This is a genomic window from Phreatobacter sp. GW821-FHT04C01 (genome assembly GCF_059420385.1).
Genome location: NZ_JBWKTP010000007.1, coordinates 1 through 57,116, shown reverse-complemented (window position 1 = coordinate 57,116; position 57,116 = coordinate 1). Strand labels below are relative to the sequence as shown.

The 57,116-nt window shown below is 67.3% G+C and carries 49 protein-coding genes (1 of these 49 running past the window's edge); 20 read left to right on the top strand and 29 right to left on the bottom strand.

Translation table 11 applies throughout. The features are described 5' to 3' along the window. Positions 1–525, top strand: the 3' portion of a protein-coding gene (locus tag AC07WJ_RS24395) for a 2-hydroxyacid dehydrogenase (RefSeq protein ID WP_494937270.1). 441 nt of this gene lie to the left of the window's left edge; 525 of the gene's 966 nt are visible here — the last part of the coding sequence; its start codon lies off the left edge, out of view; the stop codon is at positions 523–525. A gap of 127 nt (positions 526–652) precedes the next feature. Continuing rightward, on the top strand, positions 653–1,576 hold the full coding sequence (locus tag AC07WJ_RS24390) for a LysR family transcriptional regulator (protein WP_494937269.1): 924 nt from the start codon (positions 653–655) through the stop codon (positions 1,574–1,576). Between the two features lie 44 nt (positions 1,577–1,620). Here AC07WJ_RS24390 and AC07WJ_RS24385 read toward each other — a convergent pair whose 3' ends face one another. After that, positions 1,621–3,024, bottom strand: coding sequence for an MFS transporter (locus AC07WJ_RS24385; RefSeq protein WP_494937268.1), 1,404 nt, complete (start codon positions 3,022–3,024; stop codon positions 1,621–1,623). 284 nt (positions 3,025–3,308) lie between these two features. Here AC07WJ_RS24385 and AC07WJ_RS24380 point away from each other — a divergent pair, with 284 nt between their 5' ends. The 5 genes from AC07WJ_RS24380 to AC07WJ_RS24360 all read left to right on the top strand — a co-directional run bounded on the left by AC07WJ_RS24380 (position 3,309) and on the right by AC07WJ_RS24360 (position 10,362). Continuing rightward, a complete protein-coding gene (locus tag AC07WJ_RS24380) occupies positions 3,309–4,481 on the top strand; it encodes an MFS transporter (protein WP_494937267.1) in 1,173 nt (390 codons plus the stop codon). Beyond that, entirely contained in the window at positions 4,478–5,230 is a 753-nt protein-coding gene (locus tag AC07WJ_RS24375) for a sulfite exporter TauE/SafE family protein (RefSeq protein WP_494937266.1), read from the top strand. Before AC07WJ_RS24380 ends, AC07WJ_RS24375 begins: the two co-directional genes overlap by 4 nt. A 519-nt stretch (positions 5,231–5,749) precedes the next feature. Further along, the gene (locus AC07WJ_RS24370; protein ID WP_494937265.1) at positions 5,750–7,330 is read left to right on the top strand and encodes an ABC transporter substrate-binding protein; all 1,581 of its coding nucleotides are present in this window, start codon (positions 5,750–5,752) and stop codon (positions 7,328–7,330) included. An 89-nt stretch (positions 7,331–7,419) separates the two neighbouring features. Beyond that, the gene (locus AC07WJ_RS24365; protein WP_494937264.1) at positions 7,420–9,018 is read left to right on the top strand and encodes a zinc-binding metallopeptidase family protein; all 1,599 of its coding nucleotides are present in this window, start codon (positions 7,420–7,422) and stop codon (positions 9,016–9,018) included. 201 nt (positions 9,019–9,219) lie between these two features. Further along, positions 9,220–10,362, top strand: coding sequence for a M20 family metallopeptidase (locus tag AC07WJ_RS24360; RefSeq protein ID WP_494937263.1), 1,143 nt, complete (start codon positions 9,220–9,222; stop codon positions 10,360–10,362). Between the two features lie 10 nt (positions 10,363–10,372). Here AC07WJ_RS24360 and ald read toward each other — a convergent pair whose 3' ends face one another. Then, on the bottom strand, positions 10,373–11,488 hold the full coding sequence (gene ald / locus AC07WJ_RS24355) for an alanine dehydrogenase (protein WP_494937262.1): 1,116 nt from the start codon (positions 11,486–11,488) through the stop codon (positions 10,373–10,375). Between the two features lie 134 nt (positions 11,489–11,622). Between ald and AC07WJ_RS24350 the strand changes: the two genes are divergently transcribed. Beyond that, positions 11,623–12,087: an Lrp/AsnC family transcriptional regulator gene (locus tag AC07WJ_RS24350; protein ID WP_494937261.1), complete on the top strand. Its 465-nt coding sequence runs from the start codon at positions 11,623–11,625 to the stop codon at positions 12,085–12,087. Positions 12,088–12,436: 349 nt separating this feature from the next. Beyond that, the gene (locus AC07WJ_RS24345; protein ID WP_494937260.1) at positions 12,437–13,930 is read left to right on the top strand and encodes a DUF1254 domain-containing protein; all 1,494 of its coding nucleotides are present in this window, start codon (positions 12,437–12,439) and stop codon (positions 13,928–13,930) included. Between the two features lie 124 nt (positions 13,931–14,054). Here the strand turns inward: AC07WJ_RS24345 and AC07WJ_RS24340 are convergent, their stop codons facing one another. From AC07WJ_RS24340 to AC07WJ_RS24325, 4 genes are all read right to left on the bottom strand, one after another. After that, positions 14,055–15,818 (bottom strand): ABC transporter permease subunit, encoded by a 1,764-nt coding sequence (locus tag AC07WJ_RS24340; protein ID WP_494937259.1) that lies wholly within the window; start codon positions 15,816–15,818, stop codon positions 14,055–14,057. Next, complete coding sequence (locus AC07WJ_RS24335; protein ID WP_494937258.1) at positions 15,815–16,837, bottom strand: ABC transporter ATP-binding protein; 1,023 nt, start codon at positions 16,835–16,837, stop codon at positions 15,815–15,817. Before AC07WJ_RS24335 ends, AC07WJ_RS24340 begins: the two co-directional genes overlap by 4 nt. A 111-nt stretch (positions 16,838–16,948) precedes the next feature. Beyond that, positions 16,949–17,992, bottom strand: a complete 1,044-nt coding sequence (locus AC07WJ_RS24330) for an ABC transporter substrate-binding protein (protein ID WP_494937257.1) — start codon at positions 17,990–17,992, stop codon at positions 16,949–16,951. Between the two features lie 54 nt (positions 17,993–18,046). Further along, a complete protein-coding gene (locus AC07WJ_RS24325) occupies positions 18,047–18,799 on the bottom strand; it encodes an acetoacetate decarboxylase family protein (RefSeq protein WP_494937256.1) in 753 nt (250 codons plus the stop codon). Between AC07WJ_RS24325 and AC07WJ_RS24320 the strand changes: the two genes are divergently transcribed. Beyond that, the gene (locus AC07WJ_RS24320) at positions 18,780–19,496 is read left to right on the top strand and encodes a helix-turn-helix domain-containing protein (RefSeq protein WP_494937255.1); all 717 of its coding nucleotides are present in this window, start codon (positions 18,780–18,782) and stop codon (positions 19,494–19,496) included. The two genes, AC07WJ_RS24325 and AC07WJ_RS24320, sit on opposite strands and share 20 nt — an antisense overlap. A 90-nt stretch (positions 19,497–19,586) precedes the next feature. Next, positions 19,587–20,459 carry a glutaminyl-peptide cyclotransferase gene (locus tag AC07WJ_RS24315; RefSeq protein WP_494937254.1) on the top strand — a complete coding sequence of 291 codons (873 nt, stop codon included), beginning with the start codon at positions 19,587–19,589 and terminating at the stop codon, positions 20,457–20,459. A 297-nt stretch (positions 20,460–20,756) separates the two neighbouring features. Here the strand turns inward: AC07WJ_RS24315 and AC07WJ_RS24310 are convergent, their stop codons facing one another. The 5 genes from AC07WJ_RS24310 to AC07WJ_RS24290 form a co-directional block, all read right to left on the bottom strand. Continuing rightward, entirely contained in the window at positions 20,757–21,404 is a 648-nt protein-coding gene (locus tag AC07WJ_RS24310; RefSeq protein WP_494937253.1) for a MarC family protein, read from the bottom strand. A 146-nt stretch (positions 21,405–21,550) separates the two neighbouring features. Beyond that, a complete protein-coding gene (locus tag AC07WJ_RS24305) occupies positions 21,551–22,162 on the bottom strand; it encodes a hypothetical protein (protein ID WP_494937252.1) in 612 nt (203 codons plus the stop codon). 108 nt (positions 22,163–22,270) lie between these two features. Beyond that, on the bottom strand, positions 22,271–22,927 hold the full coding sequence (locus AC07WJ_RS24300) for a hypothetical protein (RefSeq protein WP_494937251.1): 657 nt from the start codon (positions 22,925–22,927) through the stop codon (positions 22,271–22,273). Between the two features lie 154 nt (positions 22,928–23,081). Then, entirely contained in the window at positions 23,082–24,050 is a 969-nt protein-coding gene (locus tag AC07WJ_RS24295) for an aldose epimerase family protein (RefSeq protein ID WP_494937250.1), read from the bottom strand. A 4-nt stretch (positions 24,051–24,054) separates the two neighbouring features. Then, positions 24,055–24,813 (bottom strand): SDR family NAD(P)-dependent oxidoreductase, encoded by a 759-nt coding sequence (locus AC07WJ_RS24290; protein WP_494937249.1) that lies wholly within the window; start codon positions 24,811–24,813, stop codon positions 24,055–24,057. Positions 24,814–25,103: 290 nt separating this feature from the next. On the opposite strand from AC07WJ_RS24290, the gene AC07WJ_RS24285 reads away from it, so the two are divergent. Beyond that, on the top strand, positions 25,104–26,309 hold the full coding sequence (locus AC07WJ_RS24285; protein ID WP_494937248.1) for an MFS transporter: 1,206 nt from the start codon (positions 25,104–25,106) through the stop codon (positions 26,307–26,309). A 42-nt stretch (positions 26,310–26,351) separates the two neighbouring features. Here AC07WJ_RS24285 and eda read toward each other — a convergent pair whose 3' ends face one another. The 7 genes from eda to AC07WJ_RS24250 form a co-directional block, all read right to left on the bottom strand. Next, positions 26,352–27,068 (bottom strand): bifunctional 4-hydroxy-2-oxoglutarate aldolase/2-dehydro-3-deoxy-phosphogluconate aldolase, encoded by a 717-nt coding sequence (eda, locus tag AC07WJ_RS24280; protein ID WP_494937247.1) that lies wholly within the window; start codon positions 27,066–27,068, stop codon positions 26,352–26,354. A gap of 38 nt (positions 27,069–27,106) precedes the next feature. Continuing rightward, complete coding sequence (locus AC07WJ_RS24275; protein ID WP_494937246.1) at positions 27,107–29,353, bottom strand: N,N-dimethylformamidase beta subunit family domain-containing protein; 2,247 nt, start codon at positions 29,351–29,353, stop codon at positions 27,107–27,109. Beyond that, a complete protein-coding gene (locus AC07WJ_RS24270; protein ID WP_494937245.1) occupies positions 29,350–29,700 on the bottom strand; it encodes a N,N-dimethylformamidase alpha subunit family protein in 351 nt (116 codons plus the stop codon). Before AC07WJ_RS24270 ends, AC07WJ_RS24275 begins: the two co-directional genes overlap by 4 nt. A gap of 162 nt (positions 29,701–29,862) precedes the next feature. After that, entirely contained in the window at positions 29,863–31,458 is a 1,596-nt protein-coding gene (locus AC07WJ_RS24265; protein ID WP_494937244.1) for an ABC transporter substrate-binding protein, read from the bottom strand. A gap of 231 nt (positions 31,459–31,689) precedes the next feature. Further along, positions 31,690–32,541 carry an SDR family oxidoreductase gene (locus AC07WJ_RS24260; protein ID WP_494937243.1) on the bottom strand — a complete coding sequence of 284 codons (852 nt, stop codon included), beginning with the start codon at positions 32,539–32,541 and terminating at the stop codon, positions 31,690–31,692. Positions 32,542–32,592: 51 nt separating this feature from the next. After that, complete coding sequence (locus AC07WJ_RS24255) at positions 32,593–33,894, bottom strand: amino acid deaminase (protein WP_494937242.1); 1,302 nt, start codon at positions 33,892–33,894, stop codon at positions 32,593–32,595. Between the two features lie 90 nt (positions 33,895–33,984). Continuing rightward, positions 33,985–34,860: an SMP-30/gluconolactonase/LRE family protein gene (locus tag AC07WJ_RS24250; protein ID WP_494937536.1), complete on the bottom strand. Its 876-nt coding sequence runs from the start codon at positions 34,858–34,860 to the stop codon at positions 33,985–33,987. A 637-nt stretch (positions 34,861–35,497) separates the two neighbouring features. Between AC07WJ_RS24250 and AC07WJ_RS24245 the strand changes: the two genes are divergently transcribed. Beyond that, positions 35,498–36,229 carry a GntR family transcriptional regulator gene (locus tag AC07WJ_RS24245; protein WP_494937241.1) on the top strand — a complete coding sequence of 244 codons (732 nt, stop codon included), beginning with the start codon at positions 35,498–35,500 and terminating at the stop codon, positions 36,227–36,229. A gap of 162 nt (positions 36,230–36,391) precedes the next feature. Here the strand turns inward: AC07WJ_RS24245 and AC07WJ_RS24240 are convergent, their stop codons facing one another. Genes AC07WJ_RS24240 through AC07WJ_RS24225 form a run of 4 tightly spaced genes read right to left on the bottom strand, consistent with a single transcriptional unit; the run spans position 36,392 to position 44,002 of the window. Then, entirely contained in the window at positions 36,392–38,281 is a 1,890-nt protein-coding gene (locus tag AC07WJ_RS24240; protein WP_494937240.1) for an acetyl-CoA hydrolase/transferase C-terminal domain-containing protein, read from the bottom strand. After that, positions 38,278–40,392 (bottom strand): 3-hydroxyacyl-CoA dehydrogenase NAD-binding domain-containing protein, encoded by a 2,115-nt coding sequence (locus tag AC07WJ_RS24235; RefSeq protein ID WP_494937239.1) that lies wholly within the window; start codon positions 40,390–40,392, stop codon positions 38,278–38,280. The genes AC07WJ_RS24240 and AC07WJ_RS24235 overlap by 4 nt, the downstream gene beginning before the upstream one ends. Beyond that, positions 40,392–41,714: an acetyl-CoA C-acetyltransferase gene (locus AC07WJ_RS24230; RefSeq protein WP_494937238.1), complete on the bottom strand. Its 1,323-nt coding sequence runs from the start codon at positions 41,712–41,714 to the stop codon at positions 40,392–40,394. Before AC07WJ_RS24230 ends, AC07WJ_RS24235 begins: the two co-directional genes overlap by 1 nt. Next, the gene (locus tag AC07WJ_RS24225; protein ID WP_494937237.1) at positions 41,711–44,002 is read right to left on the bottom strand and encodes an acyl-CoA dehydrogenase; all 2,292 of its coding nucleotides are present in this window, start codon (positions 44,000–44,002) and stop codon (positions 41,711–41,713) included. The genes AC07WJ_RS24230 and AC07WJ_RS24225 overlap by 4 nt, the downstream gene beginning before the upstream one ends. A 283-nt stretch (positions 44,003–44,285) precedes the next feature. Between AC07WJ_RS24225 and AC07WJ_RS24220 the strand changes: the two genes are divergently transcribed. Beyond that, entirely contained in the window at positions 44,286–46,166 is a 1,881-nt protein-coding gene (locus AC07WJ_RS24220; protein WP_494937236.1) for a GGDEF domain-containing protein, read from the top strand. A gap of 46 nt (positions 46,167–46,212) precedes the next feature. Here the strand turns inward: AC07WJ_RS24220 and AC07WJ_RS24215 are convergent, their stop codons facing one another. Beyond that, on the bottom strand, positions 46,213–47,757 hold the full coding sequence (locus tag AC07WJ_RS24215; RefSeq protein WP_494937235.1) for a DHA2 family efflux MFS transporter permease subunit: 1,545 nt from the start codon (positions 47,755–47,757) through the stop codon (positions 46,213–46,215). Beyond that, a complete protein-coding gene (locus AC07WJ_RS24210) occupies positions 47,750–48,979 on the bottom strand; it encodes an HlyD family secretion protein (protein ID WP_494937234.1) in 1,230 nt (409 codons plus the stop codon). Before AC07WJ_RS24210 ends, AC07WJ_RS24215 begins: the two co-directional genes overlap by 8 nt. Between AC07WJ_RS24210 and AC07WJ_RS24205 the strand changes: the two genes are divergently transcribed. The 4 genes from AC07WJ_RS24205 (at position 48,978) to AC07WJ_RS24190 (ending at position 50,881) form a co-directional block, all read left to right on the top strand. Next, positions 48,978–49,202 carry a hypothetical protein gene (locus AC07WJ_RS24205; RefSeq protein WP_494937233.1) on the top strand — a complete coding sequence of 75 codons (225 nt, stop codon included), beginning with the start codon at positions 48,978–48,980 and terminating at the stop codon, positions 49,200–49,202. The genes AC07WJ_RS24210 and AC07WJ_RS24205 overlap by 2 nt on opposite strands. A gap of 13 nt (positions 49,203–49,215) precedes the next feature. After that, the gene (locus tag AC07WJ_RS24200; protein ID WP_494937232.1) at positions 49,216–50,121 is read left to right on the top strand and encodes a LysR family transcriptional regulator; all 906 of its coding nucleotides are present in this window, start codon (positions 49,216–49,218) and stop codon (positions 50,119–50,121) included. A 208-nt stretch (positions 50,122–50,329) separates the two neighbouring features. Beyond that, entirely contained in the window at positions 50,330–50,554 is a 225-nt protein-coding gene (locus AC07WJ_RS24195; protein WP_494937231.1) for a hypothetical protein, read from the top strand. Between the two features lie 102 nt (positions 50,555–50,656). Further along, positions 50,657–50,881 carry a hypothetical protein gene (locus AC07WJ_RS24190; protein WP_494936124.1) on the top strand — a complete coding sequence of 75 codons (225 nt, stop codon included), beginning with the start codon at positions 50,657–50,659 and terminating at the stop codon, positions 50,879–50,881. Positions 50,882–51,189: 308 nt separating this feature from the next. On the opposite strand, the gene AC07WJ_RS24185 is transcribed toward AC07WJ_RS24190, so the two are convergent. Continuing rightward, positions 51,190–51,396, bottom strand: a complete 207-nt coding sequence (locus AC07WJ_RS24185) for a hypothetical protein (protein ID WP_494937230.1) — start codon at positions 51,394–51,396, stop codon at positions 51,190–51,192. A gap of 181 nt (positions 51,397–51,577) precedes the next feature. Beyond that, entirely contained in the window at positions 51,578–52,513 is a 936-nt protein-coding gene (locus tag AC07WJ_RS24180; RefSeq protein ID WP_494937229.1) for an alpha/beta fold hydrolase, read from the bottom strand. Between the two features lie 498 nt (positions 52,514–53,011). On the opposite strand from AC07WJ_RS24180, the gene AC07WJ_RS24175 reads away from it, so the two are divergent. Continuing rightward, entirely contained in the window at positions 53,012–53,581 is a 570-nt protein-coding gene (locus AC07WJ_RS24175; RefSeq protein WP_494937228.1) for a DUF4337 family protein, read from the top strand. 7 nt (positions 53,582–53,588) lie between these two features. Here the strand turns inward: AC07WJ_RS24175 and AC07WJ_RS24170 are convergent, their stop codons facing one another. After that, entirely contained in the window at positions 53,589–54,914 is a 1,326-nt protein-coding gene (locus AC07WJ_RS24170; protein WP_494937227.1) for a TadE/TadG family type IV pilus assembly protein, read from the bottom strand. Positions 54,915–55,363: 449 nt separating this feature from the next. On the opposite strand from AC07WJ_RS24170, the gene AC07WJ_RS24165 reads away from it, so the two are divergent. Beyond that, the gene (locus AC07WJ_RS24165) at positions 55,364–55,930 is read left to right on the top strand and encodes a hypothetical protein (protein ID WP_494937226.1); all 567 of its coding nucleotides are present in this window, start codon (positions 55,364–55,366) and stop codon (positions 55,928–55,930) included. A gap of 54 nt (positions 55,931–55,984) precedes the next feature. Here AC07WJ_RS24165 and AC07WJ_RS24160 read toward each other — a convergent pair whose 3' ends face one another. Together AC07WJ_RS24160 and AC07WJ_RS24155 are read right to left on the bottom strand one after the other, a co-directional pair. Beyond that, the gene (locus AC07WJ_RS24160; protein ID WP_494937225.1) at positions 55,985–56,491 is read right to left on the bottom strand and encodes a peptide deformylase; all 507 of its coding nucleotides are present in this window, start codon (positions 56,489–56,491) and stop codon (positions 55,985–55,987) included. A gap of 176 nt (positions 56,492–56,667) precedes the next feature. Beyond that, complete coding sequence (locus AC07WJ_RS24155; RefSeq protein WP_494937224.1) at positions 56,668–56,946, bottom strand: DUF6489 family protein; 279 nt, start codon at positions 56,944–56,946, stop codon at positions 56,668–56,670. Positions 56,947–57,116: the final 170 nt, after the last annotated feature.

The following is a 57,116-nucleotide window of genomic DNA, read 5'->3' as shown; positions in this document are numbered from 1 at the left end:
GTCGGCCTGGTCGGTTTCGGCGCCATCGGCCGCAACGTCGCGCGCCTTCTGAAGAGTTTCGGCTGTCCGATCCTCTACCATACCCGCCACCGCCTGGACGCGGCTGAGGAAGCGGCGCTCGGCGCGCGGCACGTCGCGCTGGCGGACCTGCTGGCGCAATCCGATATCGTGTCGCTGCACTGCCCGCTGACGCGGGAAACGACGGGCCTGATCGGCAAGGCCGCACTGACGGCGATGAAACCGACGGCGGTGCTGGTCAATGTCGCGCGCGGCGGCGTGGTGGTCGAGGACGACCTGGTCTGGGCGCTCCGCAACAAGGTGATCCATTCGGCCGCCATGGACGTGTTCGAGACCGAGCCCTTGCCGCCGGACAGCCCGTTGCTGCAGCTGGACAACCTGCTGGTCACGCCGCATCTGGCGGCGATGGCCGCCGACAATTTCGAAAAGACCGTCAGGCAGATGTTCGGCAATATCGCCTGCGTCGCCCGGGGCGAGCCGGTGCCGATCCAGGATGCGGTCGCTTGATACCGGGGCCCGATCGTCATGACCGGTCGATCATGGTGCAAACGGGTCGTGGATATCGGGCACCGGCCTGGGCCGGACGCAGCAGCGGCAGCGTGCGGCGGCATCGATCGAGAGGTTCACGTGCGGCATGAACATTCGTTTTCTCGAGACCGCGATCTGGCTGGCGCAACTGCGTAATTTCCGCGCCACCGCCGATCGCCTGAACATCACCTCGGCGGCGATCTCGAACCGGATCGCGGCGATGGAGCAGGAGCTCGGCTTCAAGCTGTTCGAGCGGGATACGCGCGACGTGCGCCTGACGCCCGAAGGCGGCACCTTCGTGGAAGGCGCGCGTGACATCGTGGCGCGCTACAACGAGCTCGTCCGCAGCCTCGACCCGACATCGGTGATCAAGGGATCGGTCAGGATCGGCCTGCCGCCGAGCATGGCGCTGGCCCTGCTGCCCCACATTGCCAGCACGCTCCGGCGGCAGTTCCCAAATGTCCGCTTCTCGGTGCTCACGGGTCTTGGCGCGGGCCTCCTGCGCAAGCTCGAAGCCGGTGAGATCGATATCGCCTTCGTCATCTCGCCAACCGAAGCGGGCAAGCTCAGGGTCGTCGACCTGTGCACGCTCGGCATGTTCTGGGTTGCCAGCCCGGGCTTGGTGCAGCATGGCGAGGACGAGGTCCTGACGCCGGAGGACATCGCCGCCTATCCGATCATTTCCTACGAGGCGGGCACCTATAACGACCTGCGCCTGATCGATTATATTTCCGGCCACGGCCCCGACGATCTGATCGTCCACCGCTCCAACTCGCTCACGACGACGGTCGGCATGGCCATTGCCGGCATCGGCATCGCGGTGCTGCCGCCGGTGACCATTCAGCGTGAATTGCGCGAGGGGTCGCTGCGGGTGCTGAAGGTCAGCCCGACCTTTCCCCCCACCGCCTATTCGGCCGTCTATCCGGAGGCGGCGACGTCGCGGCTGCCGGCGCTCGTCGCCTCCATCGCCTGCGACGCCGCCACCGCCTTCTGCAGCCTCTATGACGATTCGCTTGCCTATCGGGGATGACGCCAGGGCACGGCGCGCTCGATCGCCGGCCCCGCGAAACGACCTCAGGGTTTGGGCAACCGGCGCAAACGCAAGCCCGCCAGGCAAGCGATGGCCGCCGGCACGACGAAACTCGCCGGCACCCAGAAGGCCGCGCGCGCCATGCCGTCGTCGGCACCCCCATCGGAAAAGCCGCTGGCATTGGCAACCACGCCGGCCAGCGCCGCGCCCAACGCGAAACCGGTCTGCTGGACGGTGAGGACCGAGGAAGCGGCAACCGTCTCGTCGCCGGTCTTCGCGCCGCTCATGATCCGGTGCGCGACAAGCGGCCAGCATTGGCCGATGCCCATCCCCAGCGCGACAATGACCGGGACCAGGAGCGGCGTCGCCGCGGAGCTCGACAGCAGCAGGGCCATGGCCGTCAGGCCGATGCCCATGGTCGCCGGCCCGGCCACCATGAGCCGGCCCGGCCAGGCCCCGGACGCGCCGGCCGTGACCAGCGAGGCGATCGTCCATCCCAGTGAACCGCCGGCGACCATGAAGCCGGCCGCCAGAGGATCCAGGCCGCGCAGGTGCTGCAGGAAGATCGGCACGTAGATCTGCAGCGGGCTGAACGTGATGCACAGCAGCAGCGCCAGCCACAAACCCATGCCCGAGACGGTGGACAAGGAGAACGCATCGCGCGGCAGCAATGGCGCCGCCGCGGCACGGTCAAGCCGCAGCATCCCCACCAGTGCGCCGATCGCCAGGATGATCAGGCCGGCTTTCGCAAGCGGCCCGTCGGCGATCGATGCCGACGACATCATGGCGATGGCGACACAGATCAGGGCGATGCGCCCGACGGGAATGGCCGCAGCGGACGCCCGGCGCCGCGACGGGCTGGCGGGCAGAACGACGGCGGCACTCACGGCCAGCAGGCCGGCAACGACCGCGGTCGCGACGAAGGCGCTCCGCCAGTTGCCGAAGCGGGCGAACATGCCGCCGACCAGCGGCCCCAGGAGGACCGACATGCTCCAACTGGTCGACATCAACGCAATCGTCCGCGACCACATCGCCTCCGGGAAGGTCGCCCGCACGGCCACATAGGCGGCGGCCGCCTCCAGGCCGCCACCGAACCCCTGGACCAAGCGGCCAGCGACGATCCAGCCCATTGTCGGCGCGAGCGCGCAAAGCAGCGCGCCGAGGCCGAAGATCGCGACGCCGGCGCAATAGGCCGTCCGGGCACCGACCGCGGCGGCGACCATGCCGGCGCAACTGGCGGCGACAATGGACGATGCGAGAAACGCGGTCGTCGGCCAACTCAACATGGCGACGCCGCCGAGCTCGCCAATGATGGACGGCAGCACGGTCGTCAGCATCAAGACGTTCATCGACTGAAGCAGCACGCCGCCGAGCAGGATTGCGAGCGTCGGGATCCATCGCCACTCGAGAAGCGACCGCCATCCTTCGCGCGCCGGGTTCTTCGACATGCCTGTTGCCTCTCTCCGGCGCGCGCCGGGACCGGCGATCAAGGCCGGATTAATTTAGCAAGTTTTCTCTTTCTAAATTAAATGCAAGGCGAGTCAACGTGCCGATCGCGACCGGGTGGCATGCCGTTCCGCCGGCGGAGACCGGGGCTCCGGGCCGCCGCCGACCGGCGCCTTCAGGCGGCCACCGACGAAAGTGGACCAAGAGGCCGCAGATAAGTGGTGCTGGATTCTCGCCGGCGACGGCCCCTAGTGGAGCCACTTTCCTCCAGGACCGACATGAGCCCATGCGCCCCTCCTCAGCTCCCTACCTCTTCGCCGGCACCATGCTGGCCGCCGCCGGCTACGGCGCGACATTCCTCCTCTCGGCCTATCATCGCGCCCATGGCGGCAGCGACGTCGACACGGGACTGACGCTCGGGGCGGCGATGATCGGCACCTTTGCCGGCGTGCCCCTGGTCGGCTGGTTCTCCGGGCGTCTCGACGCGGCCCGCCTGAGCGCGATCGCCGCCTGCGCGATTGCCTGCGGCTTCCTCATCCTGGCCGTTGCCGGCGGTGGGCTGGTCCTCACCCGGGTCGCGGGCTTCCTGGTCGGGGCCGGCTGGGGCATGTTCTATACCGGCGCTCCCATGGCGCTTTCGGAGCGGGTCACGGATGCCGATCGCGGCTTCTGGTTCACCCGCTTCGGCGCGTTCCAGATGGCCGGCATCGGCGGCAGTCCGGTGCTGCTCACTCTCGCCGTCGACCAGCTCGGCCTCTCCGTCGAAACGGCCTTTCTGCTGGTCGCCATCGCCGGCTTCGCCGCGGCCATCCTGCTCGCGGTCTTCGGGCAGCAGGCGCCGCTGGCCGTCCAGGGCCCCGCGATCCGGCCCTGGGTGCGCGACATCGGGCTGATCATCCGTGGCCCGGCGGTGCGGCCGGTGCTGATGGTCGGGCTCGGCGCCTGCGTCTTTTCCGGCCTGCTCAGCTTCCAGACATCGCTGGTGGAGGGCACCGCCGCCAGCGCCAGCACGTTCTTCGCCGTGTATGCCATCACCGTCGTCGCCGGCCGGCTGACGCTCGCCCGGCTCCTGTCCCGGCTGCCGCAATCCATTCTCGCCGCCGGTCTGCTGACCAGCATGGGTCTTGGCGTCGTCGCGATGTTCGGCACCGGCGTCCACCCGCTGTTCCAGGTCCTGTCCGCGGTGCTGACCGGCATCGGCTACGGCCTGGTCTATCCGGTCATCCAGACCTGGGCAGTCAATCATGCCGGGCCCGACCATCGCCATGCGGCGCTGACCTGGTTCGTGATGTTCTACTTCATCGGAGTTTTCGGCTTTCCGGTCATTGGCGGCTGGGTCCTGGTCCATTTCGGCAAGGCGGCGCTGCTCGCCGTGCTGCTGGTCGCCGCTATTCTGGAACTCGCCATCGCATTGATCCCCGCGAAATCGGTGGAGGCGCGCGTCGAGGCCGCCCGATGATGCTGGCGATGGGCCCGCAGGCGGCGATCATCGCGCTCGGAGCCGTCGTCGCCGGCTTCGTTCAGGGCCTTTCCGGTTTTGCCTTCGGCCTGGTCGCCATGTCGTTCTGGGCGTGGACGGTGGACCCGCGGCTCGCCGCCGCCCTGGTCGTGTTCGGGTCGCTCACCGGCCAGGTGATCGCCGCCTTTTCGGTCAGGCGCGGCTTCGACCCGAAGCGGCTCCTGCCCTTCCTGATCGGCGGCCTTGCCGGCATTCCCATCGGCGTCGCCATCCTGCCGCTGCTCGACGTGCGGCTGTTCAAGGCGGTTCTCGGCCTGCTGCTGGTGGTCTGGTGCCCGTTCATGCTGTTTGCCCGCCACCTGCCGCCCGTCACCGCGGGTGGCGCCGGCGCCGACGGGGCGGCCGGGCTGGTCGGCGGCGTGCTTGGCGGCATCGGCGGCTTCACCGGCGCCATCCCGATCCTGTGGTGCACCTTGCGCCGCATGGACAAGGACAGCCAACGCGGCATCATCCAGAACTTCAACCTGGCGACGCTCGCCGCCACCATGGCGGCCTATGTCGCGACCGGGACGGTGACCGCCGACATGCTGCCGCTGTTCGCCGTCGTCGCCCCGGCCATGCTGATCCCGACCCTTCTCGGCGCCCGGCTCTATCACCGCGTCAGCGAGGCCGCCTTCCGCAGGATCGTGCTGTCGCTTCTGGCCGCCTCCGGCGTGGCGCTGCTGGCTTCGGCCCTGCCCGTCCCGTAGATCGAATCCGGTTGATGCCCGAGCGCGCCGCGCCGAGGCGACCAGCAACCCGCAGGGCCGCCAGGCGGCGAAAGCGCCCCTAGCCTTCAACCCGCGGACGGCATGGATCGCGGGCGCACACGCATGGGTTCCCGAGCCCCCCGTGAGAACGAATTGCTACCACGCGATGTCGGCAGTGGTGTTTTGTTCCGGGGCAGCCGACGCTGCCCCATCGCTGTCAACGAACCATGCCAAATGGTCGCCCCGGCCGGCCCCGATCCGGCCGGCTCCGCCCATCGCCCGTGGTTTGAGACGCGGTCTGTCTTTGTCCCGCGCCGCGCCTTCGCGCAGCGAAGGACGGCGATGACGGAGAGCTGGCACGGTGGTCGCGCTGACCGAAAAAACCGATGGTCCGGAACGACGCCGCGCCGCCGCGCGGCCTGGTCGCCCGAGACCGGCCGCCCCTGACGCCTGTCGCATCTCATCAGCCGCGCGGACCGGCCGCACGGCCAAAACCCCTTGCAGCATTGGAGCCGCCCCATGAGACGACGGGATTTCCTGCAGACAGCCGGCATCGCCGCGACCTCGCTCGCCCTGCCCTCGCGGGTGCGTGCGGCCGGGGAAACCACGCTGCGCTTCACGCCACAGCAGGATCTCATCACGCTCGATCCGATCCTGACCACGGGCTACATCACCCGCAACTACGCCTATATGGTCTATGACACGCTCTACGGCATGAATTCGCGCTATCAGGCGACGCCGCAAATGGTCGACGGCCACCGCGTCGATGATGACGGCAAGCGCTGGGACCTGACGCTGCGCGACAACCTGTTCTGGCACGACGGCGAACGGGTGCTGGCGCGCGACTGCGTGGCGAGCATCAAGCGCTGGGCCCAGCGCGACACCTTCGGCGCATCGCTGATGGATGCGACCGAGGAACTGTCGGCGCCCGACGACCGCACCATCCGCTTCCGCCTGAAGCGGCCCTTCCCGCTGCTGCCGATCGCGCTCGGCAAGGCCTCGGTGCCGGTCTGCGCGATGATGCCGGAACGGCTGGCCAATACCGACGTCTCCAAGCCGGTGGCCGAGATCATCGGCAGCGGTCCGTTCCGCTTCAAGGCCGACGAGCGTGCGCCCGGCGCGCTCAATGTCTTCACCAAATTCGACCGCTACGTGCCACGCAAGGACGGCGAGCTCGGCTGGACCTCCGGGCCGAAGGTGGTGCATTTCGACCGGGTCGAATGGAACTCCATCCCCGACGCCTCGACCGCCACGGCCGCCCTGATGTCGGGTGCCCAGCACTGGCAGGAATATGCCTATCACGACCATCTGCCGATGCTGAAGACCGCACGCCAGGTGACGACCCGCGTGCTCGACCCGACCGGCTTCGTCTGCATGATGCGGATGAACCATCTGCATCCGCCCTTCGACAACCCGGCGATCCGCCGGGCGCTGTGGGGCGCACTTGCGCAGAACGACTATATGGAGGCCGTGGTCGGCACCGATGACCGCAGCCTGTACAACGTGCCGCTGGGCTTTTTCTGCCCGGGCACGCCAATGGCCACGACCGCCGGGCTGGACATGCTCGCCGGCCCGCGCCGGATCGAGCAAGTGAAGGACGAGCTCAGAGCCGCCGGCTACAAGGGCGAAAAGGTGGTCATCATGGCCTCCAATGCCGGCGCGCTCGCCGCCATCGGCGCGGTGGCCGGCGATATGCTCAAGCGGGTCGGCATGGATGTCGAAATCTATGTCGTCGAGTTCAACGCCATGCTGCAGCGGCGCAACCGCCGGGGTCCGGTGTCGGAAGGCGGCTGGAGTGCCTTCGTCACCAACTGGGCCGGCATGGACTGGTTGAACCCGGCGGTTCACATGGCGCTGCGCGCCGACGGCACCTATGCCGGCTGGTCGCAGAACGAGCGCATCAACAGCTTGCGCTCGCAGTGGTTCGAGACCGCGGACGAGGCGGCCCAGGCCGCCATTTGCCGCGACATCCAGCTCGAGGCGGTCAAGGACGTGCCCTACTACCCGCTCGGCCAGTACCTGCAGCCGACCGCTTTCCGCAACTCCATCACCGGCGTGCTCGACGGTTTCGCGACCTTCTGGAACGTCCGGCGCGCCTGACGCGGCGCCCGCACTCATCCCAACACCGGAGACGACCGGCGCACCCCGTTTGAACGGGTGCGTCGCGCAGCAGACAACGGAGACTTCGCATGACTGCATCGAACGCCATTCGCCAATCCGCGCTGGACTGGATCGCGCGCAATGAACCGCGCCTGTCCGCCTTCAACGAGCGGATCTGGGCTTTCGCCGAGCCGGCCTGGCGTGAATATCGCTCGCTGGACGCCTATGTCGCGATCCTCGGCGAGGAAGGCTTCAGCGTCGAGGCCGGCTCCGGCGACATGCCCACTGCCTTCGCGGCAAGCTGGGGCAAGGAGGGGCCGGTGCTGGCCGGCTTCTCGGAATATGACGCGGTGCCCGGCAATTCGCAGCAGGTGGTGCCGCGCGAGGCGCCGCGCGAGGGGCTGCATCCCTATGCCGCCGGCCATACCGATCCGCACTCGGTGCTCGGCACGGCGTCGCTCACCGCCATGCTCGCCACCAAAGCCGCCTTCGCGCAGCACGGTGTCGCCGCCCGACTGAAGCTGTTCGGCGAGCCGGCGGAAAAGGTCTGCGGCTCCAAGCCGATCCACGCCGCCAAAGGCTATTTCGACGACCTGGACGCAGCCGTCGTCTGGCATCCCTGGCCGAGCAACACGGTGACCGGCGATATCCATTTCGGCGCCTATTGGAGCGCGGTCATCACCTTCGAGGCCGACGATCCGGAGAACTGGGTCGATCCTTCGCTGATGCCGTCGCAGACGGCCCATGCGGTGGCCCGCGCGCCCGGCGCCCTCGACGCCATGTGCCTGATGTACACCACGACGAAATACACCAAGGAGGCGATGTTCCCGCATAGCGGCTCCTGGACACTCAACGAATTCGTGCTGGGCGATGCCGGCGCGACCTCCGACAACCTGCCGCCGCGCTTCAGCCAGATCCAATATTCCTGGCGCTCGTCGTCGCTGGCGATCCAGGAGCAGATCTGGCGCGTCCTGGCCCGCAACGCCAAATCGGCGGCCATGGCGACCGGCTGCCGGGCCTTCGTGCGCTGGGTGACCAAGACGCGCGTCGGCCTGCCGAACACGGCGCTGACCGAGCTGACCTGGGCCAATCTCCAGGCGGTCGGCGCGCCGACCTATGACGAAACCGCGCTCGCCTTCGGCCGCGAGATCCAGAAGAATCTCGGCCTGGAACCGATGGCCAATCCCTTCATCAAGAGCGTGACCACGCTGACCACGCCGGCGGAGAACGATGCCGGCTTGAAACGCACGCTCGCCGGCTGGCAGACCCATCTGAGCGCCGACGACTATGTCGAATATTCCTGGCATTGCCCGACGGTGCGGCTGCTCGCCGCCAGGCCGCGGCTGCAGCCGCCCTCGCCCGGCTATGCCTATCCGAACTGGGCCTATAACGCGCTCGGCGGCCTGCCCGCGGCGGTCGACCCCGGCTTGTTCGTGGCGGCCAAGACCATGGCCTTGACCATGGTGGATCTCGCGACCAAGCCCGGGGCGCTCGCGGCCTGCAAGGCCGAATTCGACGAGCGCACCGGCGGCGGCGTCGGCGGCAAGGACTGGGTCGGGCCGCTGCTGCCGGCCGATTTCGATCCGCCGGTCGACCTGCGGTGGCCGGAATATGTCAAGACCGCGCGCGGCGAGGAGTGGACCTTCCCGACGCCGCACCGCGGCACCGGCGCCGGCGACCCGATCTGACACCATGACGGCCGCGGGCCCGTTCGCGAACGGGCCCGCGGCAGCAAAGGAGCATGGCATGCCGGACCCACGGACGACGCTGAAGTCGGAACTGTCCGACCTGATCGACGCGAACCGCCCCGAGATCATCGGCCTGCTGCAGCGCTTCCTGAGGATCCGCAGCGTCAATCCCCCGGGCGACAGCGCGAAGCCGCCGATTTCGTGCGCTCGATCCTCGATCGCTTCGGCGTGCCGCATCGCACCGTCGCGCTCGACGCGACGATGCCCAATATCGTCGGGCGCTGGGACGCCGCCACGACCGGCCGCCATCTGGTGCTGAACGGCCATCTCGACGTATTTCCGGTGACCAACGACGCCCTCTGGTCGGCGGAGATCCGCGACGGCAGGATCTATGGGCGCGGCGCTTCCGACATGAAGACCGGCACCCTCGCCTCGGTCCTGGCCTATTGTTACCTGCACCAGGAGCGACAGCGGCTTGCCGGCGCCCTCACCCTGACCGTGGTGTCGAACGAACAGTCGGGCGGCCGTTTCGGCACTCGCTACCTGTTCGAAGAAATCCCCGAGGAGATCAGCGGCGATTGCTGCCTGAACGGCGAGCCGAGCGGCCTCGGCACGCTCCGGTTCACCGAAAAGGCGACGCTGCGCTTTTCGCTCTCCTCCCGCAGCAAGGGCGGCCATGGCGGCTATCCCCACCACGCGCCCAATCCGATCGAGCGGATCTGCAAGCTGACGGCGCGGATCTACGCGGATTATCACCTGAAGCTCGCCGAACTGCCGGCGGACGTCGATGCGATCCTGAGCTCGCCCGAAACGATCGCGGCGGCCGATGCCAATCTCGGCACTGGCGCGGGCGACATCGCGCGGCGCATCACCGTCAATATCGGCATCATCAAGGGCGGCCAGAAGGCGACGCAGATCCCGACCGACTGCATCGCCCATCTCGACATCCGCATCCCCATCGGATCCGACCGCGACGCCATCCGGGGCGAAATCGAGAGCCTGGCGGCGGAACATGGCTGCGAGATGCGCGTCAACTGGGATCACAGCTATCCCGCCAGCATGACCGATCCCGCCGGCGAGATGGCCGGCATCCTCAGGGCCAATATCCGGCAATTGCTCGGATCGGATGCGCCGCCGGTGTCGAGCCTCGGCGGCACCGACACCCGCTACTGGCGCTGGCGCGGCATTCCCGCCGTCATCTGCGGCCCCTCGCCGCTCAGCATGGGGACCGACGACGAGCATGTGACGATCGAGGAGGCGATCGCGGTGGTCAAGCTCCACGCGCTCTGCGCCGCCGACTATCTCGACCCGGCCCGGCACGCCGAAGCGCGCCGGCCGGCGTGAGGTGGCCAGCTCAGGCGGCGAGCGCCTCGCTCGCGGGCTGGAAATCCAGGGCCAGGCTTTCGGCCACCGGCTTGCTGGTGACCCGTCCGCGATGGATGTTGAGGCCGTTGCGCAGATGCGGATCGTTGACCAAGGCCTGCAAGCCGCGCGTCGCCAGCGCGAGGCCGAAGGGCAGCGTCGCGTGGTTCAGCGCATGGCTGGAGGTCAGCGGCACGGCACCCGGCATGTTGGCGACGCAATAGTGGATGACGCCGTCGACCTCATAGGTCGGCGCGTCGTGGGTGGTCGGCCGCGACGTCTCGAAACACCCGCCCTGGTCGATGGCGACGTCGATGATGACCGCGCCGCGCTTCATCCGCGACAGCATCTCGCGACGCACCAGCTTGGGCGCGCTGGCGCCGGGGATCAGCACCGCGCCGACGACCACATCGGCCGCCAGGGCCTCTTCCTCGATCGCGTCGATGGTGGAATAGCGTGTCTGGATCCGGCCATGGAACAGATCGTCCAGTTCGCGCAGCCGCTGCAGCGAGCGGTCGATGACGGTCACCTGGGTGCCGAGGCCGGCGGCCATGCGCGCCGCATGGGTGCCGACCACGCCGCCGCCGATGACCAGCACCCGCGCCGGCAGCACGCCGGGCACGCCGCCGAGCAACAGGCCGCGGCCGCCGGCATGACGGCGCAGACTGAAGGCCGCGGCCTCGATGGCCAGCCGGCCGGCCACCTCGCTCATCGGCGCCAGCAAAGGCAGGCCGCCGCGCGCATCGGTAACCGTCTCATAGGCGATGGCGGTGCAGCCGGACTTCATGAGGGCTTCGGCCTGCGCCCGGTCAGCGGCCAGATGCAGATAGGTGAACAGGATCTGGCCGGCACGCAGTTGCGCGCATTCCTGCGGCTGCGGCTCCTTGACCTTGACCACCATGTCGGCCCGGGCGAACACCTCGGCCGCCCTGGCGACGATGCGCGCGCCGGCCTTTTCGTAATCCGCGTCGGTCGCGCCGATGCCGGCGCCCGCGCCGGTCTCGACGATCACCTCCTGGCGCGCCGCGACATATTCGCGGACCGCGGCCGGGGTCAGACCGACGCGATATTCATGGGTTTTGATTTCCTTGGGGACACCAACAAGCATGGCAGTATTCCTCGACGGGGACGGACTGGAGGTTAAGCGCCTCGCCACGCCGCTTCCCATCGATCTGGGACGGCGTTAGAGATATCGGCGCAGGATTCAAGCGCAGCTCCGTGATTTCACGCAGGAAACCATCGATGACGCTCGACACCTTCGATCTCGCGATCCTTCGTGCGCTCTCGGCCAATGGCCGCATCAGCCATGTCGAACTCGGCAGGCAGGTCGGCCTGTCGCCGACCGCCTGCGCGCGCCGCCAGCAAGCCCTGGAGGACGCCGGCGTCATTGCCGGCTATCAGGCCGAGATCGCGCCCGACAAGCTCGGCCTGACCACCACGGTGGTGGTGCGCATCACCCTGGAGAAGCAAAGCGAGGATGCCCTTGCCCGCTTCGAGGAGGCGGTGCGCAAATGTCCCTCCATCGTGCGCTGCCTGTTGATGTCCGGCAGCGACGACTACACGGTGACCGTGCTCGCCCGCGACATCGCCGACTATGAGCGCATCCACAAGATGCAGCTGTCGCGGCTGCCGGGCGTGGCGCGACTGCAATCGAGCTTTGCCATGCGGGCGGTGATCAATCGCGCCATTCCGCTCGAGGCCTTGTGAGCGCTAGCGAGAAGCCCGCGATCCGCTGGGGCCATGGTCCGATCGCACCAGAGACGAACCAGCGGCGGTATCGCCAGTCGCCCCGGCGGCCGTGCCGGCGCTAAAATCTGACCGCCGCCACCGAACCGCCTGTCATCGATCGACAGGCCCGAGATATCGGCGCGCCCACCGCGCCGGGCCGATTTGCGGCGAAGGATCGCGCCGCGCAGCGGTGGGCGCCGGCACACCCCGAGGTGTCGGGCTATCCGAAGCGAAGGCCGTATCTGAGGTGAATTCCCCTCAGGTCTCAGGTTTCGACCTGAGCGGAACTCTGTTCCCGCCGCGTAGATTGGGCGGCGCGTTGCTCGGCATGATCGGCGAGAAGAGCGCCGGCGAAAGCGCTGGAATGGCGGAGGTTGCTATGAATAGAAGGGAAACACTTCTGAGCGCGGCTGCACTCGTGGCCGGAGCAACCGGCGCGCCGGCGCCGGCACGCGCACAGACATCGGCGCCCGCGCCGCGCCTCACCGCCGATGACCTCGCACGTCGCACCCTCGCGCGCCGTGCCGTCGAAGCCGTCATCTGGGGCGTCCCGGCGGTCAACTACGATCTCATGTATCAGCAAATGCTCAAGCTCGGCGGTGGGCCGAACCAGATCGTCTACTGGTCCGGCCTGCTCGACTGGCGCAACCAGACGCTGACGCCCAACCCTGACGTCATCTACCTCATGGCCTTCTTCAACACGAAGGATGGGCCGGTGGTGATCGAGATTCCGCCGGCCGGCGATGGCGTGATCAACGGCAGCATCATGGACCCGTGGCAGGCGGCCCTTGAGGATGTCGGCCCGGCCGGCGCCGACAAGGGCGCAGGCGGCAAATATCTGGTCCTGCCGCCGGGCCATCAGGCTGCGGTACCGGACGGCTATTTCGCGCTGCCGTCGGGCAATCATCAGGGTTATGCCTTGCTCCGCTCGATCCTGAAGAGCGGCAGCAAGGCCGATGTCGAAGCGGCCGTGGCCTATGGCAAGCGGATCAAGCTGTATCCGTTCAGCCAGGCGGCCAGTCCGCCGGCGACCGTGCTGCTCGACGCCGCCGGCGTGCTCTACGATTCCACGATCCCATACGACCTGCGGTTCTTCCAATCGCTCGACCGTTTCGTGCAGCAGGAGCCCTGGCTCACCCGCGACAAGGCGATGATCGATCAGCTGAAGGCGATCGGCATCGAGAAAGGCAAGCCGTTCCGTCCCGACACGGCGACGCAGCGGCTGCTGAATACGGCGGCCGGCGAGGCCCACGCCTGGCTGGAGCTGAAATACGAAACCATGTTCTCGCCCTACTACCCGGGGCGCCGGTGGACGTTTCCCATCCTGCCCGAGGTTGTCGAAGGTCTTCAGACCCAGTACGCAAATCCGGACAGCTACCCGGTCGAAGGCCGCGGCGTCGTCTACACCATGGCGTTCTTCAGCGCCAAGCATCCCGGGGTCGGGCAGTACTATCTGATGGCGATCAAGGACAAGGACGGCCAGAACTTCTCGGGCGCCAACACGTATCGCCTGACGGTCCCGGCGAACGCGCCGGTGACCCAGTACTGGTCGGCGACGGCCTATGACCGCCGAACCCATGCCCTCATTCGCGACACGGCCCGTTCCGGGCGTTCATCGCAGAGCCCCGGTCTGCAGGCGAACGCGGATGGTTCCGTCGACATCTGGTTCGGACCGCGCGCATCGGCAGGCAAGGAAACCAACTGGGTGCCGACCAAGGCCGGCGGGCAGTTCGAAGTCCTCTTCCGCTTCTATGGGCCGGAAAAGCCGCTGTTCGACAAAACGTGGGTACTGCCGGACATCGAGCGGATCAACGCTCGATGAGCAAAAACTTGGCGCCGTGGACAGCGCGGCTTGCCGGCCGGCGCGGACCGTCATCAGCCGCGCCGCCCCGGTCGAGCCCTGGTGACCGCCCCTCACGGCGTCGGCACACATCCGAAAGGGCCGCTCAGATATTCGGCGCGCCGCCGCCGGGGGACGATCGGCTCCTCAGGGCATAAGCGAACACGATCACGGCGGAAATGAACACCAGCATGACCGTCGACACCGCCGCCAGAGCCGGGCTCGCCGCCATGAGCATTTCCGACCAGAGCTGCTTCGGCAGCGTCGCGGTCAGCCCGCCGGTGACGAACATGGCAATCGTCAGCTCCTCGAAGGAGGTGACGAAGGCGATCAGGAAGGCCGCGGCGAGCCCGGGGCGGATCAGTGGCAGCGTGATCAGCCATACCCTTTGCCAGGTCGAGGCCCCCAGCGTGTCCGCGGCCTGATCGAGCCGCCGGTCATAGGTCGACAGCACCGCCATGAGCGCGATGACGGTGTAAGGCAGGCAAACGACCGTGTGCCCGAGGATCAGGCCGATATTGGTGCCGACGAGGCCGGTGCGGGCGAACAGGTAGAACAGGGCCACCGCGATCAGGATATGCGGAATGATCATCGGCGACAGCACGAAGCCCAGCAATGCCGTCCGGCCGCGAAAGGCCCCCCGGGTGAATGCCATGGCCGCCGGCAGTCCAATGAGCACGGACAGCAACGCCGTCGCGACGCCGACCACCAGCGAGCGGATGGCGGCGCGCAGCCATTGGTCCGAGGTCAGCACCATCTCGTACCAGCGCAGCGAGAAGTTGCGCGGCGGCCACTCCATGAAGCTGCCGCCGGTGAAGGATACCGGCACCAGGAACAGTGCCGGCACGATGAGCACCGCGAGAACGCCAAGCGCGACGATCGCCAGCGGGAGATTGCCGCCTCGCCGCCGCGCCGGGCGCCGCGGCAAGAGGGCTTCGATCCTGTCGAAGCCCGAACCGAGCGTTCCGACAATGGCCCGGCCGGCCGCGCCCGAGAGACGCCCAAGGCGCGTCATCCGTGGCGCAGCGCCCCGGCCAAGCAGCGCCGACGCGCCGAACAGGGCGTTGAACAGGATGAACACCGCCAGGGTCACGACGAGGAGCAGCATCGCGACCGCGCCGGCGAAACCCCAGTTCAGCAATTGCTCGACCTGGTCGATGATCACCTGGGCGATCATGACTTCACGGCCCGAGCCGAGCAGCGCCGGCGTGATGAACGTGCCGAGGCTGGAGATGAACACCAGCAGCAGCGCCGCCGCCACACCCGGCATGGAGAGCGGAAGATAGACCCGCCAGAACGATTGGGCGGACCCCGCGCCCATGGTCGCGGCGGCGGTCTCCAGGCGGCGGTCGATCGACTGCATCGCCGAGGTCATCAGCAGCACGGCGATCGGCACATAGGCATTGACCATGCCGAGCAGGACGCCGCCGGTGTGGAACAGGAACTGCACCGGCGCATCGACGATGCCGAGCTGCGTCAGCGTGCCGTTGACCGGTCCGCGGCGACCGAGCAGCACCAGCCAGGCAAAGGTGCGCAGCAGCACGCCGGACCAGTAGGGAATGAGCACGCCGAGCAAGAGCAGCCCGCCGATCGACAGGCGCTGCCGCGCGATGAAATAAGCCAGCGGGTAGCCGAGGCCAACCGAGAGCAGCGCCGTCCAGGTGGAAATCTTCAGCGTCGTGCCGAGGCTGTCGACATAGGATTTCGTCGCGAACAGCCGCCGGTAGTGCTCGAGCGACAGGCCGCCATCGCTCGACAGGACGCTCAGCGCGAGCAATCCGAGCACGGGGATGAGAAACAGGAATGTCAGCAGCCCGGTCGCCGGCAGAAGCGGCGCGGTCCTGCGCAACCAGGCGATCTCGGCACTCACGATGGCGTCCCTTCCGCGGCCAGCGCGACCGCCGACTGGGCATCGAAGCCGAGCCGGACCGTGGTGCCCGGTGCGAGCGCGAGGCCGCCCAACCGGCTCGGCGCCACCGCAACCAGCAGGTCGCCGCGCCCGTCGCGGGCGGTGATACGGGTCAGCGGTCCGGTCAGGACGGCATCGTCGACGACAGCCTCGATGACGTTCTCCGCCGGCTCGTCCGCGCCGAGCAGTTTCAGGCTCTCCGGCCGGACGACCAGGGTCGCGCGGCGCCCGGCAATCGCTATCGGCGTCCTGCAGCGCAGGGTCGCGCCATGGCGCGACACCGTGTCGGCGCTCAGCACTTCGACATCGAGCAGGTTCGACTCGCCAATGAAATTCGCGGCGAACAAGGTTTGTGGCGTGAAATAGAGATCGGAGGGCGCGCCGATCTGCTCGAGGCGTCCCTTGTTGACCAGGCAGATCCGGTCGCTCATGACCAGCGCCTCCTCCTGGTCGTGGGTGACATAGATCACGCTGGCACCGACCTCGCGCGACAGCCGCCGGATCTCGCGCTGCATATGCTCGCGCAGCTTCTTATCGAGCGCGCCGAGCGGCTCGTCCATCAGGATGATCGACGGCTGGTAGACGAAGCAGCGCGCCAGGGCGACGCGCTGCTGCTGGCCGCCGGACAATTCCGCCGGCAGGCGTTCGGAGAAGGCCTCCAACTGGACGATCTTCAGCACCTCGCCGACGGCCCGCCGGATGTCGGCTTGCGCGCGGCGGCGCATCCGCAGCGGAAAGGCGATGTTCTCGAACACGCTCAGGTGCGGGAACAGGGCGTAGTTCTGGAACACCAGCCCGAGATCGCGTGCCTTGCTCGGCACATGCGTGGCATTGCGGCCGTCGATCCAGATCTCGCCGCCGCTCGGCGCGGCGAGCCCGGCGATCAAGGACAGCAAGGTGGTCTTGCCCGACCCCGAGGGCCCGAGCAGCGTGAGGAACTCGCCCTCACGCATGTCGAAGCTCGCATCCGCAAGGGCCACGAAGTTTGCGTAGCTCTTGCTCAGCGTCTTTACGCGAAGTTTCGGATGCGTCGTCAACGGAAGTGAACCTTCATTTGCAGTCTGTCGCCGGCGCGGCGTCCATCGTCGGGGTCAGCGGGCGATCCAGGCGTTGAAGCGCTCGAGCGCCTTGTCCTTGTTGGCCGCCCAATAATCATTGTCGATCAGCAGCGCGGACTTGCGGTAGTCCGGATGCGTGCTGAGCACGGAGGCCCGACCCGGGTCGATATGATCGTAGGCCTTCGGATTGGTCGGCCCGTAAGCCATGTGCTTGGCCAGAATGGCCTGCTGCTCCGGCCGCATGCAGAAAGCGACGAATTCGCGCGCCGGCCGCGCCTTCGGCGTGCCCTTCAGGATGCACCATCCCTCGACGCCGGCGATATTCTGGTTCCAGACCAGCTTGACCGGCGCGCCCGCATCGATGACGCGCTGGGCGGCGCCGTTCCAGATCGCGATCATGTCGACCTCGCCGCTCTGGATCAGCTGCGACGACTGGGCGCCTTGCCGCCACCAGACGTCGATATTCTGGCGGATGCGGTCGAGGCTCTTGAAGGCCCGGTCGAGATCGCAAGGGTAGACCGCGTTCGTCGGCACGCCATCGGCCATCAAGGCCTGCTCGATCGTGTCGAACGGATTGCTGCGCAGGGAACGCCGGCCCGGAAACGTCCGGGGATTCCAGAAATCCGCCCAGGACTGCGGCGGCGTCTTCATCGTGTCGGTGCGGAAGGCCAGCACCGCGACATAGACATCGATGCCGGCGAAGCTCGGCGTGCGATAGCCGGCCGGCAGGTCGTCGAAGGCCGAGCCTTCGATCCGCAGCGGCTCCAGCAGGCTTTCGGTCATCAACTGGTTGTGGGCGGCCAGGCTGAGCAGCGCGACGTCCCAGGTATAGGACTTCGATTCCACCATCGCCTTGATCTGCGCGGTCGGCTCGTGGGACGCCGCCGCCGGCACGACCTTGATGCCGGTCTTGGCTTCGAAGGGCAGGTAGAACGCCTCGCGAAAGGCGTCGACATAGGATCCGCCGGGATCGCGGACCGTGATGGTCTCCGCGGCGTGGGCGCGGCGCCAGACCGCCGGCGCCGCCAGGGCGACGGCGGTTGCGGCGCCGGTCATCAGGAAATGGCGTTTGTTCATGGTGTTCTTCCTCCGGATTGTTCTTCCTGAACGGTCTCGGCGACAGGCGTGCGCTCAGCGCGCCCGCTGTCCGGCCAGCCGGTCCTCGTAGATCGAGCCGTAGTCGAGCATGAAATCGGCGATCACGAATTCGGCGCCGACGACGCGGCCGATCTCGAGTTCGAAGACCGGATCCATGATCGTCGAGCCGCCGAGGGCGACGGTGGCGGTTCCGCCGACGCGGCTGATGAGCTTGGCGTCGCGCAGCTCGTTGCGGATCACCTGATCGACGTCGAACCCCTCCCCGTCGGCGCGCGGAATGCGCTTGACCTGCAGGCGGGGATGCAGCGTCGGCTTGTCGAACTCGCCCTCGCCCGGCGTGAACCGCGCGTCGATCAGTGTGCGTCCGAGGCGCGACACGGTGGCGGTGATCGCGCCGTTCGGATGCTCGTCGAAGCCGACCTCGCCGAGCTTTTTCGGATAGCCCCAGACTTCGCGGCCGCCGGCCATCGAGTCGTCGGTCGTGACATATTCGTAGAGCACATGGCCGCCGACCAGATCGCCATAGCGCGCGGGAACCACGACGCCGCCTTCCAGATAGTTCCTGGGGCCCATCTCGGGATTGGCGACGTCATAGACCTCCGGGCAATGCATGACGAAGACTTCGACGAGATTGCCGGCGAATTCGAAGCCCTGCGGCAGCGCCTTCTCGATGCCGGCGCGCGACGCCTCGCAAATGACACTGAGCTTGCGATAGCCCTTGTAGTAACGCGGCATGGCCTTGAAGAGCGGGCTCCGATCGGGCACCGTGAACGTCGTCGACTGCATGTCAGCTCCATATGAAAAATTGGACGTGTTTTTTCATGGATCTGAAATTGGAAGTTGGACCTTTGTCAAGGCAAAAAAGGATCGGCACTTGGAAATCACTGATGACAACGGGGGCGCATCCGCATCCTCGGGCGCGGAAACGCCACACGTCCTGGCGAATCTCGGCGAGGAGATCCGGCGGCTCAGACGCTCGCGCGGCCTTCGCGTCACCGAGCTCGCCGCACGGATCGACCGGTCGGTCGGCTTCGTCAGCCAGATCGAGCGCGGCCTGTCGAAGCCGGCCCTGAAGGACCTCTATGCGATCAGCGTCTGCCTCGGCGTGCAGGTGAGCTGGTTCCTCACCGACCCCGATACGGCGCCCGCCCGCGAGCGCGGCCTGATCGTGCGGCGCGGAGCCAGACGGTCCTACGAGCAAGGCGGCATCGCCACCGAAGTGCTCTCGCCGCAAATGGGCGAGGAACTCGAGCTGATGATCTCGACGGTCCAGCCGGGCGCGACATTCGGCAAGCGCAAGGCCGCCCATACGGGCCGGGAGGCCGGCGTCGTGCTGAAAGGTAAGCTGGAGATGTCGATCGACGGCGAGAGCTTCGTGCTCGAGGAAGGCGACAGCTACAGCTATCTCACGACGACGCCGCATCATTCGCGCAATATCGGCGACGAACCGGCGCTGCTGCTCTGGGTGGTGACGCATTTTTGACGGCGGAGATCGGCACCGGCCGGGCGGTTTCCACTTCACCGCAAATGGCCGATCGCCTAGGCTCCGGGCAGTCCTGCTTGATGGCGATCGATGATTTCGAAACTCGCAACGGTTCTGGTCCATGGCGCGCGGCGCGGCGTGGCCACGGTCTCCCGCGGTCGGCGCCAGGTTCTGGCCTCGGCCGTGCTGGTCGCCGCCATCGGCCTCTCGGCCTTCACGCTGCAGCCGCAGACCGACACCATCCCCGTCTATTCCTATGAGGTGGTGCGTGCCTTTCCCCATGACCCGAACGCCTTCACCCAGGGGCTGTTCTACCGGGACGGCTATTTCTTCGAGAGCACCGGGCTCTATGGCCGTTCGACCATTCGCAAGGTGGAGCCGGAAACCGGCAAGGTCGTGCAGATCCAGCACCTGCCGGCGCAATCCTTCGGCGAAGGCATCACCGATTGGGGCGACCGCATCATCGGCCTGACCTGGCAGGAACAGCGCGGCTTCGTCTGGGACCTCAAGAGTTTCCAACTGAAGCAGGAGTTCCGCTATCCCGGCGAGGGCTGGGGCCTGACCCGCAGCGCCGACGCGCTGGTGATGAGCGACGGCACCGCCGCGCTGCGCTTCCTCGATCCCGAGACCTTGCGGGAACGCAGCCGGATCACGGTGACCGCCAATGGCCGGCCAGTGGACCAGCTGAACGAGCTCGAATGGATCGACGGCGAGATCTTCGCCAATATCTGGCAGACCGACCGGATCGCCCGGATCAACCCCGCGACCGGCCACGTGGTCGGCTGGATCGATCTGCGCGGGCTGCTGACCTCGCAAGGGCCGGTCGGCGGCCGGCCCGACGTGCTGAACGGCATCGCCCATGACAGCCGCGGCCGGCTGTTCGTCACCGGCAAGCTCTGGCCCAAGCTGTTCGAGATCAGGCTGGTCCGGCGCGACAGCCCGCTGCGCCTGCCGCCCCGGTAGAATTTAATCATTCGGTTTCAAGCATTGCATCGAGGATAGCCGTCCTTCGAGGCTCGCAAGAGCTCGCACCTCAGGATGAGGGACGTAGAGTGTTGCAGTGGCGGCGGTGCCGAATGTGCGACACCCTCAACGCTTCATGAACAACGCTTATGCAGGTCACTTACACACCTCATCCTGAGGTGCGAGCTCTTGCGAGCCTCGAAGGACGGCTATCCTCGATGCAGCGCTTCAATCTGATCTAATCGCGCTTTGACGACAGCCTGTGCTGGAAACACCGAATAACGCCTCAGATACCTGCTAAAGCGCTTTAATAAAGTCGCTGATCCCATTGAGGGTGATCTGCGTTCCCACGCAAAGCAGCAGGAAGGCGGCGATCCGCGCGAGGACGCGCGCCCTGGAATGGCCGAGCAAGGTGACGAGCCGGTCGGCGAAGGCGTAGGACAGCCAGACCGCCACCGCGACGGCGAGCGCGGCCGCCGAAGCGCCGACGATGATCGGCGCGAAACCCGGCCGGTTCAGCGGCAGATTGGAGCCGAGCGCGATCGCCACGGAAATGGTGCCCGGCCCGGTGGTGAACGGCATGGTCAGGGGAAAGAAGGCGACGTCGTTGATGCCTTCGGCCTCTGACGCCTGCTGCTGCTTGCGCTCCTCGTTGCGCTCGGGCGTCTGCAGCAGGTTCCAGGCGCTCACCGCGACCACCAGGCCGCCGGCAATGCGCAGCGCCGACAGGCTGATGCCGAAAAAGCTCAGGACATAGGCGCCACCCCAGAGCGCGCCGAGCATGACCAGGGCCGAATAGAGGCCGATCTTGCGCGCCAGTTCGCTGCGCTCGGCCTGCGAGCGCCCCGCCGTGACCTGGCTGAAGATCAAGGCGGCGCCGATCGGATTGACGATCGAAATCAGGCCGGAAAAGGCCAGGAGAAATGTCTGAACGGCGCCGTCCATCGGCCTTCCCACTGTCAGGGCCATGACGTTGCGACGATCGTCGCAGGCGCTCGTCCCGGCCACGCCTGCCCCGATCTGCACGATGCGGCGGGACGGCCAGTATGGATGGTGAATCAACGGGCGGGAAGGCCGGACGCAGCGGATGATCATTCCGCCCGGCGCAGCTCGACCCAGTCGCTGCCGCCCACCCAGACGAAATAGCGGCCCTCGGGTGTCATGACATAGGTCTGGGCGGTCGCGCCGTCACGATAGGGGATGGATGGCGGCAGGGCCGGCAAGGTAACGGACCGGCCATCGGGCAGGACGAGCCGCGTCATCCCGGCCACGACCGCGCCGGGAGCATGATAGCCGAACCGGCCCCCATCGGCTTCGGGGCGACGGGGCCTCTCCGGGCCGTAGGGATCGGGCCGCCTTGTCGCGAAGGCATAGGCCTGGTCCGGGTCGATCCGGCCGCCGTTGAAGCCGCCGGTGGCCAGATGGGCGAGGCCATATTGGTCGACCGTGAGGCGGCCTCCGGCGGAGCGGTAGGCCTCATAGGCCTGCTGGAAGGCCGGCGTCGCGGCGAGCGCGTCCACACGCTGCTGGATCCGCGCCGCGGCCTGCTCGGTCATGGCGCGGTGCCGCTCGATCTGCGTGCGGAGCATCGCCTCGAAATCGGGCGCGGCATTGCCGGCGGGCTCCTCGGCTCGCACGGGGGCCGCCAGCGTGGCAAGGACGATGCCGGCAAGAACTAGCGCGAACAGTCTGCCATAGGCCATGGCGTCGCTCCTTGACGTCTTCCTGCTTCGAAAAAGCCCGGCGGCGGATGATCCGCGCCGGGCGCCGTTTCGGCAAGAGGGCCGCGCCGGGGCAGCCATCACGCGCCGTCAGTAGGCCGAGCGCATCGGCTGCCAGCCATTGGGCGTGTACATGAAGTACTGGCCCTGGTTGTTCATGACGAAGGCGGCGCCGGTATTGGGATCGCGCTGGATCTGGCCGGGCTGGATCGTGGGCAGCACATAGCTCTGGCCGTTCGGGCCGACATAGGTGCCGCGGCCCTGCAGGCCGTTGCCGGCTTCCTGGTTGATGGCATGGCCGCCATTGATATAGCCCTGCTGCGCCTGGCCGCGATTGGCTTCCGCCTGGCGCAGGCCCAGAGCGGTATTGTGCTCGGCGCGGCCATTGGCGGCCTCGTTGCGCTGGAAGGCGGCGGTGCCCTCCCGCGAGAAACCGCCGGTGGCGGCATACATATAGGCGAATTGCTGCGGCGACATCTGGCCGCCCTGGGCGCGGTGCTGCTGGTACATGGCGGCGGCGCGCGGATCCTGCATCACCTGGGCGATGATCTGCTGCTCGCGCTGGGCCATCTGGCCCTGCATCTGGCGGCCGCGCTCGAGCTGCTGTTCGATCATGGCGCCGTAATTCGGGCCGAGATCGTAGCCGCCATACATGACCTGGGCGCCGGCGGGGGCCGTGTGGAAAGCCATGCCGGCGGCGGCGACGGCGAGGGCGGCGGCTGCGGTGCGGAGGCTGCGGAAGGCCATGTCGGTTCTCCTCGTTGGTGTCGGCCGCGTCGTGCGCCGCTGAACAAACGAATTAGAGAATGGCGCCACGATCCGACATTGCGGCGCCTTGCGACGGGTTGCGGCGCATGGAGCGGGACTTGAACGGCATGGCGCGAGCCGCTGCCGACCGGGCTCAGGTCCGGAACCGCAGCTCGACGACCTGGCGGGACGTCTCGCCGGGCCGCAGGATCGCCGGCGGAAAGGCCGGATGGTTCGGTGCGTCGGGAAAGCGCTGGGCCTCCAGGCACAGCCCGCCATGGGGGCCGAAGGGGGCACCGAGCCCCGCGCCGTCATAGAACTGGATGCCCGGCTCGCTGGTCCAGAGCTCCATGGCCAGGCCCGATCGGCCGGCCCGGAGTTCCGCTCCCTGGAAAAGCCCGCCTCCGGCGTGGTCGAGCGCATAATTGATGTCGTAGCGGATGCCCCCTGCCCCGACACGGCGGCGCGTGCGAAAATCGAAGGCGGTCCCGGCCACGTCAGCCCATACTCCGGTCGGGATCAGCGCGGCGTCGGTCGCGGTCACCCGGTGCGCCGCGATCTGAAGCTGGTGGTCGCGCACGTCGCCGCCGCCGTCGAGATTGTAATAGGCGTGGGAGATGATGTTGACCGGCGTCGGCTGGTCGCAGACCGCCTCGGTGGTGATCCTGAGCGTCAGCGGCGCCGGCGTCTCGTAAATGACGCGCGCCACGAGCCGTCCGGGAAAACCCATGTCGCCATCCGGCGAGACAAGGTCGAATACGACACGCGCGGCGTCCGCCTCGACCAGCCGCCAGACCCGGCTGGAGAAGCCGTCCGGGCCGCCATGCAACTGGTTCGGGCCTTCGTTCGGCTCGAGCGCATAGGCCTTGCCGTCGAGCCTGAAGCGGGCGGCGGCGATGCGATTGCCGTAACGCCCGACAATGGCACCGACATAACCGCGCCGCGTGAGATAGTCCTCCAGCCGGTCATAGCCGAGCACGACGCGGACCGGTCCGTTCGGCGTGTCGATCACGAGATCGCGCAGGATGGCCCCATAGGAAATGACTTTTGCGCGAATGCCGCTCGCGGCGATCGCCGCCTCGACGACCTCTGCGCCGCGCACGTCCCCGAAGTGCTTCGCCATCGGATCAGACCCAGCCGCCATCGACGACATAATGCTGGCTGGTGCAGGCCGAGGCTTCTTCCGAGGCGAGGAACACCGCGAAGCGCGCGACCTCCTCGGGCTTCAGCCAGCGCTTGAGGCACTGGGCGGCGAGCATCTGCGCCTCGCCCTGCGGCGTGATCCACTTTTCCTTCTGCCGTTCGGTGAGGATCCAGCCCGGCGCGATGGCGTTGACCCTGACATTGTGGGGGCCGTAGTCGCGCGCGAGCGAGCGGGTCAGGCCGAGCACGGCCGATTTCGCCGCGGTGTAGATGGCCATTCCGCCGCTGCCCTGCATCCAGGAGATCGAGCCGAAATTGACGATCGCGCCGCCGCCGCGCGCCACCATGTCGGGCAGCACGGCCTGGGCCGCGAAGAACTGGTGCTTCAGGTTCACCGCGATGCGTTCGTCGAAATAGGCCGGGGTGACATCGCCTGTCGCATGACGGTCGTCGCGCGCGGCATTGTTGATGAGCACGTCGACCGGGCCGTGCCGGTCCCGGATCGCGGCGATCGCGGCGCGCAGCGCATCGATATCGGTCAGATCGGCACGTTCGAAATGAACATGTTCGCCAAGCTCGGCCGCCAGCGCCCGCGACGGGTCCTCCGCGATGTCGATGAAGCCGACCTTGGCCTTCTGGCGCGCAAAGGCCCTGACGATGGCGCTGCCGATGCCCGACCCGCCGCCGGTGACGATGACCGACCGGCCTTCGAGGTCGGGATAGATGGCGCCGCTGCCTGCCATGTCGTCGGTTCCCACCCAAACACGTATCCCATGCCGCCCTGGTCCTCTGAAACGCGATTGGGGCGGCCCGATGTCACGCGCGCATTTGGGTCAGATCGCCGGACGAAGTCCATCAGGCCGCCATGCATCGCTCCCTTGCTCGCGGCCCGAGCCTCCAGATGGCCTGAAATATCGGGGCGGCCGCTCGCTTTTGGCCGTTGGCGCAAGGCCGGCCGGCGGAGTAGGTTGCCGGCCCGATATCATGGCATGCAACGGCCCGTCGGCCTGTAGCGCGAAAGAGCCTCCCGCAGATGACCGCGTCGACGGACGATGTGCCCGTGCCAAGACGACAAGAGGCGACATTGCTCGCCCATGTCTCGGCCGCCCATCTGGTCAGCCACTTCCACATCATGACGCTGCCGGCGCTGCTGCCGCTGCTGCCCGGCTATCTCGGCCTGAGTTTCATCCAGGTCGGCTCGGCCCTGACCGTGTTCAACCTGGTGTCGCTGGTGGTGCAGACGCCCATGGGCTTTCTCACCGACCGGCTGGGTGCGCGGCGCATGCTGATCGGCGCCTTGCTCACCGGCGGATCGGGCCTCCTGTCCCTCGCCTTTCTCGACGGTTACGCCTGGCTGCTGCTCGCCATGGCCGCCGCCGGTCTCGCCAACGGCGTCTACCACCCCGCCGATTATGCGCTGCTGTCGGCCGGCGTCGACGGCAAGCGGATGGGGCGCGCCTTTTCGATCCACACCTTCGCCGGTTTTCTCGGCACGGCGGTGGCGCCCGCCATCCTGATGGGCATCGCCGCCTTTGCCGGCATCAAGATGGCCTTCGCCGCCTCCGGCCTGCTCGGCTTCGCCGTCGCCGCGCTGCTCCTGACCGGCCCGCCGCCGCCCCTGGCCGGTCCGCGCGCCCGCGCCGTGGCCGCCGCGACCGGCGGCCGGTCGTCGCTGTTCACACCCGCCGTCGTGTCCTTGACCCTGCTCTTCGTTCTGCTCAACCTCAGCACCGGCGGTATCCAGAATTTCTCGGTGGCGGCCTTCATCGCCGGCTACGGCCTGGACTTGGCGCTGGCCAATGGCGCGCTCACCGCCTTCCTGTTCGCCAGCGCCTTCGGCGTGCTGGCCGGCGGGGCGCTGGCCGACCGCACCACGCGCCACGGACAACTGGCCGCCGGCGCCTTTCTGGCAACCGCCGTGCTGGTGTCGATCATCGCGCTAGTCAGCCTGCCGCCGATCGTGCTCGTGGTCCTGATGGGCGCGGCCGGCTTCCTGGCCGGGGTCATCACGCCCTCGCGCGACATGCTGGTGCGCGCCGCCGCCCCGCCCGGCGCCGAGGGACGCGTCTTCGGCATCGTCTCGACCGGCTTCAATGTCGGCGGCGCCGCCGGCCCGATCCTGTTCGCCGGCCTGCTCGACCACGGCTACCCCGCCGGCGTGTTCGGCGTCGCCGTCGTCTTCATGCTGCTGACGGTCGCCCTTACCTTGGTCCAGGAGCGGAGCAAGCGTAACGGTTGATTGCCCTGGAGATGTGTCGGCCAATCTTGATGCAATGCGCTTTCATCCGAAACGATCACGATCAAGGCGAACGCGCCCGGGCACCTCACCTCCCTGAAACGGCGAAGCCACCGCCACGGATTGCGTGGCCCCTTGCTGGATCTCGCCCCAGCGCGCTTCCGCGATGAGCCTGGCCGGCGCCAGATAGACCCCGCCGGCGGCGAAAACGTTGGCCAGGCCCAGGTAGTCGCCGACATTGCCGTCGGAAACTCCACCCGTCGGGCAGAACCGGACATCCGGATAGAGCGGCAGCATGTGGCGAAGCCAGCCGGCCCCGCCCATCAGGTCGGCGGGGAAGAACTTCAGCTCGTGGAAGCCGAGCTCCCGCGCCCGCAGCACCTCAGACGGCGTCGCGACACCCGGCACATAAGGCAGGCCCGCGGCGTAGGCTGCTTCCGCCAAGACCGGCGTCAGGGCCGGACTGACGGCGAAGCCGGCGCCGGCATCCAGCACCTCGGCAAATTGCCCGGGACGCGTCAGGGTGCCCGCGCCGACCGTCGCATGCCTGGCCAGCCGGCTCATCCGCCTGATCACCTCGAGCGCACCCGCTGTCCGCAAGGTCACTTCGATCGCGGTGATGCCGGCGGTCTCGAGCGCCAGAAGAAGCGGCTCGGCGTGATCGACATTCTCCACCTGCAGCACGGGGATCAGTCGGGCCTTGCCGGCCAGGATCGCCGCCATGGATGGCCCGGAATCGTCGGTCGCGGGATGTCGCGGCATAGGTGCTCCCTCGGGTCTCGGATGGGTCTGCCGGACGCCTATTCGGCGAACGGCCGGGGATCGAGGAAGCGGCGCAGCACATTGCCGGTCAGGCGGCTGACATTGTTGTCATAGCCATTGTGCGACAGCGCGCAGCACCAGGCGATCGATCCGGTCGAAAACACCGCCCCGCCCGCCGAGGTCTCGAAGAAGACAATATCGGCACGGACCCGGGCATTCTGGTCGCCGGTCAGGCCGCGATGGGTGGTGCGAAACTCCTCCGGCGTCGGCAGGCCGCCCTGGCCGATCTGATCGGCGGTCGCGAGCACCCGGAGGTTGGGCGCGGACCCCAGCGTCCGGTCGGCCCGGTCGATTTCCAGCCCCGCCGCGCCGCCGAGCCTGAGCCCGAAATCGCCGATGCGCTCATCGGCGCCGATGCCTTCGAAAGCGAAGGCCATCTGCGGAACGAAGCTGTCGGGCAGCCGCCGGTAGAACGACGAGCGGTCGAAGACCTGGGCATCGAAACCGACGCCGACGAGGCGCTGCGGCGGCCGGCCATTGCTGCGCCACAGCCCGCTCGGCTCGCCGGTGAAGGAGAGGTGGTTCTCGCCGGCCTCGCCTTCCCAGGTGCGCGTGCCGGTATCGCCGCGGCGGATCTCGATCTGGCCGATACGGGTGGGATGAAAGGCGATGCGCCAATAAAAGCCGTTGCCGCCGAGATACATGTGCCGGCCGCCGGCGTTCTGGTAGGCCTCGAAGGCGTCGAACATCGGCCTGGAAAAATATTCGGGATGCGAGCCGGTGATGACGGTCCGGTAGGGCGCGAGCGCCTGGGCCCCTTGCCGGTCGATATCCTCGTCGGTCAGGACGTCGTAGGGGATCCGCTGCTCGTCGAGCCAGTCGAGCAGATGGGTATCGTTGACATAGTTGAAGGTATTGCCGCGCGGCCGCATGTTGAGGATGGGCCGGGCTCCGGACGAATAGCAGACGCCGCTGCCGTCGCTATGGGTGTCATAGGTCGACAGCCCGAGTTCGCGATGTTCGCTGAGATAGACATCGTCGGCGCTGAGCGTGACCAGGCCTTCGCTGTGCACCTCGAAACCCGACTGGTCGAGCCGGGTGCCGATATTGGCATAGGCGAGGAAGGTCGCGGTCGAGGCGACCACCAGCAGCGGCGCGGTGGCCTGGCCACGCGGCGCCCGCACGAAGAAGGGCACGTAGCTCTCGACCCGGCCGGTCGGCAAGTCACCGGTGAGTTCCAGTGCGTAAAACCCAGACCTCCAGTCCGCCGGGATCGACAGGCTGCAGGTCGGCTGCCAGCCGCAATCCTCGAAATCGTCCTCATGGAAGTGAATGGCGCCGTATTGGTGCGGCACTTCGGTCCAGCTCAGCGATTGTCCGTCCCAGTTCGCCCCGGTCGCGCCGCGCATCGGCAGTTGATGCACTCTGCCGTCACAACGGTTGGCGGAGAGATCGGTGATCCGGTCGGTCGAGATGCCCTGGCTGAAATCCCAGGCGGCCAGCAGGTCCGGATCGGTGCCGGCCGGCCGCAATGCCTCGACCAGGCCGCGCAGCTCGGCCGGTGGCAGGGCACGGCCATAGATCCTCGGACGATCGATCTTGCCGTTGAAATGACCCGTCGTGCCACTGGCCGGGTAAGCCGCGCCGGAAGCCTCGGCCGCCAGGATAAGGTCAATACCCGCTGGCCATACGATCGACGTCGGCCCCGCGACCTTGGCCGATCCGCTGGTATCGCGGCCGCCATCGCGGGTCAGGCTCAGCTGGTGGACCTCGACCTCGCCCCGGCTCAAGGCGACGACGCCGCCGACAAAGACCCATTCCCGGGTCAAAAGCGGTTTCGGCGCGCGCGCCACCACCCGTTGGCCGGCCGCGGCCACGACCATGCAGAGATGGCCGCCGGCATCGATTTCCAGCTTCCATCCGGCACCGAGCGCGGCGTTCCAGCGCGATGCGATCGTCTGGGCTCCCTCCCCGACCAAGGTCGGGAAAAGGTAGCAGCCGAAGGACAGGTCGCCCGCGGCCTGGAACACCGGCCGGTCACTGAAGCTCGCATAGGATCCCAGATGGATCGGCTGCTCGGTGAGGCTGACCGGCCCATCGATCGGTGCCTGCACCGGCGTGGTGCGCAAGCCCGGACCCGCCGGGTCCTGGTCGCCGCAACGGACGCGCACGACCCGGAGATTGGCCTTTGCCAGCGACGGGCTGCTCAGGTGAAAGGCGATGTCTTCGCCGGCCGCGGCCGAAACCGGCCAAGCATAGCCCAGGATGGACGTGGTATCGATCATTGTGCTTGGTCCTGTGAGCGGGGCGCGATGGCGCGGCCGGTGATCGCTTCCCAACGTCGGCGGAAGACCTCCCACTCGACATCGGCCAGGCTGGTGAAGATCGTGTCGGGGAATTTTTCGATGGGCTGGCCGCGCTTGAGCGGCAGGCGGCCGAGCAACCATTTCCGGCCGGGTTCGACGACGACGGCGCAATAGCGCCTGGCCTCGCCGCTCCAGCGCATCCGGTGCAGCACCTTCTGAAGCGCGTCGCTATGCGGCCCCTTGGGCGCTCGCCGGAACTCCTCGACCAGATCCAGCCGGTCCGGATCGATCGGATAGTGGGCGGCCAAGGGATCGATCTCGAGCATCTGAAACTCCAATTCCATCTCTGGCGCAGGCGGCCGGCCCGGCGCCCGCACGCCGCCGGCGCCACATCAGCCAGGCCGCCGCGAGGCCGGCCACGCCCGCCGTGGGCGCGCGGCCGGCTGTTCAGTGGGGGAGGTCTCGCCGGCGATCCCGTCGCGCGGGCTCTAGGCCCGGCGGATATTGTAGAAGAGCGGCACGCCCTTCAACATTCCCGTCAGGTAGGACCGGAAGGCGGTCGGCTGATAGAAAAACCCGAGCGGCACATAGGGCACCTGTTCGAAGGCGATCTTCTGGATGTCCTGGCAGATCCGCTGCTGCGCGGCGAGATCGGGAGCGTCGAACCAGTCGAGCCGCAGTTTCTCGATCTCCGGAATGGACGGCCAGCCGACAAAGGCCTTCTCGCCATTGCTTCTCAGCCAGGTATGGGCGGCCGGATTATAGATGCCGGTACCGGCGGTGAAATTGCAGGTGACGCTCCAGCCGCCCTTGGCCACCGGCTCCTTGGACTGCATGCGCGCCGAGACGGTGGCCCAGTCGGCGGTCTGATAGTCGACGTTCAAGCCGACCTTCTGGAGCACGTCCGCGGCGATCTGGCTCATGATGTTGATGACCGGGAAGTCGGCCGTCGCGATCATCACCACCCGCTCGTTCTTGTAGCCGGCCGCCTGCACCGCGGCCTTGACCTTGGCGAGGTCCGGCTTGGCCGGGAAGCTGTCGAGCCCGGCCGTGCTGGCCATTGGCGAGTCCGGATGGAAGAAGCCCATCCTGTCGCGCCACATCGCGCGGTCTTCGCCGGCCGCGGCAATCATGTAGTCGGACTGCATGATGGCGCCGAGGACGGCCCGGCGGAGCGCCGGGTTGTCGAAAGGCGGCTGCAGATGGTTGAACCGCATCAGCCCGGTGAGGCCGGCCGGATCCTGGTTCTGCACCTTGATGACGCGGCTCAGCCGCAGCATGGGCGTCAGGTCCGAGGTCGGCTGCTCCCACCAATCGACTTCGCCGGCCTGAAGCGCCGCCGCCGCGGTCGAAGGGTCGGGCAGGCTATGCCATTCGACGCGGTCGAAATGGGCGACCTTAGGGCCGGCCATGTAACTGGGCGTGCCGCCTCGCGGCACGTAGCCCTCGAATTTCTCATAGACGTTCAACGCCCCGGGATTTCTCTCCCGCGCAATGAACTTGAACGGTCCGCTGCCGACGATCTCGCTCACTTGCGTGAAGGCATCGGTCTTGGCCAGCCGTTCGGGCATGATCGCGGCAATGTTGGAGCCGACCTTGCCGAGCACGTCCGGCAACTGCCGGAACGGCCGCGACAGGCGAAACTCGACGACCCGATCGGACACCGCCACGAGATCGTCGACCACGCTCATCAGCGCGCCGGCATAGATGTCGCGCTTGCCCCAGCGCCTGATGCTGGCCACGACGTCGCGGGACAGAACCGGCTCGCCATCGTGAAAGCGCAAGCCCTCGCGCAAGGTGAGGCGCCAGGTCTTGCCGTCATTCTCGATGACGTGGCCTTCGATCATCTGCGGCTGGGGGTTCAGCTGATCGTCGATGCCGTAGAGCGTGTCGAACACCATCAGCGCATGATTGCGCGTCACGTAGGCGGTGGTGCCGAGCGGATCGAGAACCGCCAGATCGGCCTGCGGCACGAAGCGCAGGGTGCGTGCCCGCTCCGCCGATCGCGCCGGACCTCCCCCGAAGGGCAGGACGGACAGGCCAAGGGCGGCCGAAGCTGTCGAAAGAAACCGGCGACGTTGCATGATGACGCTCCACCTCTGAATGCGGGTTCTGCGCCGGCGAAGACCGAGCCGGGACAAGTCTCCCGGCTCTCCGCCGCCCGCCCGCGAACTTTGCCGTTCGTTGAGATTGTCAAGAAATCATATATCAAAATTGATGTCTATATCGGTGACATCAAAAATGTCATTTTTGATATATCATTTTGTGACGACCGACCCGAGGCATCACCCCGGCCGTCATCGGCACCACCCCGGTCAATCCCGGACGACCGGCACGGCCGCCCTGGCGCCATCAGCCAGACCCGCGCGGCGCGCGGCAAGCCGCTCCCGGCCGATGACCTCGTTGCGCTCGACCAGCGCTTTCAGGCTGCGCGGATTGGTGCCGACGCGGCGCACCACCTTGCCCCGCTCCGGCGGCATGAACACCTCGACGGTCTTCGCCTTGACCGCCTTCAGGATCACTTCGGCCACATGCTCCGGCGTCATGGAGGGCCCGGCGAATGCCAGCGCCATGGCATCGTCCTCGGCCTCCTTGTCCAGCATCGGCGTCTCCGTCGAGCTCGGATGAATGATCGAAAAGGCGACCGGCCCGTCGCGTTCCTCCAGCGCCATGCCGTGATGGAACGCCCGAAGCGCGTGCTTGGCCGCGGCATAGCTCGCGATGCCTGGAAACGGCAGGAAGGCCGTCATGCTGCAGACGGTCACGAGATGCCCGAAGCCCTGCCGCTTGAAGCGCGGAAGCGCGGTGAGCATGCCGATCAACGGCCCCATGAAATTGGTCGCCAGCGTGTGCTCGTGCTTCTCGACCGGCACGTCGCGGGCATAACCCGTATGCACCACCGCGGCATTGTTGATCAGAACGTCGAGGCGGCCGAAGCGCGTCCAGACCTCGTCCAGGACCGCCTGCCACTGCGCCTCCACGCAAATGTCGAGATGCATCGCCACGGCGGCGGGACCGAGCCTGTCCGCGACGGCGCTCGCGCCGGTGTCGTTGATATCGGCGACCACCACTCTGTGGCCGAGCGACACGGCGAGCTTCGCGGTGGCGGCGCCAATGCCGCTGGCGGCGCCGGTGATCAGATAGACCTTCGACTTTTCGGGTTTCATGATGTTGTTCCTGGGCTGCATAGGGCTTTTCGGCGCCGGCAGGCCGCGTTGCTAGAAGTAGGTCCGGATCGAGGCCGCCACCCGGTAGCCCTCGTCGACGAGATGGATGATCCGCCACTTGTCGAAGGTCAGGCAGGGATGGGAGATGCCGAAGGCCACCATGTCGCCGACCGCGAGCGGCGAGTCCGCGGGGATCGCCATGTGGCAATGCTGGTCGTTGAGGCGCTGCACCTCATGGCCCGGCGGCACGGGAACCGGCCGGGCCATGCCGCCGCCCGGCCGAAACCACGACAGCGCCAGCGGCGGGTCGTCATAAGAGGTATCCCGCTTGCCGAAACCGAGAATGGCCTTTGTCGGCTCCGGCCTGGACTGGACATAGGCCCAGATCTCGAGCGCCGGCCGAAGCCCGCCGCCGGCCGCCGCGAGGCCCGGATTGCGAGCGCGCAGGGCTTCGAAGGCCCGCACATACATGTGGGAATCGTGGGTGATGTAGCAGCCGGAGCGCAGCAGGACGACGGTCGGGCGATCGAGCTTCGCCGCCGAGAGCCTGGCGACCACGAGATCATAAAACGATGATCCGCCAGCGCTCAGAATGACCGTTTCGGTGGAGAACAGGCCATCCCGCGCGCAGCGCTCGGCAAGGGTCACCAGATCGTCCAGAAAGCCACCGACCAGGGCCGCCGCCTTCTCCGGCGTTTCGCCGCGCAAGAGCCCTTCGAACCCCTCGACCCCGCTCAGCGCGACGGCGTCGGTGCGACTGACGAAGGAAGCCAGAGAGACGGCCTCCTCGATCGTCCGGCAGCCGGTCCGGCCGCCGGCGTAACCCAATTCCACCAGGAGATTCACCGGACGCTTCAGTCCGAGACGCGTCGCCGCGGCGGCGATCGCCGCCGCATTCGCCGCCGAGTCGACCAGGCAATAGAACTCGAAATCGTTATCGTCCCGCAGCTCGCCCAGCACATAGTCGATCGCCGAGCGACCGACGAGCTGGTTGGCCAGGAAGATCCGCCTGTAGCCGAATTTGCGGGCGACCTGCACCTGATGGGCGGTGGACAGGGTGATGCCCCAGGCGCCGTCGTCGATCTGCAGGTCGAACAGAGCCGGGCTCATGGTGGTCTTGCCGTGCGGCGCGATGCTCGCCCCGCCGCCAGCCAGGAAATCGCGCATCCATTCGCTGTTGTGCCTGAGCGCCGCCTCCTTGATCACCGCGACGGGAAGCGGCAGATCCTCGCGGAGCAAATGCCAGTCCTGGGCGCCGACCGCGGCGAGCGGCAGCGGCCGCTTCAGCCCGGGAATGCCCTTCTCGCCGAGCTCGAGCGCGGCTTCATTTCGATGGCCTGGAGCAGCGTCCATGTCCGGAGTCCCCTGTTCATTGGCGGCGGGAGGCGCCTCGGCCCGCCCGTGACGCTCTCATTCTACGACATATCGTATATCAAAAGGCCTCTATTCGACCAGCGGACGGACCGGCAGCTCGCCGCCGACCCACCCGCGCGGCTCGCCGAAGCGATCGACCGCGACGCCCGGCACCTCCGAGCGGAAGGCAATAAGAGCGCCCGGCTCGTGGCGACCCGATCGGTCGGAAGCAAGCGATGTGACGTAGACGGTGCGCATGTCGGCGCCGCCGAAACAGGGCATGGTCGGCGCGGCGACCGGCAGCGCGATGCTTTCCATCAGGCCCCCGTCCGGCGCGATCCTGTTGATCCGGCCGGACGTGACGCCGGCACTCCAATAGATGCCGTGACGATCGACCGCGGCGCCGTCGGGAAGCCCCTGCTCTTCGGTCAGCGACACCAGGAGCCGGGCATTGGCGATCCCGCCCGACGCCACATCGAAATCGAAGGCTTTGACAAACGGCCCGCGGCTGTCGGCATGGTACATCGTCCGGCCGTCGGGGCTCCACGCCAGGCCATTGGAAACCTTGATGCCGTCGAGCACGCGCGAGCAGCCGCCGTCGGGCGTCACGCGATAGAGCGCCCCGGTCGGCGCGCGCGGCACGGAGTCATGCATGCTGCCGACCCAGAAGCAGCCGTCCGGCCCGACCTTGCCGTCGTTCAGCCGATTCATGCCCCGGTCGGGTTCGGGGTGAACCAGGAATTCGAGCCCACCCGAACCCGGATCGAAGAGATGCACCCCCGTCCGCAGCGCAACGACCAGACGGCCGTCATGCGCGAGACTGATGCTGCCGACCGAGGCCGGCATTGCGTAGGCCTGGACGCCGCGGGTCGACGGCGCCAGGCAAAAGATCGCCGGCGACAGCGTGTCGACGAACCAGAGGACACTGCGCGCCGCATCCCATACCGGGCTTTCACCGATCTCCATTCCGATCTCGGTCAAGACCTCGAACGTCACACCGGAATGCGCCACGCCGCCTTCCCGCTCGAACGACAAACCCATTTGCTGCCCCACACGACAAGCCAGAAGGCTGCCTCGCCCTTACCTGTCCTTTTTTGATATATCAAAATTCAAAATGATGTCGATACACATTCCCCGCCGATGCCATATGAATATTTGCTATGGCGAAATCGGCACGGCCTGGTCGCCCGAAAACGCGCGACAAACAAGAAGCCCGCGGGCTTACCAGGCCGGATCCTCCGCGAACACACCTCGATCATATTGTTGCTATTACTTATCTTTTTGCCAACGAAGCTTGCCCGAGAAAACCGATCCGGCGACGCGATCGCCCAAACGCCCAAGCTAAAAATTTCGGCGGAACAGGCAATGCGCTCGCGTTTGACCGGGCTATTTCTCCGATATATCGTCGATCAAAATTCGCACTCGGTCGGCGAGTGCCTTGACGGCACGCGCTCGCGCCAAAGATCGGCCCTGCCTCCCCGGGCGGCGGTCGCGCCGTCGCGATCGAACCAGGCGCCGTCCGCGCGGCAACGCAATTCATTATCGGCAGACGCGCTATCTTCATCTAACACTCGAGGCGCCGCCGGCCGAAGCAGGATCCAGCATGAGCACCAAGCAGCCAGACGTTTCCATGGAAGAGCCGCTCGGCGCCGTCAGGGACAGCCTTTCCGAGAAGATCTACAGCCGCCTGCGCCTGGCGCTGATGACCGGCGTCTACGAATCCGGCGACCGGCTCAATATCCGCGGCCTGGCGGCGAGCTACGAGACCTCTCCGACACCGGTCCGCGAAGCGATCATGCAGCTGGTGCGCGAAGGCGCGCTGGAGCTGCGGCTCGGCCACCAGCCGCGGGTGCCGGTGCTGACCATTCCACATTACATCAAGATCCGCGAGGCGCGCGTGCCGCTCGAACGGCTGGCGGCGGAGCTGGCCGCGGTCAATATCACCGATGCCGTGCTGGACGACCTGAGAGCGGCACACCAGCGCTTCGTTCAATCCGAACAGGAGGCGAAATGGAAGGAGGCGCTGGCCGCCAACCAGGCCTTCCATTTCACCATCTACAGGACCTCGGACAACGAGGTCCTGGTTCGCATCATCGAGAACCTCTGGCTGCTCGCCGGGCCCTTCGTCAACAATCAATACCCCCAGGTTCGCCGCGCCCATTCGGAGGTGCATCCGCACCTGCTGATCATCGATGCGCTGAGCCGCAAATCGCCGAGCGAAGCCGGCGAACTGGCCGTGCGGGATCTGCGCGAAGGATCCTACCTGATCCTCGAAAACCTGAAGAAGGCCGATGCCGAGGCGACGCCCACCCGCCGCAAGAAGCGCGAAAAATAGCGGCGCCGGTCGATGCCGGCGTGGCGGGAACCGCCCGGCCGACCGCCCCCGGCGCGTGCCGCACTGGGCGCGCCCGTCGTTTCGACGGCCGTCGCGTGTGATCGCCGCCGACTGATGCGTCGCATCATGGCGAGCCGGCCGGCTTGCCTTTGGCACGATCCGTCAATCGGCGGCCATCACACGCTCGGCATCGACCTCGGCGAGCGCCCAGCGCAGGACACGCCGGGACAGGCGCTCGGACAATGTCCCGGGGGCCTCCAGCCCCATGCGGCGGAGCTCCGGGTCGTAGCGGCCGTTCATGCCGCCGGTTTCCAGCGACGACAGCACCACGCTTGCCTTCGACCAGGGATCGCTGGTGCGGTCGCGCAGCAGCGCCAGGGCCGGCAGCAGGCGCTGTTCCTCGGCGGTGAAGCTGGTGCCGAAGGGATAGGCCTGGCAATAGCCGCGAGCCTTGGCCACCCGCAGCGCCTCGCCGATCCGCTGCGCCGAATTGGCCTGCTTCGCCGCCGGCAGCTTGAAGCCGGCCTCGACCTTCTTGCCGTCGCGCGCCTCCTTGGCGAGCCGATCCTGGAACCGGCTGTCGGCGATTGACAGCATCGCGACGATACAATCGCGGTCGGATTGGCCGCGCAGGTCGGCGACGCCGTATTCGGTCACCACCATGTCGCGCAAATGGCGGGGAATGGTGGTGTGGTCCGAGTTCCAGAGGAGCCGGCTCTCGCTCTCGCCATGGGCGCGGCGCGCCGCGTTCAGCGTGATGATCGAGCGTGCGCCGTCGAGCGCAAAGGCCTGGGCGACGAAATTGTACTGGCCGCCGACGCCCGACACGACGCGGCCGGTGCCGAGGCCGTCGGAGACCACGTCGCCGAGCAGCGTCACCATCATCCCGCTGTTGACGAAACGGGCGTGGACGCGGTCACGGCGCTTGGCGGCCTCGTCGCCATAAAGCGCGTTGACGAAGGAGATCGGCCGCATCTGGAACAGGTCGCGCTCGGCCTCGGGCAGGTCGCGCAGGAAGCGGTAGAATTCCTCGCTGCCGACGAAGAAGCCGGCATGCAGCAAGGCGCCGTCGGCGGCGCGGCGCTTGAGAATGCCCTCGCGGTAGAGTGCGGCGAAACCGTCGACGAACATTTCGCTGGTGGCGTAGAGCCCCTGCTCGAACCGGCCGGTCTCGCGCGGCACGGACGTGGCGCCGCCATCGAGCCGTTGCAGGGTTTCGGCGAACAGGACGGGATCGCGATGGCGCATCACGAGCGCCGCGGTCACGGCATCGCCGAGCGAGCCGATGCCGATCTGCAAGGTGCCGCCATCCTTGACCAGGCTCGCCGCATGGATGCCGATGGCATGGTCGGCCTCCGAGACCGGTTCCTTGGGCGGCGCGAACAGGCGCGGCTCCGCGCCCGGCGTCTCCAGGACGTGGCTGAATTCGCTCGCCGGCAAGACCGCCTCGCCGCCCATGAACGGCAAGGCGGAATTGACCTCGCCGACCAGCAGGAACCGGCGGGGGCTCGCCCGCAGCTTCGGCAGCAGGTCGAGGGTGGTGTCGCTGTTGCAGGCGAGGCTGTAGCGGGCCTCAACCCCCTCGCCGCGCCTGGCGACGAGTTGGGCGATGACATTGACGCCACGGTCGAACAGATAGCCCGCCGCATGGGTGTAGTTCGCGCTGATATAGGCCTGCTGCGTCGCCGGCACGTCGAGCCAGCGGCCGGCCTGCAGGAAGAACTCGCTCACCGTCACATTGTCGGGCAGGCCGCCGCCGCGCAGGGCCGCGGCATAGGCCGGCACATGATAGCCCTCGAACAGCCGTTGGTTCAGCGGTTCGACAAAGCGCCTCTCCATGTCCGACGACCAGCCCGGCGGCTCCAGCGTCAGGGCGGTGAAGATGTCGAGACGGATCGACCGGTCCGCCGCGGCGCGGGCATAAAGCGCGTCGGCGATCCGGATCGCCTTGCCGAGCCCGAGCGGCAGACCGAGCATGATCCGGCCGTTCAGCGCCTCGATGATGCGGTCGGCGACGTCGCGGGCCTGGCTATGGATTTCGGGCTGGCTCATGCCTGGACGGGGGCCTCGCCGGCCAAAGCCTGCCAGCCCTCGTCGGGCCGGAACCGGGCGCCATGACGCGCCTCGAGGCGGCTGCAGGTGGCGATGATGTCGGCGATGCCACGCTCCCTGGCATAGTGGATCGGGCCGCCCCGGAAAGGTGCGAACCCGGTGGCGAAGATCATCGCCCCGTCGAGGGTGTCGGCATCCGCCACCACGCCTTCGCGCAACAGCCTGGCGCAGGTGTTGAGCATGGGCATGACGAGCCGATCGGCCATGTCGGGGTCCGGTGCCGGCGCGTCCTTCTTCACCGGCTTGCCCTTGGCGTCGTAGTCATAGAGGCCCTTGCCGGTCTTGCGGCCGAGCTCGCCCCTCTCGACCATCTGGCGCAGCCAGCCGGGAATGGCGGGCATCGGATCCGGCAGCGCGCCCTTGAGCATTTCGGCGACGTGCAGCCCGATATCGAGACCAACCTGGTCGGCCAGTTCGAGCGGCCCCATGGGCATGCCGAAATCGACCGCCGCCTGGTCGATGGTTTCCCTTGCGATCCCCTCGTCGATCATGACGAAGGCCTCGACCAGATAGGGCGTCAGGGCGCGATTGACCAGGAAGCCGGGCGAACTCCTGACCGGTGCCGGCAGCCGTTCGATCCGGCCGCAAAAGGCACGCGCGCGGGCAAGTGTCGCTTCGCTCGCCTGGTCATGGGCCACCACCTCGACCAACTCCATCCGGGTCACCGGATTGAAGAAGTGGATGCCGACGAAGCGCTCGGGAAAAGGCAGGCCCTCGCGCAGGATCTCCAGCGGAATGCTCGACGTATTGGTCGCCAGGATCGCGCCCGGCTTCATCCGTGGCGCCAGGCCGGCGAAGACCTTGCGCTTCACCTCCGGGTTTTCGGCGATCGCCTCGATGACGAGGTCGGCCTCAGCCACGCCGTCGCCGCCGAGATCCGGGACGAGCCGGTCCAGCGCGTCGCGCCGTTCGATGCCGGAATGGAGCCGCTTGTCGTAGAAGGACGAGGCCCGGCCAACCGCCTTCGCCAGTGCCTTGCGGTCGAGATCGGCGAGCGTGACGGTCAGCCCGCGGGCCGCGCACCAGGCCGCGATGTCGCCGCCCATGGTGCCGGCGCCAATGACATGGACATGCTTGATGAGGCTCTCGCCCTTGCCGAGGCCTTTCAGCGCTTCGCGCAGGAAAAAGACGCGGATCAGGTTCTGGGCGGTCTTGCCGGCGAGCAGTTCGGAGAAGGAGCGGATTTCGGCCGGCTGCATGGCCTTCTTGTCGCTGCCATGCTCCTCCCACAAGGCGATCAGCCGATGCGGCGCCGGATAGTGCCGCTCGGGCGCCCGCTTCTCGGCTTCCACGCGCATCTTCTTGCCGACGAAGCGGCGCACCGGCGCCAGGGCGTAAGCCGCGCTGGTCCAATTGCGGCGCGCCGGTTTCAGGCTGCCCGATATCGCCGCGCCGACCACGCTCGCCACGTGGCGCTCCTCGACCACCGCATCGACCAGGCCGAGCCGCCGGGCCTTGGCGGCATGGGCCGACGCGCCGGTCAGCATCATGGTCATGGCCTCGACCGGATCGATCAGCGTGGTCAGGCGGAAGGTTCCGCCGAGGCCCGGATGCAGGCCGAGCAAGACCTCGGGAAAGCCGAGCTTGGCGCCGTCGACGGCGATACGGTAGCGGCAGGCGAGCGCCAGTTCCAGGCCGCCGCCGAGGCAGTGGCCGTGAATGACCGCAACCGTCGGGATCCGCAGCGACGCCAGTCGATCGACGATCTCATGCGCCCGGCGCATCCGCGTCTCGACCTCGGCGGCATCGGCGACACCGCGGAAATCCCTGATATCGGCGCCGGCGACGAAGCCGCCCGGCTTGGCCGAGCGCAGGACGAGGCCACGGACGCCGAGACCGGCGATATCGGCCAGAAGGATGTCCAGTTCCTGCATCACCGCTTCGGACAGGCTATTGGCGCTCTCGCCCGCCCGGTCGATGATCAGCCAGGCGATGCCGTCGTCGCCCTTGTTCAGCCGCCAATGGGTCAGGCTCTTCACGAGCGTGACCGGCCCCAGTTCCATTTCCCGATCGGCCATGACGCCGCGAACCGGCACGGACTTGTCGCGCATCATGCCACCTCCAGCAGCATGGCGCCGCCCTGCCCGCCGCCGATACATTCGGTCGCGATGCCGCGTTTCACGCCGCGCCGCCGGAGCGTGTTGGCGAGATGCAGCACGATGCGATTGCCGCTGGTGCCGACGGGATGGCCGAGGCTGATGGCGCCGCCGTCAACATTGAGCCGGTCCTGCTCGACCCGGCCGAAGGGCGCGTCGAGCCCGAGCACGTCGCGGCAGAAGCGCGCATCGTCCCAGGCGGCCAGACAGCCGAGCACCTGGGCAGCGAAGGCCTCGTTGAGCTCCCAGACATCGATATCGGCCCGCCCGAGGCCGTGGCGCTGCATCAGCGGCGTCGACGACAGCACGGGTCCAAGCCCCATGATGGCGGGATCCAGCGCCGCCCATTCGCTGTCGACAATGCGGACCAGGGGTTTCAGCCTGTGCTTTTCGACCGCCGCCTCGGAAGCGAGGATCACCCAGGAGGCACCATCGGTGATCTGCGAGGAATTGCCGGCGGTGACCTTGCCATAGGGACGCTCGAAAACCGGCTTCAGGGCGCCGAGCTTTTCCAGCGAGGTGTCGGGCCTGACGCCGTCGTCCTTGTCGAACAGGCTGCCGTCGCGCGCCACCGCCGGGATCACCTCGCCGTCGAGCTCGCCGGTCTCCTGGGCGCGCGCGAGCCGGCGATGGCTCTCCAGCGCATAGGCATCGGCCGCCGCGCGCGAAATGCCGAAGAGATGACCGACGACTTCCGCCGTCTGCCCCATGTTCAGTTCGGTGATGGGATCGGTCAGGCCGCGTTCGAGCCCGATCACCGGCTTGAGGAAGCCGGGACGCAGGCCGCCGAGCGCAGCAAGCTTCTGCCAGGTCGAGCGGGCGCCGGCGAAACGGCCGAACCATTCGACCGCCTCGCGCCGCAGCACCAGCGGCGCATGGCTGAGCGCCTCGGCCCCGCCGGCCAGGATCAGGTCGGCCTTGCCGGCCTCGATGGTGCGGAAGGCGGTATCGATCGACTGCATGCCCGAGCCGCAATTGATCTGCACGGTGAAGGCGGTCATGGCCTCGCCCATGCCGAGCCGCAGCGCCGCCACCCGGGCCGGGTTCATCTCGTCGGCAATGACATTGACGCAGCCGAGAATGACGGTGTCGAAGGCGTCGGGCGAGAACGGCTGGCGCAGCAGCAAGGGCCGGCCGCATTGAACCGCGAGATCGACCGGGGTGAACGGCCCGGGCTTGCCGCGCGCCCTGAGGAACGGCGTGCGCGCGCCGTCGACCAGATAGACCGGCCGGCCGCCGCCGCGCGCCGCCGGTGCCGCAACATCCGCCATGGTCATTCAGCCGCCTCGCGCCTGCCCATCGCCAAGGCGCCGGTCCCTGGAGCCTGGGGCCGGTGGTGCTGCGCCGCGAGGGGCGAGACATCGTCCATGGGAAACGCGTCGACTGCAACCACGCGATCGACCGCCTGCTTGAGGCGGGCCAATTGGTCGCGCTCGCTATCCGAGATGAGGCCGCGCCGGTACGCCTCGCCGGGATCCCGGACCTTCGCCGCGCGCAGCTTCTTGTCGACCGGCTCGGCCGCGACGATCAGCCGGAACGCCTCCTCGAGATGGGCGAGCGGATGGTCGGGCCGTCCCTCCCCGCCATAGAGACCCGGCGTCAGGCGGTCGCGCTGCGCCGACGGCGTGAGCAGGATTTCGGCGACCTGGTTGGCGAGCCGATCGGACGGCTCACGGCGCGGCACGCCAAAGGGAAAGGCGATGAAGCCGACGAGGTGGGCGGCTGCGCGGGAGGGCAGGTTCGCGAGGACGCCCTGGAACGCCGCCCCCAGACGATCGGCGCCCTGGGCCATGATGTAGTCGACGATCGGCTGGTCCTCCGCCATCCGTCCCTCGTCCTCGAAGCGCTTCAGCGCCGCGCCGAGCAGATAGAGTTCCGCCAGGATGTCGCCGAGCCGCGCCGACAGCATTTCCTTGCGCTTGAGATCGCCGCCGAGCGTCAGAAGGGCGATGTCGGAGACAAGCGCGAAGGCGGCGGCATGGCGCGACAGTATTTGCCAATGATGCGGCAGCCCGACGCCTGCGGGCGCCGGGGCGAAACGGCCGCCGGTCCAGCCGCGGCCGAAGGCCCGGAAGGCGTTCTTGACCGCATGGCCGGCATGGGCCCAGAAGCTCTCGTCGAAGGCCTCAAGCCCCCTGGCTTTGTCCGGTTCCGCCAGCGCCAGCATTTCCTTCAGCATGAAGGGGTGCGAGCGGATCGCGCCCTGGCCGAAGATCATCAGGTTACGGGTCAGGATATTGGCGCCCTCCACGGTGATGCCGATCGGCACCGAGCGGTAGAGCCCGCCGAGATAATTCCGGGGACCGTCGATGATCGCCTTGCCGCCATGGATGTCCATGGCCTTCTCGACCGAACGGCGCATGCGCTCGGTGGCGTGGTATTTCATGATGGCCGAGATGACCGAGGGCTTGTGGCCCTGGTCGAGGGCGGCAACGGTCAGCCGGCGCGCGGCATCGAGCAGATAGGCATTGGCGGCGAGATCGGCGAGTTGCAGCCGAATGCCCTCGAACAGGCCGATCGGCACGTGGAACTGGCTGCGGATCCGGGCATAGGCGCCGGTGGCCCGCGCGCACATCGCCGCCCCCGCCGCCGATTGCGAGGGCAGCGAAATGCCGCGGCCGGCGGCGAGCGCCGTCATCAGCATCTTCCAGCCCTCGCCGACCTGCTGTTCGCCGCCGAGCACCCAGTCCATGGGAATGAAGACGTTTTCGCCCTGCAGCGGCCCGTTCTGGAAATGGGTCATCTGGGGCAGATGCCGCTCGCCATGGGAAACGCCGGGCGTGGCGGTCGGCAGCAAGGCCACGGTAATGCCGAGATCCTGGCCGCGGCCGAGCAGGTTCCGCGGATCCTCGAGCTTGAAGGCGAGGCCCATGACAGTCGCGACGGGCCCGAGCGTGATGTAGCGCTTGTGGAAATTCAGGCGGATGCCGAGCACCTCCCTGCCCTCGTGCAGGCCGTGCTCGACCACGCCGATATCGGTCATGGCGGCGGCGTCCGAGCCGGCATCCGCCGAGGTCAGGCCGAAGCAGGGAATTTCCGAACCCTCGGCAAGACGCGGCAGCCAGTAGCCGCGCTGCGCGTCGGTGCCGAAATGCATCAGCAGTTCGCCGAGGCCCAGCGAGTTCGGCACCATGACGGTGACGCCGGCCACCACGCTCGCCGACGACACAGTGCGCACCACCTCCGAATGCATCGTGTTGGAAAAGCCCAGGCCGCCATACCGTTTCGGGATGATCATGCCGAAAAAGCGCTGCTCGCGCATGAAGCGCCAGACCTCGGGCGGCAGGTCGCGGTCGCGCCAGGCGATGGTCCAGTCATCGACCATCCGGCAGAGCTCGCGCACCGGCCCGTCCATGAAGGCCTGTTCCTCCTCGGACAGCCGGGCCGGCGGCATGGCGACGAGCCTGGCCCAGTCCGGATTGCCGGTGAACAATTCGCCGTCCCACCAGACCGTGCCGGCCTCGATGGCGTCGCGTTCGGTCGCCGAAATCGCCGGCATGGCACGTGTCGCCCAGTTGAAGATGGGTCGGGAAAGCAGCTTCATCCGGATCGCGCGCAGGGTCATGGTCACCATCGTCGCATTTCGCCTGGACATGAAATGCACGACCGCGCGAAGGGTTCCCCCTGCGGCCCGCCGTCGGCCGGACGCAAAGGAAGCATCGGACCGGGGCCGTGATCGCTCCGGCGCGATCCAGGGAACGTTAACTAAACGATTTCACAGAAGCTTAGGGGCTGAACGGTAAAACCATACCCGATAATACCACTTGACGCCGGCACCGGCGCGATGGAAATAAAACGGGCTTTGAAAGAGACGAAAACTTCAATACTCCGAATATTATGAGAATATAATGATCAAAACATCCAAAAATATTGTCTCAATATTCGGAACTCTCTTCCGGTCGAAAGCCGACGCCGCGCCTGACGGCGGCCGTGGACAAGCTGACCACAGCCTTCATCTCAAGCTGTGGATCGGCACCGGCATCGTCACGATCTGCACGATCATCCTGGCCGCCGGCCTGCTCCTGCGGACCTATGACGACTTCATCACCGCCAGGCGCAACCTGCACGACCTCTCCGACTACCGGCTGCTCCTGGACGCCGCCAACCTGCTGTCGGCCGAGCGCGGCCCGAGCAACGACGTCCTGGGCGAACCGCCGACGAATGGCAGCGCGGCCCGGCAGCGCCTCGCGCGTTTTCGTGGCGCCAGCGACGCGGCGCTCGACCGGCTCGCCGATCATGCCGAGACGGAGCAGATCGCGGAACGCCACGTCCCGCCGGCGGTCCTGCAGGGGGTCCGGCAACAATTGATCCGCGCGCGCGGCGAGATCGATCGGCTCGGCAGCGTGCCGCTCGCCGAGCGCCAGCTGGCGGAGATCCAGGCCGCCATCGAGGGCATGTTCGCCGTGGTCGACCAGCTCCAGCCGGGCATCAGCTGGAAGGTCCAGCGCCTGGTCGAGCGCGACGCCCGCCTGGCGGGCCCCGTGATGACCGGCCAGATGCTCGGCGACCTGCGTGAATATGGCGGCCGGATCGCCTCGCAGATCATGGCGCCAATCGCCGCCCGCCAGCCGCTGGCACTCAACAACCTCATCGATTTCAGCCGGACCCGCGGCCGCCTGTTGCAATTGTGGCAGTTGATCGGGCGCCAGGACGATTTCGCTCTCGACGACCCGCGCCTGGCGGCCATCAGGCGCGATGCCGAGCGGCAGTTTTTCGGCGACGGGCTCGCCATCCTTGCCGGCCTCGTCCAGGAGGGCCGCGGCTCGGGCAATTATTCGATGACGCCCGCCGAGCTGACCGCCCTTTTCGTGCCGACGCTGCAACCGCTGGAGAAGCTGCGCGGCGGCTTTCTCGACATGACGATCGAGCGGGTTACGGTCGATCGCGACCGTGCCCTGCGCATCCTGGCGGCGGCGGCCGGCCTGACCCTGGCCATCCTGGCGATCCTCGCCGGCCTGATCGTTTCGGCGCAGCGCTTCGTGTTCAGGCCGCTGCTGCAGGCCCGGGACATGGTGATCGCGCTGGCCGACGATCGCGACGTCGCACCGTCGGCGGCGGCCTCGCGCGCCCGGGAAATGACCCGCCTGTTCGACGCGATCGCGGTTCTGCGCGGCAAATTGCGCGAACGCGCAGCCCTCACGGACCAGCTCAAGCTGCTCGCCGAAACCGACGGCCTGACCGGGCTCCTGAACCGCGGCGCGCTCGAAAGGATCGGCGAAACCGATGCCGCGCACCGGGGCCTCGCCAGCGAGGTCTGCATGATCCTCATGGACATCGATCATTTCAAGCAGGTCAACGACCAGCATGGCCACCTGGTCGGCGACCAGGTGCTCATCGCGGTCGCCGATCTCGTGCGCTCGATCGTCGGTCCGGCCGATATCGTCGCTCGCTTCGGCGGCGAGGAGATCGCGATCGTGGTTCCCGGCCACGACATCAAGGCCGCCATCGACCTGGCGAAGCGAATGCGGCTCATCCTGCAGCAGCACGAAATGATCGTCACCAACGGCAAGCGCCTGTGCGTGACCGCCAGTTTCGGCGTCGCCAGGGGCATTCGCGGCGGCCATGCCTGGCACCACCTGATCGAGGCCGCCGACGACGCTCTCTATCGCGCGAAATCGGACGGCCGCAACCGCGTCCGCTGGGCGCCACCCGTGCTGCTGGCGGCCGTGCCGCAGGCGAGCGGCCTGTCGTCGCCGGCGAAGCAACCGCCGCGCGGCGCCCGTCTCTGAGGCACGGGTCCCGTCTCGCCACGCCGGCGCGGCGGCCCGCCGCCGCTCATTCGATCGCCAGGGAATGATCGGTCTCGGCGGGTTTCGCCGGCCGACGCAGCAGCAGCACCAGCGGCATGGCCGCCAGCGACAGGATCATCATCAGCTTGAAGTCGTCGATATAGCCGATGACGGTCGCCTGCAGCGTGACGATGCTGTCGAGCGCCGCCCGGCCGGCCGCCGTCACCGGGCTGAGCGCCTGGGCCACGACCGGCATCTGGAGCATGCGGTTATAGGGCGTCACATAGGCCGCGATATCGGCATGGTTGACCTGGACGTTCTGCACCAGCAGCGCCGAGACGATGGAAATGCCGACGCTGGAGCCGACATTGCGCGACAGATTGTAGAGACCGGTGCCGTCGCCGCGCTGTTCGGCCGGCAGCGTGGCGAAGGTCACGGTGGTCAGCGGCACGAACAGGAAGCCGAGACCCGCCCCCTGGATGAAACCGGTGGAGACGATCGTCCATTGCGACACCGCCGGGGTCCAACCGGTCATGTCGTACATGGCATAGGCGGTGAGGCCGAGGCCGGTGAGCAGCAGCAGGCGGATATCGACCTTGCCGATCAGCCGGCCGACCGCGAACATGCAGAGCATCGTGCCGAGCCCGCGTGGCCCCATGACCAGTCCGGCGGTGACGACCGGATAGCCCATCAGCGTCTGCAGGTAGGGCGTCATCAGCGCGAGCGAGGCGAGATAGGTGACGCCGACGATGAAGATGAACAGCATGCCCACCGAGAAGTTGCGATCAAGGAACAGCTTCGGGTTCACGAAGGGCTTGTCGGCGGTGAAGGTGTGCACCAGGAAGACGTAAGCCGCGGCAGCGGCCACCACGCTCTCCAGGATGATCTCGCCCGACGAGAACCAGTTGAGCTGCTCGCCCCGATCGAGCGCCAGCTGGAGGGCGGCGATGCACAGGCTGAGCGCGCCGAAGCCCAGCCAGTCGAGCCTGGCACCGAGATTGGTCTTCGTCTCGGTCACGAAGGCCGAGACGCCGGCGAGCGCCAAAGCACCGATCGGCAGGTTGATATAGAACACCCAGCGCCAGCTGACATGGTCGGTCAGCCAGCCACCGATCACCGGGCCGAGCACCGGGCCGACCATCACCGAGACGCCGAACAGCGCCATGGCCGAGCCGCGCTCCTCGGGGGTGTAGATGTCGAGCAGGATGGATTGCGACAGCGGCACCAGCGCCGCGCCGAAAAAACCCTGGAGCAGACGGAAACCGACGATCTCGACCAGCGACTGCGCCAGGCCGCAGAGGATCGAGGCGATGACGAAACCAACGATCGCGACCATCAGGATGCGCTTGCGGCCGAAGCGGGTGGCGAGATAGCCAGACGGCGGCGTCATGATCGCGGCCGCGACGATATAGGAGGTCAGCACCCAGTTGATCTGGTCGGCGCTCGCCGAGACGCTGCCCTGGATATAGGGCAGCGCGACATTGGCGATGGTGGTGTCGAGCGCCTGCATGATCACCGCCAGGATGACGCAGGCCGTGATCGCCCCGCGATTGGCGATCGTCGGCGCAGCGGCCGTTGCCGCGTCACTCATGGCGGACCTCCGGCCGGCCCAGCAGGCGCGCCACCGCCTCGGGCAGGCCGCGCGGATGGCCGGTATCGACATCGACGGTGACGCTCATGCCGACCCGGAGCGGCGGGCTGCCGGCAGGCGTGTCGATACGCACCCGCATCGGGATGCGCTGCACCACCTTGACCCAGTTGCCGGTGGTGTTCTGCGCCGGCAGGAGCGAGAAGCTCGAGCCCGAAGCCGGACTGATGCTGTCGACCGTTCCCCGCCAGACCTGGCCCGGATAGGTGTCGACCGAGATGCTGGCCGGCTGACCGGGCCGGACATAGGTCAACTCGGTCTCCTTCGGCGAGGCCTGGATCCAGACATGATCGGTCGCGACAATGCTGAAGGCCGGCGTCGCCGCCGCCAGGTATTGGCCGACCTGCAGGGACGGCACATTGGTCACGGTGCCGGCGAAGGGCGCCTTGACCACCGCATGGGCCAGCTGCCGGGCGGCTTCGTCGCGCGCCGCGACCGCGTCCCGGTAGCGCGGATGCTGTTCGACGGGATCATCGGGCGCGCCGTTGAGGTTGGCCGCGATGCCGGCGAGCTGCTGCTTGAGCGAAGCGAGTTTCTGCTGCGCGGTCGCCAGGTTGTGATTGGCCTGGTCGAAGGTCGCCTGCGAGGCGACATTACGCTTGGCCAGTTCCTGCTGGCGCTCGAACTCGCGCTTGTAGAAGGCGATGTCGGTTTCGCCCTGGACGATCTGCTCCTGCATGTCGCGATAGCTCGCATGCAGCGCGACCAGGTCGTTCCTGATGATGCCGACCTGGGCCTCGGCGCGGGTCAGGCCCAGCCGCAACGGCAGATCGTCGAGCCGGAACAGCACGTCGCCGGCGGCGACCTGCTGGTTCTCCCGAACATCGATCTTCTGGACGATACCCGAGACATCGGTGGCGACCGCCAGGATCGCGGCCTGCACATAGGCGTTGTCGGTCGCCATCACCTGGCCGCCGGTGACATAGGCATAACCACCGGCGACAAGGGCAATCGGCAAAAGCGCGAACAGCAGCGGCCGAAGCAGCCGGCGGCGGCCTTTGGCTACACGCCCGGGAGGCGCGCCGGCGGGCACGATCGACGGCGCCGCCCTGTTGCGGCCGGTGGGCTCGGAGGCCGGCGGCGCCTCGGGTTCGGCCCCCGGGACCTTCGCGTGCGCCGCGTCGTCGGCCTTTGCCGGTCCGCCGAAGCCTGGGACGGGAGCCATGCGTTCTGCACTGCCCACCAAGGAGTTGGGTGTTCCATCTGCCACGGTTATAGTCCTGGTTGTTTTCCGGGGGCTGCGGACATCGATCAGATTGATCCTCGGATCGACGATCACCGGCCGACGGCCTCTCGATCTTGACCGTGGTTTCTGGAGCCGCGCTCTCACCAGAAAAATGGGCGAAAAAGCCGACTTCGGAATAGCTTTGTTTTTGATGGTCCGTTGAGCAGAATTCAGCAATGGAACGAAGCGACATCTCCGACCTGACGGTGTTCCTGGCGATCGCCGATAGCCTCAGTTTCCGGGTCGCGGCGGACCGGATGGGTGTGACCGCGTCGGCGCTCAGTCACACCGTCAGGCAATTGGAGGCGCGGCTCGGCGTCCGGCTGTTCAACCGGACGACCCGCAACGTCGCGCTGACCGAAGCGGGCGCGCGCCTGCGCGAGCGCCTCATGCCCGCCTTCGATGCGATATCCGGCGCGCTGCAGGACCTCGATGAGCGCCGCGAGCGGCCGCTCGGCCTGTTGCGGCTGTTCGTGCCGCAATTCGCCTCGATGGTGGCGCTGGCGCCGGTCTGGGTACGCTTCATGGCGACCTATCCCGATGTCAGGCTGGAGCTCGCGGTCGATCCCCGGATGTCCGATATCGTGGCCGAAGGCTTCGATGCCGGCATCGCGCCGCGGGCACGGGTCGCCGCCGACATGGTCGCCATCCGGGTCGTCGGGCCCCTGAAGCTGCTGGTCGTCGGCGCGCCGGCCTATCTGGCCGCCAACGGCACGCCCGAGCACCCGGACGATCTCGCCCATCACGACTGTATCCGGCAGCGCATGGCGCATGACCGCAAGATCTTCCCCTGGGCCTTCGCCAAGGATGGTTTCGCCCAGGAGGCGCCGGTATCCGGACGCCTGATCAGCGATGATGCCGACATTTCCATCCGTGCCGCCCTTGACGGGCTGGGGCTCGCCTATGTCTCCGAGGCCCGCGTGATGCCGCTCCTGCAGTCAGGCCAGCTGGTGCCGGTGCTCGCCGACTGGTGCCCGGATTTCGACGGCCTCTACATCTATTATCCCGGGCATCGTCATGTGCCCTCGGCCCTGCGCGCCCTGATCGACATGATCCGCGCACCCGAGCCCCGCCCGGCATAGATCGGCGTTTGCCGAAATTGCACTCATGCACAAATAAAATGACACTCATGCGATCGCGCATGCATTTTCTCAATTTCGTGATTGGCAAGTGAACGGCGGGGCGCCTATCTCAGTCCTGTCGGCGGCGGACACCTCCCGCCGGCACCGAAACAAACATCCCGGATCAGGCGTGTCCCTCCCACCACCGGGTTTTCCAATGGAGACTGTCATGAAGAAATTCATCCTCGCCGCCGCCCTGCTCGCCCCGCTTGGCCTCGCCGCTCCGGCCCTGGCCGACGATGCCGCCGGTTTCATCGAGACCCCCTCGGTCACCACCTATGCACCGGCCCAGCCGCGCGAGTTCACGGCGCGCTACAGCCATGTGTCGGGTGCCGACCAGAGCCTGATCAACCGCGAAGCGGTGCCGTCCTCGGCCTTCTCGTCGTCCAACTGATTTTGGTCGACCCAAGCGCCGACGCCCGTTTCGCCGACCTACCCGCCCACATTCCGGCCTGAGGCGTTCATCGCCAGCCGGACCACAAAAAAGAGACCTGTCATGAAGAAGTTCATCCTTGCCGCCGCCCTGCTCGCCCCGCTTGGCCTCGTCGCTCCGGCCCTGGCCGATGACGCCGCCGGCTTCGTCGAAACCCCTGCCGTTTCGACCTATGCGCCGGTTCAGCCGCGCGAGTTCACCGCTCGCTTCGCCCAGAACGGCCAGGCGACGGGCAGCCTGATCAACCGCGAGGCGGTGCCGTCCTCGGCTTTCTCTTCGTCGAACTAACCTGACGTGCATGCCGGCGGCAGCCGGTCCTACCCAAGATCAACGCCGGGGCTCCTCCACCCCGGCGTTTTTCGTTTGAAGACATGCTGGAAACGGCGCCGAACGCGTCGACGCATACAGCGTGCAGCGACGCCCGGATATATTTGCGCCAGCGCAATCATGACGCAAAACGGTCTCCGCCTGGGCTTCAGCGCTCAGAAATAGCGCCAGCGACAGACGCGGCCGTAGCCGTTCCACCAGCAGCGCCAGGCGAACCGCCGAGGCCGGACATAGTAGCGCCGGACCCAGTAGCGGCGGCGCACGACATACTATTGCATCTCGCGCGGCTCCGCCGCCGCACCGGGCGAGGCCAGGCTGCGGCGCATGGCGGCGACCGTACGGGACGTATCCGGCAAGGGAGGCGCTCCGGCCAGAGTTGAGCCGGCCAGAATTGAGCAGGCATGGGCATTCAGTGCGGTTGTGGCGACAATCAGGCCGCCACCCATGGCAGCCAGCAGCGAGCGACGCGCGAGCATTTCAAATCTCCAAGAGTTCGGCGGGGCATTGACGCCTCTCTTGGTAGTGCTGGCTGCCGGCGCGCAGAATTGTCGCGGATTGCGCGGTGTTGCGATGGCTTTCGAGCGCGAACGCGGCGCTCCTCCCGCCGCGCGCTGCAACCGCCCGAGGCGGCGGACAAAGGCCCTCGGGACCGAAGACTCAGGACGAGAAGAATGCCGCCAGTTCGGCGATCGTTTCGGCCGGCTGCTCTTCCTGGAGCGTATGACCGCAGTCGAAGGCGTGGCCGGTCACGTCGACGGCCTTTTCACGCCAGGTCTCGAGCACGTCATAGAGCGCGCCGACCGTGCCCTTGCCGCCCCAGATCGCCAGCAGCGGCACGCCGATGCGCGCCTGCGCGTCGGCGGCGTCGTGGACGAGGTCGATGGTCGCGGCGGCGCGGTAATCCTCGCAAATGGCATGGCGCGTCGCCGGATCCTGGTAGCAGCGCAGATATTCCGCGAAGACTGCCGGCTCGGTCGCGCCAGGCGTCTTGTTCTGGCCGTCGATATGTTTGCGCAGGAAGAATTCCGGATCCGCGCCGATCATCCGCTCGGGCAGCGGCGCCGGCTGGATCAGGAAAAACCACCAGAAATAGCGTGTCGCGAACTCCTTGTCGGTGCGGGCATACATGGTCGCGGTGGGCGCGATATCGATCACCGCGATGCGCGACACGGCGTCGGGATGGTCGAGCGCCAGGCGGTGGGCCACCCTGGCACCGCGATCGTGCCCCGCCAGCCCGAAACGGTCATGGCCGAGCTCCCGCATCAGCGCCACCTGGTCGGCGGCCATGCAACGCTTGGAATAGGCGACATGTCCCTCACCGCCCTCCGGCTTGCTGCTGTCGCCATAGCCGCGCAGGTCGGCGGCGACCACGGTGAAGCGTTCGGCCAGCGCCGGCGCCACCTTGCGCCAGGTCGCATGGGTCTGCGGATGGCCGTGCAGCAGGAGCAGCGGCGGCCCCTTGCCGCCGACCGCCGCGCGGATCGTGATGCCGGTCTCGACGGTGACGTCGATCAGCCGGAAGCCCGCGAGAAAGGGCGAGGCGCCGCGTTCGATGATGGTCGCCACACCCGAGGAAACCGTTCGTTCAGCCATGCGCTTTGATCCAGAGAAGCCCGTTCCGACGCGCCAAGGGTGTCGCAAAATCCCAAGGCCGTGTCGATGGCACCGGGGCCGGGAGCCGGGTTCTTCTTCCGGCTCGCCGCCTGCCTTTTCGCGACGCCCATCGGCGCCACAGCCACATCCGCGCATGCGACGGCATATCCGGTCGCGCCGAAGGCAATCGGCATCCGGCGAGCTTGCGCCGCGAAGGGCATCCGCCGCGCCGGTCGCCGGAGGCCGAGCAACATGTGGTTGCCGCCCCCCGCGCCTGTCGCCCGGCAACAGCAACACAGGCCAAGGCCGCCCGAGAAACGCGGATCTCCGTCCGGCATCGGGCCATGGTGCTTCTGCGTAGCTACGGCTTCGAAGCGACGCGATAGATTGGAGACTCATGATCAGTGCCCGACGGGCCCTGCCGAGAGAAGCGAAAACATCAAAACCGAGGGAGCGCAAACTGCTCCACTGCCGCCCGATACCTTACGAAAGGCTCGCATGATGGAAGAACTTCCGCATGAACATCTCGAGCATGCCGAAGAGGCCCATCATGCCGTCGAACAGGGCGACAGCTTCATGATGACGGTATCGGCGACGATCGCGGCACTGGCCGTCGTCGCGGCCATCATCGCGAGTTTCGAAACCGTCGAGACCAGCCATGCCATCGCGGACAAGAACGACGCCGTGCTGAAACAGGCCCAGGCGAGCGACCAATGGGCCTTCTACCAGGCCAAGAGCCTGAAGCAGAAGGTCCTGGAGATCGCAGCCATCACCTCCGCCGTGCGCACCGAGGAGTTTCGTCAGGAAGCCAAGCGACACGAAGACGAGAGCGCGGAGATCGCCAGGAAAGCCAGGGAGCTCGAGCAGGAGCGCGACGAAAAACTCGCCGCCGGCGCGGTGCACGAACGGCGGCACCAGCGCCTGACCTACGCGGCGACCTTCGTTCACGTCAGCATCGCGATCTGCACCATCGCGATCATCACGCGGGGCAAGCGCTGGCCCTGGTATGCGGCGATCGGCATGGGGCTGGTCGGCATCCTCGGCGCCGCGTCGACCTATCTGGTCTAGGCCCTGGTCAGCGCGTCAGCCGCGCACTCGCGACCGCCTTCTGGAACAGCGCCGCCATGGCGTCGGCGATGCCCTGGGTCGGGCTGACCTCGAAATAGAGCCCGGGCGATGCGCAATCCTGCATACGCGCCGGAATCTCGCTCTGAAACGGCTTGATCCAGCTGTTGTACCAGCTGTTGGTCGTCAGCGGCAGATAGGTCGTGTAGAGCACCGCGATGCGAATGCCGCGGTTCTTGATCGCCGTGCACGTCGCCGTGTTGATCGGCTCCTGGCAGCGTCCGCCGGTGGTCGGCTTCAGGCAGGTCGACGGATAATAGGCATCGGCGACGCCGTCCGAGACGAGGAGCAGGACCTTCTGCGGAGCACCGGCCGTCGCACCGTCTCCGGGCGTTGCGATCGTCAGATTGAGCGCCGAGAGGGTTCCGTCGAAATCGGTGCATTGGTCGTTGTTGTAGCCCTGGGAGGGAATGGTCATCAGATCGATGGCGCTCGCCTGGCTCTTGGCCGTCGCGAGGCTGGACGTGAGACTGGTGACGGTGGTGAAGCCCGGCGTCGCGCAGGACGCCCCGAAGGTGTAGATCGCCATGCGGAACTGGCCGGTCATGCGGACCGTCGCGGCGGCGGTATCCATCAATTGCTGGGTCGCCTGGCGAACCACGTCGATCCGCATGGTCACACCCGTCCTCTTGGCGAGAGCGTAGTAGTCGGTCGTCGAGCCGGTGATGTGACAGGCGAACCCGCATTTGTCCGGGGTATTGGCGACCATTGTCGCGACGTCGGCCGGGGTCGCTCCGACGCCCATGGATGGCGTGTTGTCCAGCAGGATATGGAAGTCGATGAAGGTCGGCAGCGTCGACGTGGCGGTCGACGTGCCGGTCATCGTAAAGGTGTCGACCCCGAGCAGACCGCCGAACGCCGTCTTGACCGTCGCCGAATAGGTGACGACCGACGACCTGCTCAGCCCCGTGTCGACGACGCTGATGTCGACGCTGTTGAGCTGAAACGTCGTTCTGCCGCTGAGATTGCCGGCGAATGAGTTCAAGCCGTTCTGCCGGGCAGCGGCCGTCGAGGGTAGCGTGCCGGAACTGGTGACCGCGGCCAGGGCCGCGACGTCGGCGGCGGCATCAAGCACCGCCTTGTCCCGGCTGGCATTGCTGAAATCGACCGCGGCTCCGACACTGGTCACCACGGGAATGACGGCGATCGCGAAGATGAGCGCGACGTTGCCCTGCGTCTGCCGCCTGAATTGGGCAATCGTCGCGCGCGCCTTGCGCAGAGCCGGGATTATCGGATCGACCCGCGGCCTTCCGGCATGCTTCAAAATCTCGAACATGTCGGTCGCCCCCGAAACAGGAGGCCGAGCCTTGGCGATCGGCACGTAAGGCCGTGTAAAATAAATCGGGTCAAACTTATCAATTCAAGAAAATCTGCAGTATACGAGCCGCGTCGCACCGCCTATCGAGCAATCCTATGTGATAATACATAGATCAATCACAACACTCCGGCGCAACACCTCTCACGACAACTTCACTCCCGCGTGCATCGTGCAATTCATCTCAACGCGAACGAGCAATGGGTGAGGTGCACCACCCCTCCCGGAAGCTCGCATGCAGGAGGAGCCGGCCGGCCGAGCACAGCCAAGACGATCGCCCCGCCGCTCGACCCAAACGACCATGCGATCGCGGGGTCACGCCGCGCAAAAATGTTGGGACTTCGGCTGGAATCTTCTACCATCGGCTTCCGCGACGGCCGTTCGACGTCGTTGACCGTGGGAGACGGCCCATGTGCACTCTCATGCATCGCCGGGCACTGGCCATCCTGGCCAGGTCCTATCGCCGACACGCCCCGATCATCCTTGCCGCTTTGCTCGCTCTTCTCGGCAATCCCGCGACGTCACTGGCGCGTGGCGGCGTCGGGCCCGACCCGCGCCTGGCCAGCCGACAGATCGAAGCGCTGCCCCAGGCGATCCGCCGCGACCTCGCGCCGCTGGAGCGCGCCTGCGGAGGCTTGAGGGCAGAGGCTCATTTCTCGCGGCATCTTTCGCCAAGCGGCGCGACGCAGCAGTTCATCGCGCTCCATTTCGACAATATCGGCTGCAGCAATCGCGGCGCCGTCTGCACGCCGGCCGGATGTATCCATCGGGTCTATGTTTCCTCGGGCTCCGGCTACCGGCTCGTCTTTGACGCCCGCGTCGAAGACCTGGAACTGACCATGATCGGCAGCACTCCGGCGATCAGGCTACAGTGCGCCGGCTTCGACCCGGACTGCACGCGCGTGCTCCGTTGGACCGGGTCCCGGTTCGAGGACCGGCATCCCCTGCCCGGCCGATCGCCGGCGCGGTCGCAGTAGGCGGGCGTCGGCGCGATGCCACCGCCGTCCCGGCCATCGCCATGAAGGGCTGCGTCAGATCCGTCCGTGCCGGCCGAGCTTGTCGAACCGCTTGATCACCCGCTCGCGTTTCAGCCGCGACAGCCGGTCGATCCAGAAGATACCGTCGAGCTGGTCGATTTCGTGCTGCAGGCAAGCGGCGAGAAAGCCATCGGCCTCGTCTTCGCGGGGCCGGCCGGCAAGATCCAGATAGCGCACTTTGATACGCGCCGGACGCTCGACCGCCTCGGTGACGCCGGGCATGGAGACGCTGCCCTCGTCATGAACCGCGGTCTCCGACGAAGCCCAGACGATCTCAGGGTCGACATAGGTCAGCGCTTCCGCCGTGAGCGCCAGCCGAATGACCACGACACGCTGCAAGGCGCCGATATGGGGGCCGGTCAGCCCGACCGCGGAAACCGCCGTCATCGTCTCGAGGATATCGCGCGCCAGCGCCCGCACGGCGTCGTCGACGATCCCGGCGGGCAGCGCCTTCAAGCGCAGCCGCGCATCGGGATAGGTGATCAGAGGTCGGGCCGGCAAAGCAGTCTCCATCGAACGCACCGACCGTTAGCCCATTCGCGCGCCGATGCGCCAGCCGGCACCGCGGCCGCCCCCGACGCGCGGTTTCGCGAATCGCGTCCGACGGTTGGGCCGGCCGGCTCAGGTTTCGATTCAGCCGGCGACCGGTCGCGGCGAGAGCGCCGCGATGGTGGTGGCTAGGCCTTGGGCTGGCCTTTGGACGAGCCCTGGTCGCGCGCCTCGCCGCCGCCCTGCGCGAACAGCTTGCCGAAGATCTGCGAAACCCATTCGGCATTCTGCGGCACGCCGGAGAACCAGGTCTTCATCAAGGCCTCCGGCGAAAAGCGCTCCACCTGGGCCATCATGCTCTTTTCCATCTCGGCCAGCATGGCGGCCTGCATCGGCTGCACGTCGGGAAGCCCCAGGAACTGCCGGGCCTCCAGAGGCGTGCAATCGATCTCGACGGTGACTTTCATGGCGGCGTTCCTCCTCGCGGCCTGCTTGCATGGCCAGACGGCACCATGAGCGGAATCCTTGCCGGATGACAGTCCCCGCTCCCCGAGGCGCGGCTACGGCATGCACATATCTCTGGAGAGGAAGTGCGGCGGATTGACTCGGGTGTGCGGCGGGGCTGGCCATTGCGGCT

Coding starts and splice junctions, on each gene's coding strand:
- AC07WJ_RS24260 (WP_494937243.1), bottom strand. CDS start 32,541: ATGAAACCCGAAAAGTCGAAGGTCTATCTGATCACCGGCGCCGCCAGC.
- AC07WJ_RS24275 (WP_494937246.1), bottom strand. CDS start 29,353: ATGATCGATACCACGTCCATCCTGGGCTATGCTTGGCCGGTTTCGGCC.
- AC07WJ_RS24190 (WP_494936124.1), top strand. CDS start 50,657: ATGAAGAAGTTCATCCTTGCCGCCGCCCTGCTCGCCCCGCTTGGCCTC.
- AC07WJ_RS24220 (WP_494937236.1), top strand. CDS start 44,286: ATGATCAAAACATCCAAAAATATTGTCTCAATATTCGGAACTCTCTTC.
- AC07WJ_RS24265 (WP_494937244.1), bottom strand. CDS start 31,458: ATGCAACGTCGCCGGTTTCTTTCGACAGCTTCGGCCGCCCTTGGCCTG.
- AC07WJ_RS24175 (WP_494937228.1), top strand. CDS start 53,012: ATGATGGAAGAACTTCCGCATGAACATCTCGAGCATGCCGAAGAGGCC.
- AC07WJ_RS24185 (WP_494937230.1), bottom strand. CDS start 51,396: ATGCTCGCGCGTCGCTCGCTGCTGGCTGCCATGGGTGGCGGCCTGATT.
- eda (WP_494937247.1), bottom strand. CDS start 27,068: ATGCCGCGACATCCCGCGACCGACGATTCCGGGCCATCCATGGCGGCG.
- AC07WJ_RS24195 (WP_494937231.1), top strand. CDS start 50,330: ATGAAGAAATTCATCCTCGCCGCCGCCCTGCTCGCCCCGCTTGGCCTC.
- AC07WJ_RS24270 (WP_494937245.1), bottom strand. CDS start 29,700: ATGCTCGAGATCGATCCCTTGGCCGCCCACTATCCGATCGATCCGGAC.
- AC07WJ_RS24300 (WP_494937251.1), bottom strand. CDS start 22,927: ATGGCCTTCCGCAGCCTCCGCACCGCAGCCGCCGCCCTCGCCGTCGCC.
- AC07WJ_RS24180 (WP_494937229.1), bottom strand. CDS start 52,513: ATGGCTGAACGAACGGTTTCCTCGGGTGTGGCGACCATCATCGAACGC.
- AC07WJ_RS24255 (WP_494937242.1), bottom strand. CDS start 33,894: ATGGACGCTGCTCCAGGCCATCGAAATGAAGCCGCGCTCGAGCTCGGC.
- AC07WJ_RS24205 (WP_494937233.1), top strand. CDS start 48,978: ATGCGTTCTGCACTGCCCACCAAGGAGTTGGGTGTTCCATCTGCCACG.
- AC07WJ_RS24170 (WP_494937227.1), bottom strand. CDS start 54,914: ATGTTCGAGATTTTGAAGCATGCCGGAAGGCCGCGGGTCGATCCGATA.
- AC07WJ_RS24245 (WP_494937241.1), top strand. CDS start 35,498: ATGAGCACCAAGCAGCCAGACGTTTCCATGGAAGAGCCGCTCGGCGCC.
- AC07WJ_RS24295 (WP_494937250.1), bottom strand. CDS start 24,050: ATGGCGAAGCACTTCGGGGACGTGCGCGGCGCAGAGGTCGTCGAGGCG.
- AC07WJ_RS24235 (WP_494937239.1), bottom strand. CDS start 40,392: ATGCGCGACAAGTCCGTGCCGGTTCGCGGCGTCATGGCCGATCGGGAA.
- AC07WJ_RS24290 (WP_494937249.1), bottom strand. CDS start 24,813: ATGGCAGGCAGCGGCGCCATCTATCCCGACCTCGAAGGCCGGTCGGTC.
- AC07WJ_RS24370 (WP_494937265.1), top strand. CDS start 5,750: ATGAGACGACGGGATTTCCTGCAGACAGCCGGCATCGCCGCGACCTCG.
- AC07WJ_RS24345 (WP_494937260.1), top strand. CDS start 12,437: ATGATCGGCGAGAAGAGCGCCGGCGAAAGCGCTGGAATGGCGGAGGTT.
- AC07WJ_RS24385 (WP_494937268.1), bottom strand. CDS start 3,024: ATGTCGAAGAACCCGGCGCGCGAAGGATGGCGGTCGCTTCTCGAGTGG.
- AC07WJ_RS24240 (WP_494937240.1), bottom strand. CDS start 38,281: ATGAGCCAGCCCGAAATCCATAGCCAGGCCCGCGACGTCGCCGACCGC.
- AC07WJ_RS24330 (WP_494937257.1), bottom strand. CDS start 17,992: ATGAACAAACGCCATTTCCTGATGACCGGCGCCGCAACCGCCGTCGCC.
- AC07WJ_RS24210 (WP_494937234.1), bottom strand. CDS start 48,979: ATGGCTCCCGTCCCAGGCTTCGGCGGACCGGCAAAGGCCGACGACGCG.
- AC07WJ_RS24375 (WP_494937266.1), top strand. CDS start 4,478: ATGATGCTGGCGATGGGCCCGCAGGCGGCGATCATCGCGCTCGGAGCC.
- AC07WJ_RS24365 (WP_494937264.1), top strand. CDS start 7,420: ATGACTGCATCGAACGCCATTCGCCAATCCGCGCTGGACTGGATCGCG.
- AC07WJ_RS24215 (WP_494937235.1), bottom strand. CDS start 47,757: ATGAGTGACGCGGCAACGGCCGCTGCGCCGACGATCGCCAATCGCGGG.
- AC07WJ_RS24305 (WP_494937252.1), bottom strand. CDS start 22,162: ATGGCCTATGGCAGACTGTTCGCGCTAGTTCTTGCCGGCATCGTCCTT.
- AC07WJ_RS24250 (WP_494937536.1), bottom strand. CDS start 34,860: ATGGAGATCGGTGAAAGCCCGGTATGGGATGCGGCGCGCAGTGTCCTC.
- AC07WJ_RS24310 (WP_494937253.1), bottom strand. CDS start 21,404: ATGGACGGCGCCGTTCAGACATTTCTCCTGGCCTTTTCCGGCCTGATT.
- AC07WJ_RS24390 (WP_494937269.1), top strand. CDS start 653: ATGAACATTCGTTTTCTCGAGACCGCGATCTGGCTGGCGCAACTGCGT.
- AC07WJ_RS24165 (WP_494937226.1), top strand. CDS start 55,364: ATGTGCACTCTCATGCATCGCCGGGCACTGGCCATCCTGGCCAGGTCC.
- AC07WJ_RS24315 (WP_494937254.1), top strand. CDS start 19,587: ATGATTTCGAAACTCGCAACGGTTCTGGTCCATGGCGCGCGGCGCGGC.
- AC07WJ_RS24285 (WP_494937248.1), top strand. CDS start 25,104: ATGACCGCGTCGACGGACGATGTGCCCGTGCCAAGACGACAAGAGGCG.
- AC07WJ_RS24325 (WP_494937256.1), bottom strand. CDS start 18,799: ATGCAGTCGACGACGTTCACGGTGCCCGATCGGAGCCCGCTCTTCAAG.
- AC07WJ_RS24225 (WP_494937237.1), bottom strand. CDS start 44,002: ATGACCCTGCGCGCGATCCGGATGAAGCTGCTTTCCCGACCCATCTTC.
- AC07WJ_RS24230 (WP_494937238.1), bottom strand. CDS start 41,714: ATGACCATGGCGGATGTTGCGGCACCGGCGGCGCGCGGCGGCGGCCGG.
- ald (WP_494937262.1), bottom strand. CDS start 11,488: ATGCTTGTTGGTGTCCCCAAGGAAATCAAAACCCATGAATATCGCGTC.
- AC07WJ_RS24380 (WP_494937267.1), top strand. CDS start 3,309: ATGCGCCCCTCCTCAGCTCCCTACCTCTTCGCCGGCACCATGCTGGCC.
- AC07WJ_RS24350 (WP_494937261.1), top strand. CDS start 11,623: ATGACGCTCGACACCTTCGATCTCGCGATCCTTCGTGCGCTCTCGGCC.
- AC07WJ_RS24155 (WP_494937224.1), bottom strand. CDS start 56,946: ATGAAAGTCACCGTCGAGATCGATTGCACGCCTCTGGAGGCCCGGCAG.
- AC07WJ_RS24200 (WP_494937232.1), top strand. CDS start 49,216: ATGGAACGAAGCGACATCTCCGACCTGACGGTGTTCCTGGCGATCGCC.